At 66.9% G+C, this 56197-nt stretch carries 52 protein-coding genes, 2 tRNA genes and 1 pseudogene (1 of these 55 cut by a window edge); 39 read left to right on the forward strand and 16 right to left on the reverse strand.

Annotated elements, in window-relative coordinates; genetic code table 11:
- Positions 1 to 118: 118 nt before the first annotated feature.
- The 21 genes from ACR9ZH_RS10045 to ACR9ZH_RS10145 all read left to right on the forward strand — a co-directional run bounded on the left by ACR9ZH_RS10045 (position 119) and on the right by ACR9ZH_RS10145 (position 18489).
- Positions 119 to 883, forward strand: coding sequence for a TatD family hydrolase (locus tag ACR9ZH_RS10045; protein WP_481290624.1), 765 nt, complete (start codon positions 119 to 121; stop codon positions 881 to 883).
- A 73-nt stretch (positions 884 to 956) separates the two neighbouring features.
- Positions 957 to 1484: a MarR family winged helix-turn-helix transcriptional regulator gene (locus tag ACR9ZH_RS10050; protein WP_481290625.1), complete on the forward strand. Its 528-nt coding sequence runs from the start codon at positions 957 to 959 to the stop codon at positions 1482 to 1484.
- A complete protein-coding gene (locus ACR9ZH_RS10055; protein ID WP_481290626.1) occupies positions 1481 to 2944 on the forward strand; it encodes an efflux transporter outer membrane subunit in 1464 nt (487 codons plus the stop codon). Before ACR9ZH_RS10050 ends, ACR9ZH_RS10055 begins: the two co-directional genes overlap by 4 nt.
- The gene (locus tag ACR9ZH_RS10060) at positions 2941 to 4140 is read left to right on the forward strand and encodes an EmrA/EmrK family multidrug efflux transporter periplasmic adaptor subunit (RefSeq protein ID WP_481290627.1); all 1200 of its coding nucleotides are present in this window, start codon (positions 2941 to 2943) and stop codon (positions 4138 to 4140) included. Before ACR9ZH_RS10055 ends, ACR9ZH_RS10060 begins: the two co-directional genes overlap by 4 nt.
- Positions 4137 to 5705, forward strand: a complete 1569-nt coding sequence (locus ACR9ZH_RS10065) for a DHA2 family efflux MFS transporter permease subunit (protein ID WP_481290628.1) — start codon at positions 4137 to 4139, stop codon at positions 5703 to 5705. The genes ACR9ZH_RS10060 and ACR9ZH_RS10065 overlap by 4 nt, the downstream gene beginning before the upstream one ends.
- A gap of 106 nt (positions 5706 to 5811) precedes the next feature.
- The gene (phaR, locus tag ACR9ZH_RS10070) at positions 5812 to 6312 is read left to right on the forward strand and encodes a polyhydroxyalkanoate synthesis repressor PhaR (RefSeq protein ID WP_072322177.1); all 501 of its coding nucleotides are present in this window, start codon (positions 5812 to 5814) and stop codon (positions 6310 to 6312) included.
- A gap of 84 nt (positions 6313 to 6396) precedes the next feature.
- A complete protein-coding gene (locus tag ACR9ZH_RS10075; protein WP_481290629.1) occupies positions 6397 to 7764 on the forward strand; it encodes an FAD-dependent oxidoreductase in 1368 nt (455 codons plus the stop codon).
- Positions 7765 to 7925: 161 nt separating this feature from the next.
- Entirely contained in the window at positions 7926 to 8561 is a 636-nt protein-coding gene (ccmA, locus tag ACR9ZH_RS10080; RefSeq protein ID WP_481290687.1) for a cytochrome c biogenesis heme-transporting ATPase CcmA, read from the forward strand.
- The gene (gene ccmB, locus ACR9ZH_RS10085; RefSeq protein ID WP_481290630.1) at positions 8558 to 9244 is read left to right on the forward strand and encodes a heme exporter protein CcmB; all 687 of its coding nucleotides are present in this window, start codon (positions 8558 to 8560) and stop codon (positions 9242 to 9244) included. The genes ccmA and ccmB overlap by 4 nt, the downstream gene beginning before the upstream one ends.
- A gap of 65 nt (positions 9245 to 9309) precedes the next feature.
- Positions 9310 to 10074: a heme ABC transporter permease gene (locus ACR9ZH_RS10090; protein WP_481290631.1), complete on the forward strand. Its 765-nt coding sequence runs from the start codon at positions 9310 to 9312 to the stop codon at positions 10072 to 10074.
- Entirely contained in the window at positions 10071 to 10271 is a 201-nt protein-coding gene (gene ccmD / locus ACR9ZH_RS10095; protein WP_481290632.1) for a heme exporter protein CcmD, read from the forward strand. The genes ACR9ZH_RS10090 and ccmD overlap by 4 nt, the downstream gene beginning before the upstream one ends.
- Positions 10255 to 10722 carry a cytochrome c maturation protein CcmE gene (gene ccmE, locus ACR9ZH_RS10100; protein WP_481290633.1) on the forward strand — a complete coding sequence of 156 codons (468 nt, stop codon included), beginning with the start codon at positions 10255 to 10257 and terminating at the stop codon, positions 10720 to 10722. Before ccmD ends, ccmE begins: the two co-directional genes overlap by 17 nt.
- The gene (locus ACR9ZH_RS10105; RefSeq protein WP_481290634.1) at positions 10719 to 12707 is read left to right on the forward strand and encodes a heme lyase CcmF/NrfE family subunit; all 1989 of its coding nucleotides are present in this window, start codon (positions 10719 to 10721) and stop codon (positions 12705 to 12707) included. Before ccmE ends, ACR9ZH_RS10105 begins: the two co-directional genes overlap by 4 nt.
- Positions 12704 to 13246: a DsbE family thiol:disulfide interchange protein gene (locus ACR9ZH_RS10110; protein WP_481290635.1), complete on the forward strand. Its 543-nt coding sequence runs from the start codon at positions 12704 to 12706 to the stop codon at positions 13244 to 13246. The genes ACR9ZH_RS10105 and ACR9ZH_RS10110 overlap by 4 nt, the downstream gene beginning before the upstream one ends.
- The gene (locus ACR9ZH_RS10115; RefSeq protein ID WP_481290636.1) at positions 13246 to 13683 is read left to right on the forward strand and encodes a cytochrome c-type biogenesis protein; all 438 of its coding nucleotides are present in this window, start codon (positions 13246 to 13248) and stop codon (positions 13681 to 13683) included. Before ACR9ZH_RS10110 ends, ACR9ZH_RS10115 begins: the two co-directional genes overlap by 1 nt.
- Complete coding sequence (locus ACR9ZH_RS10120) at positions 13680 to 14381, forward strand: tetratricopeptide repeat protein (RefSeq protein WP_481290637.1); 702 nt, start codon at positions 13680 to 13682, stop codon at positions 14379 to 14381. Before ACR9ZH_RS10115 ends, ACR9ZH_RS10120 begins: the two co-directional genes overlap by 4 nt.
- Positions 14382 to 14391: 10 nt before the next feature.
- Entirely contained in the window at positions 14392 to 15498 is a 1107-nt protein-coding gene (gene metX, locus ACR9ZH_RS10125) for a homoserine O-acetyltransferase MetX (protein ID WP_481290638.1), read from the forward strand.
- 177 nt (positions 15499 to 15675) lie between these two features.
- A complete protein-coding gene (locus tag ACR9ZH_RS10130) occupies positions 15676 to 16608 on the forward strand; it encodes a hypothetical protein (protein ID WP_481290639.1) in 933 nt (310 codons plus the stop codon).
- 89 nt (positions 16609 to 16697) lie between these two features.
- Positions 16698 to 17276 (forward strand): cysteine dioxygenase family protein, encoded by a 579-nt coding sequence (locus ACR9ZH_RS10135; RefSeq protein ID WP_481290640.1) that lies wholly within the window; start codon positions 16698 to 16700, stop codon positions 17274 to 17276.
- Positions 17277 to 17300: 24 nt separating this feature from the next.
- Positions 17301 to 17387, forward strand: a tRNA-Leu gene (locus tag ACR9ZH_RS10140).
- 220 nt (positions 17388 to 17607) lie between these two features.
- Positions 17608 to 18489: an alpha/beta fold hydrolase gene (locus ACR9ZH_RS10145; protein WP_481290641.1), complete on the forward strand. Its 882-nt coding sequence runs from the start codon at positions 17608 to 17610 to the stop codon at positions 18487 to 18489.
- 119 nt (positions 18490 to 18608) lie between these two features.
- Here ACR9ZH_RS10145 and ACR9ZH_RS10150 read toward each other — a convergent pair whose 3' ends face one another.
- Positions 18609 to 21683 carry a TonB-dependent receptor gene (locus ACR9ZH_RS10150; protein WP_481290642.1) on the reverse strand — a complete coding sequence of 1025 codons (3075 nt, stop codon included), beginning with the start codon at positions 21681 to 21683 and terminating at the stop codon, positions 18609 to 18611.
- A gap of 380 nt (positions 21684 to 22063) precedes the next feature.
- Complete coding sequence (locus ACR9ZH_RS10155; RefSeq protein WP_481290643.1) at positions 22064 to 24019, reverse strand: formylglycine-generating enzyme family protein; 1956 nt, start codon at positions 24017 to 24019, stop codon at positions 22064 to 22066.
- A 108-nt stretch (positions 24020 to 24127) separates the two neighbouring features.
- On the opposite strand from ACR9ZH_RS10155, the gene ACR9ZH_RS10160 reads away from it, so the two are divergent.
- The 3 genes and pseudogenes from ACR9ZH_RS10160 (at position 24128) to ACR9ZH_RS10170 (ending at position 26551) form a co-directional block, all read left to right on the forward strand.
- On the forward strand, positions 24128 to 25246 hold the full coding sequence (locus ACR9ZH_RS10160) for a ribonuclease D (protein ID WP_481290644.1): 1119 nt from the start codon (positions 24128 to 24130) through the stop codon (positions 25244 to 25246).
- Positions 25247 to 25334: 88 nt separating this feature from the next.
- Positions 25335 to 26354, forward strand: a pseudogene (locus ACR9ZH_RS10165) (alpha/beta hydrolase); the annotation flags it as partial.
- Positions 26355 to 26475: 121 nt separating this feature from the next.
- Positions 26476 to 26551: transfer RNA gene (locus tag ACR9ZH_RS10170), tRNA-Ala, on the forward strand.
- A 73-nt stretch (positions 26552 to 26624) separates the two neighbouring features.
- On the opposite strand, the gene ACR9ZH_RS10175 is transcribed toward ACR9ZH_RS10170, so the two are convergent.
- On the reverse strand, positions 26625 to 27254 hold the full coding sequence (locus ACR9ZH_RS10175) for an ATPase (RefSeq protein WP_481290645.1): 630 nt from the start codon (positions 27252 to 27254) through the stop codon (positions 26625 to 26627).
- Complete coding sequence (locus ACR9ZH_RS10180) at positions 27251 to 27607, reverse strand: type II toxin-antitoxin system prevent-host-death family antitoxin (RefSeq protein WP_481290646.1); 357 nt, start codon at positions 27605 to 27607, stop codon at positions 27251 to 27253. Before ACR9ZH_RS10180 ends, ACR9ZH_RS10175 begins: the two co-directional genes overlap by 4 nt.
- Positions 27608 to 27735: 128 nt before the next feature.
- On the opposite strand from ACR9ZH_RS10180, the gene ACR9ZH_RS10185 reads away from it, so the two are divergent.
- The 5 genes from ACR9ZH_RS10185 (at position 27736) to pgaD (ending at position 33769) form a co-directional block, all read left to right on the forward strand.
- Positions 27736 to 27927 (forward strand): hypothetical protein, encoded by a 192-nt coding sequence (locus tag ACR9ZH_RS10185; RefSeq protein ID WP_481290647.1) that lies wholly within the window; start codon positions 27736 to 27738, stop codon positions 27925 to 27927.
- A gap of 301 nt (positions 27928 to 28228) precedes the next feature.
- Positions 28229 to 30202, forward strand: a complete 1974-nt coding sequence (gene pgaA / locus ACR9ZH_RS10190; protein ID WP_481290648.1) for a poly-beta-1,6 N-acetyl-D-glucosamine export porin PgaA — start codon at positions 28229 to 28231, stop codon at positions 30200 to 30202.
- Positions 30203 to 30207: 5 nt separating this feature from the next.
- Complete coding sequence (gene pgaB, locus ACR9ZH_RS10195) at positions 30208 to 32082, forward strand: poly-beta-1,6-N-acetyl-D-glucosamine N-deacetylase PgaB (RefSeq protein WP_481290688.1); 1875 nt, start codon at positions 30208 to 30210, stop codon at positions 32080 to 32082.
- On the forward strand, positions 32079 to 33329 hold the full coding sequence (gene pgaC / locus ACR9ZH_RS10200; protein ID WP_481290649.1) for a poly-beta-1,6-N-acetyl-D-glucosamine synthase: 1251 nt from the start codon (positions 32079 to 32081) through the stop codon (positions 33327 to 33329). The genes pgaB and pgaC overlap by 4 nt, the downstream gene beginning before the upstream one ends.
- Positions 33326 to 33769 carry a poly-beta-1,6-N-acetyl-D-glucosamine biosynthesis protein PgaD gene (gene pgaD / locus ACR9ZH_RS10205; RefSeq protein ID WP_481290650.1) on the forward strand — a complete coding sequence of 148 codons (444 nt, stop codon included), beginning with the start codon at positions 33326 to 33328 and terminating at the stop codon, positions 33767 to 33769. Before pgaC ends, pgaD begins: the two co-directional genes overlap by 4 nt.
- Before the next feature lie 46 nt (positions 33770 to 33815).
- Here the strand turns inward: pgaD and egtB are convergent, their stop codons facing one another.
- Both egtB and ACR9ZH_RS10215 read right to left on the reverse strand, forming a co-directional pair.
- Complete coding sequence (gene egtB, locus ACR9ZH_RS10210; RefSeq protein ID WP_481290651.1) at positions 33816 to 35984, reverse strand: ergothioneine biosynthesis protein EgtB; 2169 nt, start codon at positions 35982 to 35984, stop codon at positions 33816 to 33818.
- A 23-nt stretch (positions 35985 to 36007) separates the two neighbouring features.
- A complete protein-coding gene (locus tag ACR9ZH_RS10215) occupies positions 36008 to 36385 on the reverse strand; it encodes a DUF427 domain-containing protein (protein ID WP_481290652.1) in 378 nt (125 codons plus the stop codon).
- Between the two features lie 231 nt (positions 36386 to 36616).
- Here ACR9ZH_RS10215 and ACR9ZH_RS10220 point away from each other — a divergent pair, with 231 nt between their 5' ends.
- Positions 36617 to 38137 (forward strand): GGDEF domain-containing protein, encoded by a 1521-nt coding sequence (locus ACR9ZH_RS10220; RefSeq protein ID WP_481290653.1) that lies wholly within the window; start codon positions 36617 to 36619, stop codon positions 38135 to 38137.
- A gap of 25 nt (positions 38138 to 38162) precedes the next feature.
- On the opposite strand, the gene ACR9ZH_RS10225 is transcribed toward ACR9ZH_RS10220, so the two are convergent.
- Complete coding sequence (locus tag ACR9ZH_RS10225) at positions 38163 to 39944, reverse strand: XVIPCD domain-containing protein (RefSeq protein WP_481290654.1); 1782 nt, start codon at positions 39942 to 39944, stop codon at positions 38163 to 38165.
- Positions 39945 to 39956: 12 nt separating this feature from the next.
- Complete coding sequence (locus tag ACR9ZH_RS10230) at positions 39957 to 40958, reverse strand: hypothetical protein (RefSeq protein ID WP_481290655.1); 1002 nt, start codon at positions 40956 to 40958, stop codon at positions 39957 to 39959.
- A 785-nt stretch (positions 40959 to 41743) separates the two neighbouring features.
- On the opposite strand from ACR9ZH_RS10230, the gene ACR9ZH_RS10235 reads away from it, so the two are divergent.
- The 8 genes from ACR9ZH_RS10235 (at position 41744) to pdeM (ending at position 51108) form a co-directional block, all read left to right on the forward strand.
- Positions 41744 to 42022 carry a hypothetical protein gene (locus ACR9ZH_RS10235; protein WP_481290656.1) on the forward strand — a complete coding sequence of 93 codons (279 nt, stop codon included), beginning with the start codon at positions 41744 to 41746 and terminating at the stop codon, positions 42020 to 42022.
- A 325-nt stretch (positions 42023 to 42347) separates the two neighbouring features.
- The gene (locus tag ACR9ZH_RS10240; protein ID WP_481290657.1) at positions 42348 to 42701 is read left to right on the forward strand and encodes a hypothetical protein; all 354 of its coding nucleotides are present in this window, start codon (positions 42348 to 42350) and stop codon (positions 42699 to 42701) included.
- A 190-nt stretch (positions 42702 to 42891) separates the two neighbouring features.
- Positions 42892 to 43488, forward strand: a complete 597-nt coding sequence (locus ACR9ZH_RS10245; protein ID WP_481290689.1) for an IMPACT family protein — start codon at positions 42892 to 42894, stop codon at positions 43486 to 43488.
- A gap of 71 nt (positions 43489 to 43559) precedes the next feature.
- The gene (locus ACR9ZH_RS10250; RefSeq protein WP_481290658.1) at positions 43560 to 45323 is read left to right on the forward strand and encodes an ABC transporter transmembrane domain-containing protein; all 1764 of its coding nucleotides are present in this window, start codon (positions 43560 to 43562) and stop codon (positions 45321 to 45323) included.
- Between the two features lie 128 nt (positions 45324 to 45451).
- Complete coding sequence (locus tag ACR9ZH_RS10255; RefSeq protein ID WP_481290659.1) at positions 45452 to 46474, forward strand: ligase-associated DNA damage response exonuclease; 1023 nt, start codon at positions 45452 to 45454, stop codon at positions 46472 to 46474.
- The gene (locus tag ACR9ZH_RS10260) at positions 46474 to 48069 is read left to right on the forward strand and encodes an ATP-dependent DNA ligase (protein WP_481290660.1); all 1596 of its coding nucleotides are present in this window, start codon (positions 46474 to 46476) and stop codon (positions 48067 to 48069) included. Before ACR9ZH_RS10255 ends, ACR9ZH_RS10260 begins: the two co-directional genes overlap by 1 nt.
- On the forward strand, positions 48026 to 50467 hold the full coding sequence (locus tag ACR9ZH_RS10265) for a ligase-associated DNA damage response DEXH box helicase (RefSeq protein WP_481290661.1): 2442 nt from the start codon (positions 48026 to 48028) through the stop codon (positions 50465 to 50467). Before ACR9ZH_RS10260 ends, ACR9ZH_RS10265 begins: the two co-directional genes overlap by 44 nt.
- A complete protein-coding gene (gene pdeM / locus ACR9ZH_RS10270) occupies positions 50464 to 51108 on the forward strand; it encodes a ligase-associated DNA damage response endonuclease PdeM (protein ID WP_481290662.1) in 645 nt (214 codons plus the stop codon). The genes ACR9ZH_RS10265 and pdeM overlap by 4 nt, the downstream gene beginning before the upstream one ends.
- 10 nt (positions 51109 to 51118) lie before the next feature.
- On the opposite strand, the gene ACR9ZH_RS10275 is transcribed toward pdeM, so the two are convergent.
- Together ACR9ZH_RS10275 and ACR9ZH_RS10280 are read right to left on the reverse strand one after the other, a co-directional pair.
- Complete coding sequence (locus tag ACR9ZH_RS10275) at positions 51119 to 51838, reverse strand: copper homeostasis protein CutC (RefSeq protein ID WP_481290663.1); 720 nt, start codon at positions 51836 to 51838, stop codon at positions 51119 to 51121.
- Positions 51839 to 51840: 2 nt separating this feature from the next.
- Positions 51841 to 52872, reverse strand: coding sequence for a glycosylasparaginase (locus ACR9ZH_RS10280; protein WP_481290664.1), 1032 nt, complete (start codon positions 52870 to 52872; stop codon positions 51841 to 51843).
- Between ACR9ZH_RS10280 and ACR9ZH_RS10285 the strand changes: the two genes are divergently transcribed.
- On the forward strand, positions 52871 to 53014 hold the full coding sequence (locus ACR9ZH_RS10285) for a hypothetical protein (protein ID WP_481290665.1): 144 nt from the start codon (positions 52871 to 52873) through the stop codon (positions 53012 to 53014). The genes ACR9ZH_RS10280 and ACR9ZH_RS10285 overlap by 2 nt on opposite strands.
- Before the next feature lie 82 nt (positions 53015 to 53096).
- Here ACR9ZH_RS10285 and ACR9ZH_RS10290 read toward each other — a convergent pair whose 3' ends face one another.
- The 6 genes from ACR9ZH_RS10290 to nagZ all read right to left on the reverse strand — a co-directional run.
- Positions 53097 to 53597: a hypothetical protein gene (locus ACR9ZH_RS10290; RefSeq protein WP_481290666.1), complete on the reverse strand. Its 501-nt coding sequence runs from the start codon at positions 53595 to 53597 to the stop codon at positions 53097 to 53099.
- Positions 53598 to 53608: 11 nt separating this feature from the next.
- Positions 53609 to 54022, reverse strand: a complete 414-nt coding sequence (locus tag ACR9ZH_RS10295) for a type IV pilus modification PilV family protein (RefSeq protein ID WP_481290667.1) — start codon at positions 54020 to 54022, stop codon at positions 53609 to 53611.
- A gap of 170 nt (positions 54023 to 54192) precedes the next feature.
- Positions 54193 to 54399 (reverse strand): cold-shock protein, encoded by a 207-nt coding sequence (locus tag ACR9ZH_RS10300; protein ID WP_481290668.1) that lies wholly within the window; start codon positions 54397 to 54399, stop codon positions 54193 to 54195.
- 137 nt (positions 54400 to 54536) lie between these two features.
- Complete coding sequence (locus ACR9ZH_RS10305; RefSeq protein ID WP_481290669.1) at positions 54537 to 55283, reverse strand: S-methyl-5'-thioinosine phosphorylase; 747 nt, start codon at positions 55281 to 55283, stop codon at positions 54537 to 54539.
- Between the two features lie 5 nt (positions 55284 to 55288).
- The gene (locus ACR9ZH_RS10310) at positions 55289 to 55834 is read right to left on the reverse strand and encodes a hypoxanthine-guanine phosphoribosyltransferase (protein WP_481290670.1); all 546 of its coding nucleotides are present in this window, start codon (positions 55832 to 55834) and stop codon (positions 55289 to 55291) included.
- 7 nt (positions 55835 to 55841) lie between these two features.
- Positions 55842 to 56197 carry the end of a beta-N-acetylhexosaminidase gene (nagZ, locus tag ACR9ZH_RS10315; protein ID WP_481290671.1) on the reverse strand. It continues 646 nt past the right edge of the window, so the window shows 356 of its 1002 coding nt (coding positions 647-1002); the start codon falls outside the window, past its right edge — the gene reads right to left on this strand; the stop codon is at positions 55842 to 55844.

Consider the following 56197-nt stretch of genomic DNA (forward strand, 5'->3'; position numbering starts at 1 on the left):
GCTCATACCCTATCTCCACTGTGGATCGGCGGTTCAGCCGCCTCGGTCCCATTTGACAATCGCTAAACTGAACGACGCCTTAGACTCCCGCTTAGGTTCATCCAGGCATCACACCCACATGCTCGACCTCGTAGACACCCATGCACACCTGGACGACCGTTCGTTCGACGGCGACCGCGGCGACATGTTCGAGCGCTCCACCGAGGCCGGCGTGCGGCGCTGGATCGTACCTGCCATCGATCGCGGAAACTGGGAGAACGTCGAGCTTTTGGCCGCGTCACAGAAGGGAGTCTTCGCAGCCTACGGCCTGCACCCGCTCTTCCTCGACCATCATCGCGACGAGCACCTGGACGAACTTCCGGCGTGGCTCGAGAACCGCGGCGCAGTGGCCGTCGGCGAAATCGGGCTCGATTTCTTCGTCGAGGGGCTGGATCCGGATCGCCAGCGCGACCTGTTCCTGCGCCAGCTGCACATCGCCAAGGCGCACGACCTGCCGGTGATCGTCCATGCGCGCCGCGCTTTCGAGGAAGTCATCCACACGCTGCGCCGAGTCGGCGGACTCCGGGGCGTGGTCCATAGTTTTTCCGGCAGCGAAGAGCAGGCGCGGCAGCTGTTCGAACTCGGCTTCCACATCGGCATCGGCGGCCCGGTGACGTACGATCGCGCACAGCGCATCCACCGGGTCGTGGCCAACATGCCGCTGGAATGGCTGCTGCTGGAGACGGATGCTCCCGACCAGCCGTGCTCCCACCACCGCGGGGAGCGCAACGAGCCGGCGTACATGCTCGACGTGCTGCAGACGGTGGCGCGCCTGCGCGGCGAGTCCGAGGAGCAGGTCGCCGCGCGGACCACGGCCAACGCCGTCGACCTGTTCCGGTTGTGAGCGCCGGCATATTGCGGTGGTGAGGATATCCTTGCTAGCCTGATATTTCACCAGCGAACTATTAGCCAGCGAAATGTCGAGTCTCAAACCGCATGTCGAGGCCATGTACGAAGGCGTCGGCCGCGTTGCCCAGCGCATTCCCGAGATGCCCGTGTCCGAGGTGCTCCTCGTACGCATGCTGATGATGACGGCAGGGGCGCTGCTGCGCAGCTTCGAGAGCAAGCTCAAGCCCTATGGCCTGAACGACAGCGATTTCCGCACGCTGATGATGCTGTACAGCAGCGAGGACGGCACCGCGAGCCCCGGCGAACTGTGCTCCCTCGCCGAACAGAAGCCCACGAACATGACGCGCATCGCCAACGCGCTGACCAAGCGCGGCCTGATTTCCCGGGCGCATGCGACGCACGACCGGCGCCAGGTGGTCCTCCGCATCACCCCGGCGGGACGGCGTTTCGTCACCAAGATGCTGCCTCCCCTGTTTCCGCCGGTGATCGAATCCTTCGCCTGTTTCAGCGCCAGCGAGCGGAAGACCTTCGAGCGCCTGCTGAAGAAACTCGCCCTGCATATCGACCCGCTGGTCGAACCGGACGCTTCCCCATGAATCCTGCCTCGCTCCGCCCCGCCCTGCTCGCGTGCGCGGTCGCCGCGCTGCTGGCCGCCTGCCACGTGCCGGCGAAGATCGAGCGGCCCGCCCTCCGCGACGAAGCCCCGCTCGCGGGCCTGTCCACGGCCCAGCGCGCCGGATGGCCCGCCGCCGACTGGTGGCGCGCCTATGGCGACCCACAGCTCGACACGCTGATGGACATGGCCTTGCGCGGCGCGCCCGACCTGGCCCAGGCGCGGGCACGCGTCTCCTCCGCGGAGCAGAACATCCGCGTCGCGGCGGCGCAGTCCGGCCTTCGCGTGGACGGCAGCGGCCAGGTGGCGCGCCAGCGCATGAGCGAGCACGGCCTCATTCCGTCGCAGTTCCTGGGCTTCACCTGGTACAACCAGGCCGACCTCGGCATCCAGGTCCGCTACGACTTCGACTGGTGGGGCAAGAAGCGCTACGCGATCGAATCGGCCATCGACAGCGCACGTGCCGCGGAAGCCGAACGTTCGGCCGCGTCGCTCGGCATCCAGGCGATGGTGGCCGACACGTACTTCGGCTGGCTTGCCGACGAGGCACGCGTCGCGCTGGCCGACCGGCTCGTCGCGGTGCGCGAGCGCGCGCTGCGTATCGCCGAACTGCGCGTGAAGCAGGGCGTGGACGTACCCGACACCGCGCAGCAGGCGCGTGCCGAACTGGCCGGCGCCCGCCAGCAGCGCACGGCCCTGCAAGGCTCGGCCGATATTCGCCGCGCGTCGATCGCCACGCTGGTCGGCGTGGCGCCGGCGGAATTGTCCACGCTCGCGCCGCGCGCCCTGCCCGAGGTTACCCCGGGCCTGCCATCCGATGCAGGCACCGACCTCATGGCGCGCCGCCCCGACATCGCCGCCAGCCGCTGGCAGGTGGAAGCCGCGCTGCGCCAGACCGATGCGGCCCGGGCGCAGTTCTTCCCCGACGTGAGCCTGAGCGCCATGGCCGGCCTGTCGAGCATCGACATGGACAAGGTCTTCTCCGCCGACAGCCGCGTGTTCTCGCTCACCCCCGCGATCCACTTGCCGATTTTCGAGGGCGGCGCGCTGGAAGCGAACCATGGCGTAAGCCGTGCTCAGCTGGACGCCGCCGTGGCGCAGTACAACGCCACCGTGGCCTCCGCCGCACGCGACGTCGCCACCCAGGCATTGGGCGCGCAGCAACTCGCCAACCGAAGGGTCCAGCAAGCCACGCAGATCGATGCGGCCCATGCCTTGCTCGCCACCGCCCGCGCCCGCGCGGCCCGCGGCGTGCGCGACGACCGCGAGTCGCTGGCCACGGAGGCCGCGCTGATCCAGCAGCAGGACATGGATGCCGAACTGCACGCGCAGGCCCTCTCCACCGATGTCGCACTCATCAAGGCGCTTGGCGGCGGCTACCGCGCCGAGCCCGTCGAATCCCCGTCCACGACTTCAAGCACCCACGGAGCCACGAGCCCATGAGCGCCTCTCCCAACGATACCAAGCGCGAACAGGACGACGGCGGTAACGCGCCCAAGGACAAGCGCAAGCGCGGCCGCGCGCTGCTCATCGCGCTGATCGTGTTCGTCCTTGCCGGCCTGATCTGGTTCCTGCTCTGGCTGTTCGTCTTCTCGAAGCGGGAGACCACCGACGACGCCTACATCGGCGGCAACCAGGTGGGAATTTCGGCGCAGGTGCCGGGCATTGTCGTGGGTGTGTACGCGGACGATACCCAGCGCGTGAACGCCGGCCAGGTGCTCGTTCGCCTCGACCCCACGGATGCCGACGTCGCCCTGCGCAAGGCGGGCAGCGCCCTCGCCCAGGCCGTGCGCCAGGTACGCCAGCAGACGCAATCCGCCGCGAGCGCCGACGCGGCCCTGATTGCGCGCAGGCAGGACCTGAAACGCGCTCAGGACGATCTCAAGCGCCGCGTGCCGCTGCTCGCCGAAAAAGCCGTGGCACCTGAAGAAGTGCAGCACGCCCGCGACGCCGTCACCAGCGCGCAATCCGCGCTGGATGCCGCGCAACGCCAGGCCGACGCCGCCCGCGCGCTCGTCGACGGCAGCGATGTCGAGGGCAATCCCGCGGTGGCACAGGCACGCGCCAACTTCCGCCAGGCGTGGATCGCCGCGCAGCGCAACGCGATCGTCGCGCCCATCGACGGTTACGTCGCCCAGCGCAGCGTGCAGGTGGGCAACAGCGTGCAACCCGGCCAGCAGTTGATGACGGTGGTGCCGCTGCGCGATCTCTGGGTCGACGCCAACTTCAAGGAAGCCCAGCTGCGCCACGTGCGCATCGGCCAGCCGGCGAAGATCGAGGCCGACATCTACGGCGGCGACGTCGATTACCACGGTAAGGTCGTCGGCCTCGGTGCCGGCACCGGCAGTGCGTTCTCGCTGTTGCCCGCGCAGAACGCCACGGGCAACTGGATCAAGGTGGTGCAGCGCGTACCGGTGCGCATCGCGCTGGATCCGAAGGACCTCGACAGGCATCCGCTGCGCATCGGACTCTCGACCAAGGTCACCGTCGACATCACCGACGACAAGGGCGACGTGCTCGCGCGGCAGCCCTCCACGGTGCCGGTCGCGCAGACCCGCGTGTATGACGAGGTGGCCGCCAAGGCGGACGCCGCCGCCGACACCATCGTTCGCGCCAACCTCGGAGCCAGCGCCCCTTGAGCGACGATACCGCCCCCGCGGAAACCCCCGCCAACGGTGGACCGAAGCCGCTGCATGGCGGCCCCCTGGTCCTGCTGACGATCGCCGTCGCGTTCTCCACCTTCATGGAGATCCTCGACATGACCATCGTCAACGTGGCCGTGCCGCACATCGCCGGCAGCCTCGGCGTGAGTGCAAGCGAAGGCACCTGGGCGATCAGCTCGTACGCGCTGGCCAGCGCGATCATGCAGCCGCTCACGGGCTGGCTGGCGAAACGCTTCGGCGAAGTACGGACGTTCTGCGCCTCGGTGGGCCTGTTCGTCGCGTTCTCGATGCTCTGCGGCCTTGCCACCAACATGCCCATGCTGGTGATCTTCCGCCTGATGCAGGGCGCGGGCTCGGGGCCGATGGTGGCCTTGTCGCTGTCGCTGCTGCTGGCGAGCTACCCGAAGACCAAGCAAGGCATCGCCCTGGCGATGTGGGCGATGACGGTGGTGGTCGCACCCATCTTCGGTCCGATCCTCGGCGGCTACCTCACCGACAACTTCTCCTGGCCGTGGATCTTCTACATCAACGTGCCGGTCGGTGCGGCCGCGGGCGTCGTCACGTGGGCCATCCTGCGCCGCCGCGAAACGAAGATCGTGAAGGCACCCATCGATACCGTGGGCCTCGCATTGCTGGTGATCGGCGTGGGCTGCCTGCAGTTCATGCTGGACAACGGCAACGACCACGACTGGTTCGCCTCGCCGATGATCCTCACGCTGGGCCTCATCGCCCTCGTCACCCTGGTGTTCCTCGTCATCTGGGAGCTCACCGCGAAGCATCCGGTGGTGGACCTGTCACTGTTCGCGCGGCGCAACTTCGCCATCGGCGTGACCGCGCTGTCGCTGGGCATGCTCGCCTTCTTCGGCATCAACGTGGTGTTCCCGCTCTGGCTGCAGACCACGCTCGGCTACACGGCTACCTGGGCCGGCCTCGCCACCGCGCCGGTAGGCATCCTGGCCTTCCTGGTCTCGCCTTTCATCGGCAGGAACATCCAGCGCCTGGAACTGCGCGCGGTGGTGACCTTCGCCTTCATCGTGTTCGCCTTCACCTCGTTCTGGTTCGCGGGCTTCAACAGCGGTGCCTCGTTCTCGGCGCTGGTGGTCCCGCGCTTCATCATGGGCATCGCCATCGCCTGTTTCTTCATCCCGCTGAACCAGATCTTCCTGTCCGGACTCAATCCCGACCAGATCGCCGGTGCCTCGGGGCTGGCGAATTTCTGCCGCACGCTCGCTTCCAGCGTGTCGACCGCGCTCACCGTCACCTTGTGGCAGCACCGGACGGATTCCCATCATGCGTCGCTGACCGAGTACGTGACGCACGCCTCGCCGGCGACCACGGCGTTCACGCAGAAGCTCACCTCGCTCGGCATTCCGGGCAAACCGGGGCTCGCCGTGGTCGACCAGCTGGTGACGCGCGAGGCGGCCACGCTGGCGGTGAACGACGTCTTCTGGGGTTGCGCCATCCTGTTCCTGGCGCTCATTCCCATCCTCTGGTTTGCGAAACCGCCGTTCGGCAACGCAGGCGGTGCGGCCGCGCATTAAATGGCTGTTACCTAAATCGATCCAAAGAGCTTTGTGAAATCCGTAATCGATTACAGTGACCTGCGGCAACTGGTGCGGCGCAATACCTCGTGGTAGTTTTCGCCGCATGGCACAAACCCTACGCATCATCAAAAAGTATCCGAACCGTCGTCTCTATGACACGGAAATCTCGAGCTATATCACGCTGGAGGAAGTCCGCCAGCTGGTGCTCGACGGGGAAACTTTCGAGGTTCGCGACGCCAAGTCGGGCGAAGACCTGACCCGTTCGGTCCTGCTGCAGATCATCGCGGAGCACGAGGAACATGGCCAGCCGATGCTCTCGCCGCAGTTGCTGTCGCACATCATCCGTTTTTACGGAGACTCGCTGCAGGGCTTCATGGGGCCGTACCTGGAGCGCAGCCTGCAGGTGTTCCTGGACCAGCAGCAGCAGTTCCGCAACCAGCTCAACAGCCTGATGGGGCAGACGCCCTGGTCCATGCTCAACGAGATGACCGAGCGCAACCTCGACGTCTGGAAGTCGATGCAGCGCGGTTTCCTCGACGCCGCCACGGCGAAGCCGGCGGAGCCCGTGCGGCCCGCCCCGCGCACCGGCAAGAAAGCCGGCTGAGCCTCGCCGGGGCGCTCTTGCCTCCGGCGGCGCTGCGGCGCACGATGCGCTGCCCCGCAATATTGCGTCCGGACGAAGGTCGCCATGCCCCGTAACGACATCGCCGTGGTCGGCGCCGGACTGGTCGGTGCCCTGGTCGCCACCCTGCTGACCCAGCGCGGTTTCCGCGTCACCGTCTACGAAAAGCGCCCGGATCCCCGTAAGGCGGGTTTCCTGGGCGGCCGTTCGATCAATCTCGCCCTGGCCGAGCGTGGGCTGCATGCCCTGCGCGCCACGGGCCTCGCGGATCAGGTGCTGGCGCAGGCCGTGATGATGCGCGGCCGGATGGTCCATGACCCGGCCGGCCACAGCGGGCTGCAGCGCTACGGCGTGGACGATTCCGAGGTGATCTGGTCGGTATCCCGCGGCGGCCTCAACACCCTGATGCTCGATGCCGCCGAAGCGGCGGGCGCCACGGTGCATTTCGACCAGGGGCTGGTGAGCGCCGACCTCGATGCCGGGACGTTGCGGCTGCGCGACGCCGACGGCGCCGAGCGTACGGTCGAGGCGCCGGTGGTGATCGGTGCCGATGGCGCCGGCTCGGCGCTGCGCGCGGCGATGCATGCCCATGCGCCGCTGGGCGAGCGCGTGGAAGAACTGGGGCACGGGTACAAGGAACTCGAGATCCCGTCCGGCACCGATCCCGCCGCGCCCTTCGCCATCGAACGCAACGCCCTGCATATCTGGCCGCGCGGCCACTACATGTGCATCGCCTTGCCGAACCGCGAAGGCAGCTTCACCGTCACGCTGTTCCTGCCGAACGACGGCGCGCACCCGAGCTTCCGCACGATTGCCGGAGCCGGTGCCGCCGAGGCGTTCTTCCGCACCGACTTCCCCGACGCGCTGGCCCTCATGCCGGATTTCGCGGCCGATTGGGCGGCCCATCCGGTAGGCACGTTGGGCACGCTGTACCTGGACCGCTGGCACGTCGGCGGACGCGCGCTGCTGATCGGCGACGCCGCGCACGCGATCGTGCCCTTCCACGGCCAGGGCATGAACTGCGGTTTCGAGGACGCAGCCGAGCTGGCCGAGCTTTTCGCGGCGCAGCCGGACGATGCCACGGCGGTCTTCGCCGCGTTCGAAGCGAAGCGCAAGCCGAACGCCGACGCCATCGCGCAGATGGCACTGGAAAACTACATGGAAATGCGCCACTCGGTCGCCGATCCGCACTACCTGCGCAAGCGCGAGCTCGGCGCCCTGCTCGCGGAGCGTTCGCCCACGCACTACCTGCCGCGCTACCGCATGGTCACCTTCACGCACCTGCCCTACGCGTACGCACTGGAGCGCGGCCGCGCGCAGGATGTGCTGGTGGAGCAGCTGCTGAAAGGACACGAGACCGTGGCATCGGTAGACCTGGATGCCGCGGTGCGCACGCTGGAAGCCACCCTGCCCCCGCTGCCGCCCCTCCTGTAGCAGCGAACCTTGTCCTGTAGGAGCGCGCCTTGCGCGCGACATCTTTTGAGGCCGTGCCCTCAAGGCTGGCGCGCCAGGTTTGAGGACTGAGCCGAAAAGCTGTCGCGCGCAAGGCGCGCTCCTACATGGACAATGTTGCTCGTGGCGGCAACAATCGCGGGATGATTTCTGCTTCCGGACCCGTCCCACTGCTCGAAGCCCGCGCGCTCAGCTTCCTGCGCCAGGACGAGCCCGTGTTCGGACCCCTGGATTTCGCCTTGCATCCGGGCGAGATCGCGCTGGTCGAAGGCGACAACGGCAGTGGCAAGACCACCCTCATGCGCGTGCTCACCGGCATGCTGCGTCCCGGCGAGGGCGAGGTGCGGCTGGACGGCGCCGCGTTCTCGCTCGACACCATGGCAGGCGCGGTCGTCTTCCTCGGCCACCACCTGGGACTGAAGCTGGACCTCTCCGCCCGCGAAAACCTGCGCGTGAGTACCGGACTCTACGGTCAGCGCGAGAACAGCGACGCCGCCTCGGCGCTGGCGGAAGTCGGCCTTGCCGGTTTCGAGGACGAACCCGTGCGCCGTCTCTCCGCCGGACAGAAGAAACGCGCCGCCCTGGCCCGTCTGCTGCTCGTGCCCGCGCGCGTGTGGCTGTTGGACGAGCCCTACGCCAATCTCGACCGTGAAGGCATCGCGCTGGTGAACCGCCTGCTCGAAGGCCACGCCGCGCGCGGCGGCGCCGCGCTCGTCACCAGCCATGGTGCGGTGAGGTTCGCCGGCGGCGAGCCGCGACGCATCCGGCTGCACGCATGACACCCGGCAGCACGCCCGCCGCGTGCGCCGCCGTGCTCCGGCGCGACCTCACCCTGGCCTGGCGGCGCCGGGGCGACATCGCCATGCCGGTGCTTTACGCCGTCATCGTCGCCACCCTGTTTCCCTTCGCGCTGGGCCCCGAGCCCACCTTGCTCGCCCGCATCGCCGGCGGCGTGGTGTTCGTCACGGTCGTGCTGGCCGTGTTGCTTTCGCTGGACCACCTGTTCCGGGCGGACATCGAGGATGGCTCGATGGAGCAGCTGATGCTCGCGCCGCAGCCGCTGGCCCTGCTGGTGGGCATGAAGATCCTCGCCCACTGGATCACCTCGTCGCTGCCGCTGATCGTCGTGGCGCCGCTGCTGGCCGGCATGCTGAAACTTCCGCCGGCCGCGACGCCGGTGCTGCTCATCGCACTGGGTCTTGCGACGCCGCTGCTGAGCCTGCTCGGGGCGGTGCTGGTCGCGCTGACGGCCGGATCGAGGCGCTCTGGTATGCTTCTCGCGCTCATGTTGCTGCCGTTGTGCGTGCCGGTCGTGATCTTCGCCGCCGGAGCCGTGGCCGCCGCGCAGGAAGGGCTGCCGTGGATCGCGCCGATCGCCTGGCTTGGCGCCGGCCTCGTCATGGCGCTGGTCCTCGCGCCGCTGGCCTGCGCCGCCGCGCTGCGCATCGCCATGGACACATGAACGTACGCAACCGTGCGGCCCGAACGGGGGACCCACGGTGCTAGACCGAATCGCGACGAGGATCGATGGCTAACTGGGTTCCACTCTGGCTACACCGCCTCGGCTCGCCGCCGGTGTTCTACCGCTTCGCCGGCGCCGTCCGGCCCTGGGCGCTGGGTCTTGCGCTCGTACTGGGGCTGGTGGCGCTGTATGGCGGCCTCTTCGTCGCCCCTGCGGATTACCAGCAGGGCGATGCGTACCGCATCATCTTCCTGCACGTGCCCAGCGCGTGGATGAGCCTGTTCATCTACGGCGCGATGGCCGTGGCCGCCTTCGTGGGCCTGGTCTGGCGAATCAAGATCGCCGAAGTCGTGGCGATGGAATCCGCGCCGGTCGGCGCCGCGTTCACTTTCATCACCCTCGTCACGGGTTCCCTTTGGGGCAAGCCGATGTGGGGCACGTGGTGGACCTGGGACGCGCGGCTCACCTCGGAGCTGGTGCTGCTCTTCATCTACCTCGGCGTGGTCGGGCTTTACCACTCTTTCGAGGATCGCCGGCAGGGCGCGCGCGCGGCATCCTTCCTCGTACTCGTCGGTGCGGTGAACGTGCCCATCGTGCACTTCTCGGTGAACTGGTGGAACACGCTGCACCAGGGTTCCACGGTGCGGCTGCTCGGTCCGTCGCACATCGAGGCCAGCATGCTCTGGCCCCTGTTGACCATGATGGCCGCCACCAAGCTCTACTACGTCGCCAGCCTGTTCGCCCGCGTTCGCGCCGACCTCATCGCCTCCGAAGGCGGCAAGGGCTGGGTGCGCGAGCTGCTCGCCGGCCGCGACGGGAGCGGCGCATGAACCTGGACCTCGCCATGGGCGCGTACGGGTTCTACGTGTGGTCCGCCGTCGCCGTCTTTTTCATCGTCCTCTTGATCGACACGCTGGCCCCGTTGGCCCGGCGCCGACGCAACCTGCGCGAACTCCGCGCACGCATCGCGCGCCAGGAAAACCGCCGCCGGCCGGGAACCGCTCGCAACAATGAATCCAACGCGTAAACGCCGCCTCGCCATCGTGATTTCGGTCGTCGCCGCCGCCGCCGTCGCGGTCGGCCTCATCGTGTTCGCCCTGCAGCGGAACATGAACTACCTGTTCACCCCCAGCCAGGTGCAGGAGGGCCAGGCGACGCAGTACGCCACCTTCCGCCTCGGTGGCATGGTGAAGGCCGGTTCCATCCAGCGTGCCGCCGATACTTTGAAGGTGAGCTTCATCGTCGTGGACGATGCGGGTGCGATGCCGGTGGAATACACGGGCATCCTTCCCGACCTGTTCCGCGACAACCAGTCCGTGATCGCCACGGGGCGCATGGACAGCGGCCGCTTCATCGCCAGTGAAGTGCTCGCCAAGCATGACGAGAACTACATGCCGAAGGAGCTCAAGGACGCGATGGCCAAGGCGCACGAGAACCGCAAGATCGACGACAAGGCCATGAAGGATCCGATGAAATGATCCCCGAACTCGGCCAGTTCGCCCTCGTCCTCGCGTTGATCCTCGCCCTCGCCCAGGGCGTGCTGCCGATCGTGGGCGCCTGGCGCGGCAACGCCGCGCTGATCGCCACGGCACGCCCCACCGCCGCGGGCCAGGCCGTGTTCGTGTTCGCCGCCATGGCGATCCTCGTCTACGCCTTCCTCAGCTACGACTTCTCCGTGGCGTACGTGGCCGACAATTCGAACCTCGCCCTGCCCTGGTATTACCGCATCACCGCGGTGTGGGGCGCGCACGAAGGCTCGATGCTGCTGTGGGTGTTCATCCTCAACGTCTGGTCGCTGGCGCTGGCCGCCTTCAGCCGCCACCTGCCCGAGGCCTTCGTGGCCCGTGTGCTCGGTGTACTGGGCCTCATCGGCGTGGGCTTCCTCGCCTTCATCCTATTCACCTCGAACCCGTTCCTGCGCGAACTGCCGATGCCGGCGGACGGCGCCGATCTCAATCCGGTGCTGCAGGACCCGGGCATGACCTTCCACCCGCCCGTGCTCTACATGGGCTATGTGGGTTTCTCCGTGGCCTTCGCGTTCTCCATTGCCGCCCTGCTCGGCGGCGGCATGGAACAGGCCTGGGTGCGCTGGGCACGCCCCTGGACCAACGTGGCCTGGGCGTTCCTCACCCTGGGCATCGTCGCCGGCAGCTGGTGGGCCTACGCCGAACTGGGTTGGGGCGGCTGGTGGTTTTGGGACCCGGTGGAGAACGCGTCGTTCATGCCGTGGCTGGTGGGCGTCGCGCTGATCCATGCGCAGGCCGTGACGGAGAAACGCGGTTCGCTGCCGGCATGGACGGTCCTGCTTTCGCTGTTCGCGTTCTCGCTCTCGCTGCTGGGTACCTTCCTCGTGCGCTCCGGCGTGCTGACGTCGGTGCATGCCTTCGCTTCCGATCCGCGCCGCGGCCTCTACATCCTCGGTTTCCTCGTGGTCGTCATCGGCGGCTCGCTGCTGCTTTACGCGATCCGCGCGCCGAAAGTCGCCACCGGCAAGCCGTTCGCACCGCTGTCGCGCGAGACCGGGATCATGATCGCCAACCTGCTGTTCACCACGGCGGCGGCGATGGTGCTGCTGGGCACGTTGTTCCCCCTGATCGGCGACGCGCTGAACCTCGGCCGCGTGTCGGTCGGGCCGCCCTACTTCGGTTTCCTGTTCGTGCTGTTGATGGCGCCAGCGGTGCTGTTGCTGCCGTTCGGCCCGTACCTGCGCTGGGGCCATGCCGAGGGCCGCCAGCTCACGGCCATGGCGCTGCGCGCCGGTGTCGCGGCCATCGTCTGTGCCATCGCCGCCGCTTTCTTCGCCCAGGGGCACCTGCGCGCCATCGCGGGCGTCGCCGGTGCGGTGTGGGTCGGCGCGGGCACGCTCGCCTACGTGGCGAAGCGCTGGCGCGAGATGCCGCGCGGCCGCCGTTACCCGGCGGAAATGGGCGCCATGCTCGTCGCCCACGCCGGCGTCGCGATCTTCCTCATCGGCGTGATGCTTTCCGAATCGCTGAGCGTGGAGCGCGACGTGCGCCTTGCGCCGGGCCAGGTCGAATCCATCGGCGGCTACGACTTCCGCTTCGATGGCGTGGAAGAGACGCAGGGTCCGAACTGGCGCGCCGACGAGGGCGTCGTCACGGTCCAGCGCGATGGCAAGACGATCGCGACGATGCACCCGCAGAAGCGCACGTATTCGCGCGGTCAGGTGCAGACGGAATCGGCCATCGATGCAGGGCTGTTCCGCGACATCTACGTGGCCTTGGGTGAACCGATGGACGCCGGCGACGTGGGCGGCGCCTGGGCCGTGCGGCTCTACCACAAGCCCTTCGTGCGCTGGATCTGGCTCGGCGGCCTCTTCATGATGGCCGGCGGTTTCCTCGCCGCGTGCGAACGGCGCTTCCGTGCGAAGAAGCTCGCCGCGGAGACGCCGGCCGCTCGCCCGGCCGGCAACGGCCTGAAGACGGGGGAGTCGCCGGCATGAGCCGTCTGCTGCCGCTCTTCGGCTTTCTCCTGCTTGTCGGCCTGTTCGGCTTCGGCATCTGGTGGAACACGCAGCACGACCAGCACGAGATCGTATCGCCGCTGATCGACAAGCCGGCGCCCGCGTTCTCACTGCCCGTGCTCGGCGAGCCGTCGCGCACGATCGACAAGGCCTCGCTGCTCGGCAAGGCCTACTTCCTCAACGTGTTCGCCAGCTGGTGCATCGAGTGCGTGCACGAGCACCCGATGCTGATGACCGAGGTGAAGCAGCTGGGCCTGCCCATCGTCGGCTTCAACTACAAGGACGATCCGCAGGCAGCCGGCGCGTGGCTTGCCGAACACGGCAATCCGTTCGACGTGATCGTCGCGGATCGCGACGGACGCACCGGCATCGATTTCGGCGTGTACGCCGCACCGGAGACCTTCCTCGTGGATGCGAAGGGAGTGATCCGCTACAAGCGCATCGGCCCCATCACGCCCGAGGTGCTCGAGAAGGAAATCCGTCCCGCGCTCGCCGCCCTGGCGAAGGAAACACCGTGATGCGCGCCGCCCTGCTCTGGCTGGCCCTGTGCCTGCTGCCCGCCCTGGCTGCCGCGCAGGCGATCCAGCCGCTGCCGTTCCGGGACCGCGCCGAGGAAGTGCGTTTCCAGAAGCTCAGCAGCGAACTGCGCTGCCCGATGTGCCAGAACGAAACCCTGGCAGACTCGAACGCGCCCATCGCGCACGACCTGCGCCGCCAGGTGTTCGAGATGATCCAGGCCGGCAAGAGCGACAACGAGATCAAGGCCTTTCTCGTGGATCGCTATTCGCAGTTCGTGCTGTACAAGCCGCCGGTCGAACCCACGACATGGCTGCTCTGGTTCGGGCCGGCGCTGCTGCTGGTCGCCGGCGGCATCGTCGTCGCCATCCAGGTGCGCCGCCGCGCCCGCCAGGCCCCGGCTTCCGCGCCGGTCAACGATACCGAGGACGACTGGTGACTCTCGCGTTCTATCTCGCCGCGGGGGCCATGCTTGCCCTCGCGCTCGCCCTGCTGCTCGTCCCTCTCGTCCGCCAGGGACGCCGCCTTGGCCGCTCGCGCGGCATCTTCGCCCTGATCGTCGCCATCGCGGTGCTCGTGCCGCTGGGCAGCGCCGGCATCTACCTGCTGGTGGGCACCCCGTCGACGCTCGGCGGCGTGGAACCGGCCAGGGACATGACCGTGGGCGAAGCCATCGACCAGTTGCTGGCCCGCCTGAAAGAGCACCCGGACGACGCCCAGGCCTGGGTGTTGCTCGGCAAGACCTACGCCATGCTCAAGCAGCCCGCCGACGCCCGCAGCGCCTACGATCACGCGCTCAAGGCCGATCCGAAGAACGTCGCTGCCATGGTCGGCTGGGCGGAGGCCGATTCCCTGGTACGGCCCGACCACCGCATCCTGGGCCGCGCCCTGGACCTGCTGAACGGCGCCGTGGCCATCGAACCGGACAGCCAGCGCGCCCTGTGGCTGCTGGGCATCGCGCAGTTCCAGGAGGAGCGCTACACCGACGCCGCCGCCACCTGGCGCAAGCTGCAGCCGCTGCTCGACCCGGATTCCAACGTGGCCCATGCCGTCGCCGAGCAGATCACGCTCGCCGAGAAACGCGCCGGCGCGGGACAGTCCGATGCCACGCGTGGCAACATCGACGGCAATCAGTAAGGAGCCTCGCATGGGCGACGCGCGCCGCTACCATCCGCTTTCCTCGCCGTTCCGCATGAAGCGTGGCGGCGAACTGCGCGGCGCGCGCGTGGCATTCGAAACCTGGGGGACGCTGTCGCCGGCGCGCGACAACGCCATCCTCATCCTCACCGGCCTCTCGCCGAGCGCGCATGCCGCGGCGAACGCCGAGGACCCGACGCCGGGCTGGTGGGAAGACATGATCGGCCCCGGCCGTGCGTTCGATACCGATCGCTTCTACATCATCTGCGTGAACTCGCTGGGCAGCGACAAAGGGTCTACCTGCCCGGCCTCCATCGATCCCGACACGGGCAAGCCGTACCGCCTGACGTTTCCCGAGCTGTCACTGGAAGACGTGGCCAACGCCGCCTACGAAGCCGTGACCGACGGCCTCGGCATCGCGCAACTGGCCTGCCTCGTCGGCTGCTCCATGGGCGGCATGAGCGCGCTGGCATACATGCTGCTGCACCCCGGCAGCGCGCGGACGCACATCAGCGTCGACACCGCGCCGCAGGCGCAACCGTTCGCCATTGCCATCCGTTCGTTGCAGCGCGAGGCCATCCGCCTCGATCCGCACTGGAACGGCGGCCAGTACGACGGCGACGAGTGGCCGGAGCACGGCATGAGCATCGCGCGCAAGCTCGGCGTGATCACCTACCGGTCGGCCATGGAATGGAATGGCCGCTTCGCGCGCATCCGCCTCGATCCCGACGAGCGCGACGGAAGCTCGCCCTTCGGTTTCGAGTTCCAGGTGGAGTCCTACCTCGAAGGCCATGCGCGCCGCTTCAACCGGCAGTTCGATCCGAACAGCTACCTCTACCTCTCGCGGGCCAGCGACTGGTTCGACGTGGCCGAACACGGCGACGGCGACGTGATGCGCGGCCTGGCCCGCATCCAGGTCGAACAGGCCCTGGTCATCGGCGTGAGTACCGACATCCTGTTTCCGCTGGAACAGCAGGAGACCATCGCGAAGGGACTGGAAGCCGCCGGTGCCCGCGTGGACTTCGTGGCCCTCGACTCGCCGCAGGGACACGATGCGTTCCTCGTCGACATCGAGAACTACAGCCGCGCCATCGGCGGCTTCCTGCTGAAGATCTGATTCGCACTTCCGAATCGTCTTAAGCATCCGGATCGCGGCTCGCGTCCATCGGAATAGGGATGTCGCCGCGTGGCGCGGCCTCCGCGCCATGGCGCCAACGAATTATTGCCATCGCGTACTACTTTTCCGAGCATGCCGGCGGTGCAAGTACGCACGGACAGGCAGAAGGGTATCTCGATGAGTCATGCAGAAGGACAGACACAGGGCAAATCGCTGCAGACGGCGCAGGGTGAGGCCTGGGCGGTGCAACTTCACGCCCTTCGTTGCCATCTCCCCGTCATGCGGACGACGCACGAGGAACTCGCGCGGGGCACCGGACAACTCCAGGCCAACGAGGGCTACGTCGCTGGCCTCTACGCGCTGTGCGCACTGCACGGCCTCAGCGACCTGCACGCGACGGCGCTGCTCGCGCTCGAACAGGGACACGAGGTCAGCGCCAGGGCACTCGCGCGCGATGCGATCGGCATGGCGGTCAACGTTGCCTATGTCCTGGAGGAACCTCGCGAAGAGGGCGTGATCGCCGCGCTGCATTCGCACCTCAATGCGCAACGCAAGCGTTTCACCGCGTGGCAAGCCGCCGAACCCGGCAACGAACAGACCGGCAAAGACCTCGAGGCCCTCATCGACGGTTGCCGCATGTCGGTTTGGTACGCCCTCGCCCCCGGCTGGCGTACCGTTTCGACGCGCGCACGCGCGGTGGGCCTGGGCGAATGGGTCGATCCGGTGCTCGCGGCGGCTTCGAATACCGAGCAGGACACGGCGCAGGAGCTTCTGAACTTTCTGCAATGCAACAGGGGGTCGGCGGCGGAGCGCCAGGTCGCACATGGCTACCGGACGGCCCGTTCCATGTCCGATGCCCTGTACCTGGAAGCCGTCGCGCTGCGCCTGTTCGGCTCTGCGTTGCACCGCATGGCGTCGTCCCTGCGGGATACTGCCGCGGCGGCCGTGGCGGTGGCGGCCGTCGAGCGGATGGACGCCGTGCTGGCCGAGCACAAGCGGCTGGCCGGAGCGCAAAGGAACGACCAGACCGCGTTCATCGCCTCGTTCGGGCCGTTCAACGATCCCCTGGGCACGCGCATGTACCCGCGGGCGCGGAGGCGGCCGGCCTGACGAGTTCTTTGTGCAAGGCGGGGACGGCCGGTTTGCTATGATTGGGGGCGACCGGCGTCCCCCACGCCACGCATGCAGAGGTTCCACCCATGATCACGGTCGACTTCCCGGGCAGCCGCAAGCTCATCGAGGCCATCGACGCCTCCGTTACGCAGCCGAGCACCCCGGCCATCACCGACAACCTGCGCAACGCGCTGTGCCGGCTGATCCGTTCGCAGGAAGTGGAACTGCCGAGGTGCGTGTTCGAGACGGCCGGCGACCACTACGCCCGCCGCGAACTCTACCGCAGCGAGGAACACGGCTACAGCGTGGTGGCCATGACCTGGGGCCCGGGCCAGGGCACCCTGATCCACGACCATTGCGGCATGTGGTGCGTCGAAGGCGTCTGGAACGGCGCCCTGGAGATCGTCCAGTACGAACTCCTCGACCGCGAGGCCGAGCGTTACCACTTCCGTCCGGTGGGCTCGATCCAGGCCGGCCCCGGCTCCGCCGGCAGCCTCATCCCGCCCCACGAGTACCACACCATCCGCAACCCGAGCGACGACGCCGTGGCGGTCAGCCTGCACATCTACTCGGGCCGGATGACCCAGTGCGCCGTGTTCAAGCCCGAAGGCGACGACTGGTACCAGCGCACGGAGCGCCAGCTGGGCCTCGACCGGGTGCACTGAATCCAGCATAATCCGCATCCCCATGCCGAAATGGCGGAACCGGTAGACGCGGCAGACTCAAAATCTGTTTGTAGAAATACAGTGTGGGTTCGAGTCCCACTTTCGGCACCAGTACACGAAGAACCTCTGCGCAAGCGGAGGTTTTTTTTGGCCTCCTGGCGAAAGTCCGATCCCACTGTCGCACCCGTTGGAAGGTCTCGGACCTCGTTGGATGAAGATGCACGTGCACTCCGCCGGAGGCACGAACCTCTGGCCCGCGCATGTCGAAAGACACTGTGTCGCGGAAAAGACCGCATGATATATCGCAATGCCATTCCCATGGAGCGGTAACATGAGCGCGTTCGCGACCACCTTCGCGCTACTGGCACTTGCCGCCGGCACGGCTTCGGCGGCGGCACCCGACTCCGGCCCGGTGAACGGCGATTTCGACGTCGGCAGCCGAACCATTCGCCTCTCGTGCGAAGGCCGGGGGAATCCCGTTGTCGTCGTCGACGCCGGGATGGGGACCGCGCCAGCCGAGGATCAAGGTTGGCAACGGATCGCGCACCGGGTGGGGGCGGTCACGACGGTTTGCCTGTATGACCGTGCCGGTCTCGGTGGCAGTGCGAAGGCGCCGGCGGGACCGCGCACCAGTGCAGACTCGGCCAGCGACCTTCGCGCCGCACTACGCGCCGCCCATGTGCCCGGCCCCTATCTCCTGGTCGGGCATTCGATCGGAGGTTTGCACGCACAGGTTTTCGCCAGCCGTTATCCAGCTGACACGGCGGGACTGGTGCTGGTTTCGTCGACCCATCCGGACCAGGCGCGCACGTGGCTGTCGTTACTTCCCGCACCCGCATCTGGCGAAGAAAAGGCCGTCACCGACACCCGCGCCTTCCTCACGGCGCTGGCCAGCGATCCCACGAAGAACGAAGAAATGCTGGATTTCGCGACCAGCGCGACGCAGGCGAAGGAACTGCATTCGCTGGGCGCGAAGCCTGTCGTGGTGGCGACGCATAGCCCGCGCTTCCGCATGGTCCCCGGCCTGTCGGAGCCGTTGGCCGTGAAACTGGAAGATGCCACGCAGCGCATGCAGAAGGAATTCCTGTCGCTGTCGTCCAATAGTCATCAGAACATTGCCGCCACGGCTGGCCATGGACTTCCGCACGAAGCGCCCGACTTCGTCGTGGACAACATACTGCAGGCGGTGACGCTGGTCCGTTCCGGGCACTGAGTGCGGCACCACGCGGATGCCCGAGCGCACCAAGAAAAAGGCCGCCTGCGTGAGCAGGCGGCACTGGGGAAACATGCGATGGCCCTAACGGGACATTTCTAGTTATGTGAAAGCATCACTTAGAAGTCGTACGTGGCCGTCAGGCGGGCGTAGCGCGGGTTCTGGAAGTACTGACCGAGGCCGTAGTTGTTGAGCACGGTCTGCGGCAGCGCTTCATACGTCGCGTAGCTGTTGAGGGGCTTACGCTCGTTGGTGACGTTGAAGACCGACAGGCCGAAAGCAAGCTTGCCTTCGAAGTATGACGGACGGTAGGTCACCGCGAGGTCGAGCTGACGGTACCAGGGGTTGCGCTTGTCGCCCGGGTGCGACGGCTGGCCGTCGCAGTTGTGGTACGACGAGCCGTAACCGATCGGATCCGGATCCGCCTCGCCGTCCTCGAAGCCCAGGCACGACTTCGGCGCACCGGAGGCGAGACGCAGGTTACCCGAGAGCAGCCATTCGTCCGTGAGCTGGTAGGCACCGTAAGCCTTGATCTGGTGCGTACGATCGTTGGCCAGGAGGCCATTGGCGTAACGCATCAGCTCGGCGGAATCCCAGTCCTGCGTCTTCGAGATGTCGGTCTGGCCGATGTCCGACTTCGTCTGGCCTTCCGTGTTGCCGTAGGAACGCGAGAACGTGTAGTCGAGGCGACCCTGCCACTTGCCGTCGAACGGATGCTCCAGGTAAAGGTCCAGCGCGTAGTAGGAGCGCTTGGCCTTCTGCGAGAAGCCCCAGTCTTGCTGGTTCATCTTTACTTCGGTGCGGCCGGAGCCGTCGGCGTTGGCCAGGCTGAACGTATTGGTGTCGCCCGGATTGAAGATGATGCAGCCCGGGATGGTGACCGAGTTGGGGTCGATGCCCATGGACTGGAGCTTCAACTGGAGCTTACCGGTCCCGTCGGAATTTGCGGTATCGCATACGTCGTCGATCGCCGTGCGCAGCTTGCGCACCGTGACCTTGGCACCGGTGATCCAGTCGGAACCCAGGGTCTTGTCGAAGCCCAGGATGGCTTCGTCCTGGTACTGCGACTTCAGGTCGCGTGCCGCGACCGACTGCGCGTCGATCGGCTGGCCGAACTCGCCGTCCGGCGACACGATGCCGTTCCCGAGCGGGGTGAGACCGGTTGGGCGGCCGTTCTGGTCGATGCCGGTGTAGTTGAAGTACTCGTACGTATAGGTCGACGACGAAGCGCCACGTACCGCGACGTTATTCGGCAGGGCGAGATAGTAGCGTCCGAGGTTGCCGTAGATCTTCAGCGACGAGTCGCCGAACACGTCCCACGACGCACCGAGGCGCGGAGCCCACTGCGCCTGGTTGTTGACGTACGGCTTGTTGCTGTCGTTGAAGTTCTTGAAGCCGTCGTTGCGCAGGCCGATGCTCAACAGCACCTTGTCGTTGATCTGCCAGCGATCTTCGAGGTACTGCGCGCGCTGGTCGAGCGACATGTTCGTCACGCTCGAGAAGATGACGCGGCGCACGTAGTAACCGTTCCCGCCCGGCGCACCGATACCCTGCCCCGGGCTGATGGCAACGTCCGGATTGGCGGAGTGGAAGTAACGCCAGTAATAGCCCGGGCCGCTCGTCGAGGTACCTTCGTCGATACCCTTGTAATGCATATTGTCGATACCACCGGCCAGGTGGTGATCGCCCAGCTGCCATTCGAGGTCGAGGCGGAGACCGTGGGTACGGCTACCCGCACGCGGATCCTGGCTGGTCTGCGACGAGTTGAGGTTCGTGATGGGAGTGCCGCCGTTGAGCGCGGGATCCTGCAACGCCGGGTTGTAGATGTAGGGCTGCTGGTCGATGTTCGGCGTCGGGTTGTGCAGGTAATCGTCCGTCCAGCCCTTGGCGTAGGTCGCCGAAAGCGTGATGTCGTCGGTGATGTAGGACGTGTACTTGGCGATCGCGTACTTCGACGTGATCTTCGACGTATCCGCATCCGCGCCGGTACGGCCGGTATTGGTACGCGTGTCGTAGTCGTAGCCGGTGTAGTAGCCGCGCTGCTCGTCGGTCGAATGGATGCCGGTCAACTCCAGGATGTTGCTGTCGTTGATGTTCCAGTCGATCTTGGCGTAGATCTTCGGCAGGTTGTACGTGTAGTGGTTGTTCGCGACCGGGTTGGACTCGACATTCGACGTGCTGGTGCCTTCCGACTTCTCGGCCTCGGCAGCGACGAAGAAGAACAGCTTGTCCTTGATGAGCGGACCGCCGACGTAGGCGCTATAGGTCTGCGTCCACTTGGTATTGTCTTCACCGTTGCGGTAGATGGCACCCACCTTGCTGGTGTCCTGGTAGCCGTAACCGGCCGGCAGCGGGCGGCTGCCGTAGTACACGCTGCCCGGGTCGGAAGCGGCGAACTTCGGCTCCCAGAGAACCTGTGCGCCAAAATGCCACTCGTTGGTACCGCGCTTGCCAACCTGCGAAATGACGCCACCGTCGGAACGGCCGTACTTGGCGGAATAGCCGCCCGTATAGACTTCCTGCTGGTCGATCGCGCCGTACGGCAGACCGACGCCGCCGAGGGCCTTGTAAGGATCGGTCGTGTTGTAGCCGTTGACGTAATACGCGTTCTCCGAGGCACCGGAACCGCCGAACGACACCGTGCGGAAACGGCCATTGCCGAGCGTGCTCTGGCCGGGAACGGCGCCCGGGGCGAGCAGCGCGATGGCTTCCGCGTTACGACCCAGCGGCAAACGGGCCAGGGTCTGGGCATTCACGACGGTGCGCGAGTCGACCGTCGAGGTATCGATGGGAGGCAAGGAGTTGGCGGAAACGGTGACGGACTCCAGCGACTGCGCGTTCTCTGCGGTCGCGGCGCCTGCAAACGAGACGTCCGTGCTGCCGCCCACCTTGATCTGGATGTTCTTCCGCGAATCGACGACGGCACCGTCGCGCTTCAGGCTGACGGTGTAATTACCCAGCGGCAGGTTACCGACACGGTAACGTCCATCGGCATCGACCGGCACATCGCGCGTGAAACCGCTATCGCTCGTCACGGTGACGGATTCACCCGCCGCGGCCGGCACCTGGCCGAAGATGGAACCACTGGTCGCCTGCGCGAAGACCGTGCAGGTAGCACCCATGCCGAGTGCCAGCGCGACAGCCAGCACCGACGGCCGCACCAATGTGCGCCGCTCGCTTCTCAAGAATTCCATGTTCTCCCCCAAAGGAAAAATGATTCGAAATGTAAAAAGTGGCGATACCGGCAATGCAGCGGTCCTGCTTCCCCAAGCAAGAACGTGTCGTATCGCGTCGGACAGAGGTATCGGTTAACCGAGCAAACGATTTGGATGTCCAAACCTTTTACGGGTCGAGGGCAAGACTATGCGTCGGCGTGATGACAAGTCAATAGATGTCGGGGGTAATTTTGAACATTGGCAATAACTTGCGAAATCAGATCATCCATGCCGGCGACTACTGCCACGCAGCACCGTTTTTCGCGGCCTGCGAGCCAACGTATTGCATGATTCGTTTTCGGAATCGAACGCAAGAACCTGTGGATTCGCGTTCTACCTTTCGCCTGCCTTTCGCGGCGTCAGAGTTCGCGCACGATCCGGAAGCCCACGCGTGCATTGCGCAGGTCGGCGGAAGCCCCCTGGCGATATGCCGAGCGCACCATGTTCGGTGCGCTGCCCCACGATCCGCCACGGATCACGCGGCGGGCGCACCCAGGATTCACCCAGGCCTCGGCCGTACGCGGCGCGCGCACGTAATTGTCGTGCCAGCAGTCGGCGACCCATTCGGACACGTTGCCGCCCATGTCGTACAGGCCGTACGAATTCGGTGAGAAACTCATCACCGGGGCCGGGCCCCAGTAGCCGTCCTTGTAACCGGTGAAGGCATTGCTCCAGCGCCGGCCCGAACTCGACCGGTCGTTGCTGCCGGTGAGGTTTTCCACGCGGGACGAGGGCGTGCCATCGCCCCACCAGTAACGCGTCGCGCTTCCCGCGCGCAGCGCGTATTCGAATTCCGCTTCGCTTGGCAGGCGATATGTCTTGCCGGTGCGCTTGGATAACCAGTCGGCGTACGCCTTCGCGTCGTTCCAAGACACATTGATGACGGGAAGACGGTCCTGGCCCGGCTTGCCTGCGTAATCGTCCTGCCAGGTGACGGAAGGCTCGTCGCGAAGGCCGCCACTCTGCTCGTCGTACACGCTGCCGCCGCCCAGCGACTGCGACTGCGGCACGTAACCCGACGATCGCACGAAGTCGCGGAATTGCCCGATGGTGACCGAACTGCGCGCCATCGCGAACCCCTTCGTCACCTGCACCTCGTGGGCGGGTGCCTCGTTCGCGTCGTGACCGTTCTCGCTTTCCGGCGAGCCCATGACGAACGTGCCGGTGGGCACCACGACCATGGCCGGGGCCTGTCCCGCGGAATCCAGGAAACGGTCCGCGAAAACCTGGCCCGGCTTGTAGCTGGCGTACAGGCGGGCGTTGGTCATCCGCTCGTTGAAATCGTCGATGCCGGCCAGGTCCGGGCTGATCTGCTGCGCCTTGGCAGCCAGCTGCTGGGCGAGATCGATATTGCCGGCATCGAGCGCGGTACGTGCTTGCGCGAGCATGGTCGTGGCGTTCTGCCGGCGCATCCCCTCGATGCGTCCGCGGGTGTCCTGCAGGGCCTGCGATTCGGGCTCGATGGTCGCGGCTTCGGCCAGGGCGGCGTCCGCCGTGGCGAAGTCGTTCTGGGCCACGGCGGCGAGCGCCTTGTCCAGCACGCTGCGCTGCACGTTCGTGATGCCTTGTTCGGCCACCGCGTTCTCCGGATCCAGCTGGAGCACCGAGCGGTAAGTGTCGAGCGCGCTGTCGCCCTTCGGCTGTGTGGCCTTCCCGGCCTGCAACTGGGCCGCGGCCTTGCCCAGCAACGGCCGCACCTTGTCCAGCACAGCCAGCTTCTGCTGCAACGGCGCGACGAGGGCGGCCGACGACGGCAGGGCTTTGAGCGAGACCAGCGACTCCCTGGCGGCATCCGCGTCGCCCAGGGCGATGTCCTGCTCGATCCCGGCGGCCAGACGCGCGCGCACCTCCTCCATGCCCGCGAGGGCCCTGCGGCTGTCCGCGCTCTGCTTGAGGGCGCTGCCGAACAAGGCGGCGGCGCTATCGGCGCCGCCGACCAGGCGGTCGGCAGCCAGCGCCTTGTCGCCCCGGTCGAGCAAGGCGGCCAGTTCGGGGGAATCGGGGGTCTTCTGCGCCGGGAGCTGGATCTCCGTACTCGTCTCGCGATGCCTCGCGGCGATGACCGCCGCCGGCGCCAGCATGATGGGCGGACCGGCATCGATCTCGGACACCACGGCCTGCGGCGCCGCCTGCGGACGCTGGTCGAAGCCCATCACCGTGGGCTGGCCCCGCAGCGGCGACCGCGCCGTGTTCTGCGTGGGCTGGACGTGAAGGAGCTGCGGGAAGAAGTGGTAGAACAGCGCGAACGCGAGCACGGCGACACCGAGCGCGCCGCCTATGGCGCGCTGTCGGCGGACGGTCTCGGTATTCGGCATGGTGGGCGGTTCCGTACGAGCCTGCTATCGTGCGCTGCCACCTTAGGGAATCGCGCGCGGCAGGGCAACACGAACGGCGACGCGGCCCCGGTAACACAAGGATTCCGCATGACATCGAGCGACGTCGCTCCCCACGCTCCCTGGATCGAACGCCGCGAGGCGCTGGACGCTTGGCTGGCCCCGATCGGCCCGCAGGCCATCGTCGGCCTCGACACCGAATTCATGCGGAGGAACACGTTCTATCCGCAGCTCGCCCTTCTCCAGCTCGCCCACGACGAGCGCTATGCGCTCATCGATCCGCTCGCCCTGCCGCTGCGCGAGGCGCTTGAGCCGGTCTTCGCGGCGCAGCCCGTCGTCACCGTGATGCATAGCGCGGGCGAGGACCTCGAAGCGCTCTCGCCTTACCTCCCGGATGGCCCCCACACCTTGTTCGACACGCAGATCGCCGCGGCCTTCGTCGGCATGGGCCTGGGTATCAGCTACCGCGCGCTCGTCGCCGAACTCGTCGGCGCGGAGCTCGACAAGGGCGAGACACGCAGCGACTGGCTGCAGCGCCCGCTCACCGATTCGCAGAAGCTGTACGCCACGCTGGATGTCGTACACCTGCATCCCGTGCACGCGATCCTGGCAGAACGCCTCGCCGAACGTGGCCGCAGCGCATGGCATGCGGAAGACTGCGCCCGCATGAAGCGCCGGGCCAGCCACCGCGAGGGCGACCCGCAGCCACAGCGCGGCTTCAAGGCGGCCAGCGAGTGGCCGCCCGAAAAGCAGGCACTCCTCCGCCGCGTCCTGCGCTGGCGCGAGGCCACCGCGCGCGAACTGGACAAGCCGCGGTCGTGGCTCCTCGAGGACGCACAGGCCATCGACCTCACGGGCAATATCCCCGACGCGCCGGCCAGGCTCGACGAACGCACCCGCGGCACGCGTGCGCTGCGCTCACCGCAGCGCCAGGAATTGTTCGCGCTGCTGCACCGTCCGGTCGAGGCCGAGGAAATCGAAAACACCGCGCCGATCGCCGGTCATCCCACCGGCGACGCCAAGCGCGCCATCAACGAGATGCGCAGCGCGGTCGACACGCTCGCCACGCAACTGGACATCCCTCCCGGCCTGCTCTGCGCGCGCCGTTCGATGGAGGAATACGTGATGACGGGCGCCTGGCCGGAGGCGCTGGAAGGCTGGCGCCGGGGCGTGCTCTTCGAGCGCCTTTCGGCCTTGCTGCCGGGCTGAGCCGCGGTTGGCCACCAGGCCATCGGTAACCCTTTTGCCGCTTCCGGCCGCTGCGTATGCTGGCCCGGTCACTCGATGGAACCAGCCGATGCGTCTTGTCCCGGTATTTCTCGCCGCCGGCCTTCTGCTGGCGGGCAACATCGCGCAGGCAGCCGACGGCGCCGGCAGCGCTGCGAAGACCTTCGGCGACATACGCCAGGCCAGCCTCGCCGGTGGCGTGGATGAAGCCGGGTATCGTCGCATCGGCGGCATCGAGCAATGGATCACCGTGCGCGGACGCCACAAGGACGCACCGCTGCTGCTGTTCCTGCACGGCGGGCCCGGTTTCACCTCCACGCCTACCAGCTACTTCGAAACCGCGGGCTGGCAGGAATATTTCCTCGTGGCCGAATGGGATCAACGAGGCGCGGGAAAGACGCTGGCACGGGCTCCCGGCAACCAGGGGCCCCTCACGATCGAGCGCATGATCGACGATGCCGAAGCGGTGGCCGCCGACCTCCGTCAGCGCTACCACCGGAAGACCATCGCGCTCATGGGACATTCCTGGGGAACCGTGCTCGGCGTCGAACTCGCACGACGGCATCCGGACTGGTTCAGCGTCTACGTGGGCATGGGGCAGTTCGTTGACTTCCAGCAGAGCGAACGCATGGGTTTCGCGAAGACCCTCGCCGAGGCCAGGGCTGCGGGCGACACCGAAGCGGTCAAGGCACTGGAGGCCATCACGCCCTACCCGGATCCCGCCCATCCCGAGCGCGACCTCGCCCACATCGGGACGGAGCGCCAATGGCTCAACAAGTACCGCGGCGAGTACTGGACGGGAAACGGCGCGATGTACGCCGGTTTGCTGGACATGAGCCCCGATGCCACCGCCGCCGAACTCGACGTGCGCAACCGCGGCATGGCTTCCAGCATCCAGACCTTGTGGCCGGCAGTGAGCCGGGTCAGCTTCAACGATGCCACGCAGTTCCGGCTGCCCATCGTCCTGCTGGAAGGCCGTCACGACCGCGCGGTGTCGGCGGAGTTGGCCTCCCGCTGGTTCGAACGCGTGCAGGTACCGCGCAAGCGGCTGGTATGGTTCGAGGATTCGGCCCACCAGATACCCAACGAGGAACCAGCCAAGCTGCTGGTGACGCTGGTAAACGAGGTGCTTCCACTGGCAGGGAAGGCGACCGCCGCTCGCCCTGACCCGTTGGCAGCATCGATTCCGGCTGATATAGTTATCGCTTCGTGGGGCGGTAGCTCAGCTGGGAGAGCGTCGCGTTCGCAATGCGAAGGTCGGGAGTTCGATCCTCCTCCGCTCCACCACTTTCGAAAGGGCCTGGCCGATCGCCGGGCCCTTTTCTTTTCCGGCGGTCCGCATCCAGTACGTCGATCAGATTCAGCGTCCCAGTGCCGCTTCGAGTAACGGCTTTGCCCAGTCCGGTGTGCGCCGTAAACCCGCCAGATCCTCCGGCTGCACCAGCGCTCCGTTGACGATCCCGGCGATCAGACGCGGATCCGGAATCGCTGCGCCGTGCGGGACATCCACACTGTTGTCGTACACCTGCAACACCGCGATGAACGGCATCAATGCCACCAGGTTCTCGAGCGACGAAACATAGCGCTCGCGGATCTTCGCTTCGGGGATGTCGTGCCCCCCGGCCACGACGCGCGCCTCGACCCTTGCGATGTGCCGCTCCGGCGACGGGAGGCCGCAGAACCACATCAGCACGTCGTGCGTACGGGAAGCTTCGGCAAGTTTCGCCGGAACGGTGCGGCCGCCGAGCGTGGTTTCAAAAGCGTAGGCAGTGCGACGGTCCATCGCCTCGTCCAGGCGGCGCATGCCTTCCTGCCATGCTGCAGCGTTCGCTTCGGTCTGGCTGCAGCCGGTCGCGGCGACGAGTTCGCGCGCGAAGGTATCGGGATTGAACCAGTCCATGCCTGCCTGACGCAGGCGATAACCGCCGATGGAACTCTTGCCCGCGCCGTTGACGCCCGCTAGGACGTAGAGGACGGGCCGTCCCTTCAATGCGTCTCCCCGGCCTTGACCTTACCGCCCAACGTGGTCGGTCCCTGCATCAGCGCACGCAGACGGTCGCTGGCGTCGTCCGCCTGCAGCGCGGCAAGCCGTTTGTCGAAGCGGCTGCGAAGTGCCTCCAGCGCCGATTCCTGTTTCGCGCCGGCGTCGTCCAAAGCACGCTGGATGCGTCCGTACTCCTCGGCGGAAAGGATCACCGCTTCGGGCTCGCTGTGATTGGTTACCACCACCTTGCCCGTTCGGCCGATGGCACGCATCACGCCGCGCCAGCCGAGCTTCTTCACATCCGAAGCCGGGGTCTGGGGAAGGTTTTCCAGGGTGTCGAGCTTGAGGGTCAGGGCCATGGGACGATCCTGTAGGGGCTCTGAGGCCAATATATCCTAAATTTCCCTTTTTGGACCAATCGACTATACCCGGTCGCGACACATGTCCAGGCATCCTCGAGCTATCTCCACGCGCGGGAAGCCATCCCATGACCCCTCTCGACAAACCACTCAAGCGCGAACTGGACGTCGATGGCCAGGCCTACACGCTCACCATCGACCCCGACGGCCTGAAGCTTGTCGCCAAGGGGAAACGCAACGGCGTTTCGCTTGCCTGGAAAGATGTGTTGAGCGGCGATGCCGGACTTGCCGCGGCACTCCAGGCTTCCGTCAGCCCATGAGCAATTCCTGCGCGGCCGCGCTCTATAACTTTCAGCCTAGACCTCCCTGACTACGTAAACCAGACCTGTGCCGGATGTCGCTGGCACGATGTTTGCGGCGACAATAGCGGGCTGGGTCGCTGACGTAGGGATGTCGCGACACCTTTTTTTCACCGCCGCCGCCGGAATGATTGTTCACGGGGTCGGAAGGGAGCTGGTTGGCAGGATGACTCTGAATACGGCGATACGCCCGTGCGCTGCACGGGTGTCACGGGTGCGGCTGTGCCTGGCTTTGCTTCTGGCGGTCCAAGGGCCGCTTGCGGTGGCGGCCGATAATGCCACTGAACGCGACGCACTGATGGCCAGGGCGCTGCAGGAGCGGGAGGCGGGACATCGCGTCGATGCCCTCGCGCACTGCCAGGCACTGCTGGACCGCTGGCCGGATGATCGCGAGGCGCGCGCGCTGAACGTCACTCTGTTGACGGAACTCGGTGCCAGCACGCGTGCCGGAGAACTGGCGGCGGCACTCCAGCCGGGTCTGACGGTCGCGGAACGGAACCGCCTCGGTGCGGACCAGGTGGCCCAGGAGATCCGCTGGGCCGACGGCGAACCGGCGGACCGGTTCCATCCTTACGTGGAGGCCGATAAGTCCGTGGACGATGCGCGCCGCGTCGCCGACGATCCGTTGCTTCCCGCAGGCCTCCGCCAACGCGCCGGTTTCGATCTTCTTGTTGCTCTTTCCCGGGCAGGCCGCGCCGACGAAGCCGCCGCCCGCTACGACGCGCTGCACGCCCAGGGTGTGACCTTGCCTGCCTACGTCGAACGCGCCGCTGCCGATGCTTTGCTGGCGAAACGCCGTCCGGCTGAAGCGGCCAGACTCTATGAAGATGCCATCGCCCAGGATCCGGGTCCCTACGACGCCAATGAAAGCGAGCCGCGCATCGGCCTGATGTACGCGTACCTCGAATCCGGTGAAACGCGAAAGGCCTTCCAGACGATCGACGATCTGTCCGCGAAGGAAACACCGTGGATCCGGGTACCCGGTAGCACCCTGCCCATCCAGAACCCGCGCAAGATGGACGCGGACCTCAATGCCGCCGCCGTGCGCGATTACGTCGACATGCATGCCGACGCCTATGCGCGCCTGGATGCGTTCAGCCGCGAAGCGCCCTCCAACGCACAGCTGCGCAGCGAGCTCGGCATGACGGAGCTGGCCCGCGGCTGGCCGCGTCGCGCCCTCGAGGATTTCGCCATCGCCCTGACGCTCGACCCGCGCGAGGCCGGCGCGTATATCGGCAAGGCCAACGCCAGCCGTGTCGTCGACGACTACGCAACGGTAGACGAAAACCTCGCCGTCGCGCGATCGCTTGCGGCGCGCAACCCGCGCGTCGATCGCGCCCAGGAGTCGTGGGATCGCGAGCGCGGGTGGCAGTTCGACGTCGAGACCGAGCAAGGCAAGGGCTCCAGCCCGGACTTCGGCGATCGTGACGGGACTACCCAGGCCACGATCGCCAGTCCGCTGATCGGCGACCACTGGCGTGTCCTCGCGCTTGGCCGCTATGCCACGGCCGACCTGCCCGAAGGCGACGTGCGGCGCAGCCGCGCGGGGCTGGGTATCCGCGGCTATGCACGCGGCCTCGAGGCTTACCTCCAGGTCCTGCCCTCCACGGACCGCTATGTCGCCCGGACGGCGATCGAAGCCGGCTTCAACTGGGCGCTGAACGATCACTGGGCCTGGGCCGCCGACTACAGCACCGCAGGAGACGACACGCCGCTGCGCGCCCAGTTCTACGGCGTCTCGGCGAAGACCCTGGACACGACGGTGACGTGGCGCGCGAGCGAGCTGACCCAGGCCCGCATCGGCCTCTCGCACGATCGCTTCAGCGACGGCAACCGGCGCAACGGCTGGCTGGCGTCGATCGTCCAGCGCCTGCACACGGCGCCCGACCTTGCCCTCGACGGCGGCATCGAAATCGGCGGGTCGACCAACACGCTCGCCGATCGCGCGTACTTCAATCCCCGCCGCGATCGCAGCTATGCGCTCACCGGCCGGTTGGAAAACGTGCTCGGCCAGTTCTACGAACGCAGCGTGACGCAACGGATCGACGTCGCCGCCGGCCAGTACGCCGAACGCGGATACGCCACCGGCTGGATGGCCAGCGTGCGCTACGGCCAGATCATCCAGACCGGCCCCGGCTTCCGCGTCGGCTGGGGTCTCGGCTGGCACAACCAACCCTACGATGGGCGGCGCGAACATCGCGTCGTCCTCGATCTGACCCTGCACTGGGGAGAATGAGAGTGATGCGCCCGCTGTCGATCCTGCTGGCCCTGCTGGGGCTCGCGCTTCCCGCGTTCGCGCAGCAGGCCGCCCCCGTGCGGCCTGCCCTGACCGTGCTCGCCTATCACGACGTGCGTGACGACGTTCGCCTCAGCGGCGACCGCGATCCGGACGCCCTCAGCACCGACCACCTCATTTCGCAGTTCGAGTGGCTCAAGGCGAACGGCTACCACGTCGTCAGCCTCGGGCAGGTCGTGCAGGCGAGCCAGGGCGGCGCGCCACTGCCGAAGGATGCCGTGCTGCTCACCTTCGACGACGGCCTGGAGAGCTTCTACACCCGCGTGTATCCCCTCCTGCGCGCGTACAACTATCCCGCCGTGCAGGCGCTGGTCGGTTCGTGGATCGACATGCCTGACGGCAAGCGCATGCCGTACAACGGCAGCGACTGCGATCGCTCCTGCTTCCTTACCTGGGAGCAGGTGGTGGAGATGCACAAGTCCGGACTGGTGGAGATCGCGTCGCATACCTGGGGCATGCACCAGGGCCACGATGCCAACCCGCAGGGCAACCTCCTGCCCACGGCGGCCTCGCTGGGCTACGACGATGGCAAGCACCGCTACGAAACCGCCGACGAATACCGCACCCGCCTGCGCGACGACCTCGAGCGCAGCGCCAGCGAGATCGCACGCCATATCGGCGTGCGCCCGCGTGCGCTCGCCTGGCCGTATGGCGAATACACCCGTGTCGGCCGCGACGTGGCCGCCGGGGTGGGCATGACCGTCACCTTCAGCCTCAGCGACGACGCGCCGAGCCTCATGCCCGGCCGCACTGTACCGCGCCTGCTCGTGAGCGATAACATCACCGCCAACCGGCTGGGCTGGCTGATGCGCCACCAGTTGCAGGTAAGCCCCACGCGCACGGTGCAGGTCGATCTCGACTACGTCTACGATCCGGACCCGGCGCAGCAGGATCGCAACCTGTCGAAGCTGCTGGACCGGGTCAAGCGCATGCACGTGACCGACGTCTGGCTGCAGGCCTACGCCGATCCCGATGGCGACGGCGTCGCGGACGCGGTGTATTTCCCCAACCGCCACCTGCCCGTTCGCGCGGACCTCTTCTCGCGCGTGTCGTGGCAGCTGCGTACCCGTGCCGGCGTGCGCGTATACGCCTGGATGCCCGTGCTGGCATTCCGCTTCCCGGGCGGCGGGACGCTGCCGACGCTCGCGGGCGAACCGAAGCCTGGTGGCGACCATTACCGCCTCGCGCCGTACGACCCGAAGGTGCGCGCGATGATTGGCGACGTCTATGAAGACCTCGCCATGTACACCGACACGGCCGGCGTCCTGTTCTCCGACGATGCCTATCTGCGCGACACCGACAACCTCGGGCCGTGGGCGAAGAACACCCCGGCGCAGAACACCCAGGCCCTGATCGACTTCACCCAGGAACTGGTCACGCGCATGCGGCCGTGGCGTCCGCAGTTGCTCACCGCGCGCAACATCTACGCCCGTCCGATCCTGGAGCCCGGTGCGGAAGCCTGGTTTGCACAGAGCCTTCCGGCGTTCAACCGCGCGTATGGCCTGACCGCGGTGATGGCGATGCCTCAGCTGGACCAACAAGCGGATCGCCTTGGCTGGTACCGCAAGCTGGTCGCGGCTGTGCAAGCCACGCCGGACGCGATGGACCGCACGATGTTCGAGTTCGCCGCACAGGACTGGCGCACGCACCAGCCCATCCCCTCCCGGGACATCGCTGCCCGCATGCGCGCCGTGCAGGCGCTGGGCGCGCGCCACATCGGCTACTACCCGGACGACTTCATCAACGACCAACCGTCCCTGGAAGCCATACGCCCGGCGATTTCGGCGTCCGATTACCCTTATCCGGAGCCAGCGCGATGAATGGCAGCATCCTCCACGCCCTGCTCGAGTTCGCGTTCTATTACCCGCTGGTGATGTCGCTCATCTGGATGAGCGGCGGCGTCATCTACTTCCTGCGCTGGGAACGCAGGGAGCCTCCGCGCGTGCGGCCGAAGCCACTGGCCGAGTATCCGATGGTGAGCCTCGTGGTGCCCTGCCACAACGAAGGCCAGCAGGTGCGCGAGACCGTTGCCCATCTCGCCTCGCAGCAGTACCCGAACTTCGAGATCATCGCGATCGATGACGGTTCGACGGACGATACGGGCGTGCAGCTCGACCAGCTGATGGAGCAATACCCCGCGCTTCGCGTCATCCACATGTCGAGCAACCAGGGCAAGGCCATGGGCCTGCGCGCGGCGGCGCTCGCCTCGCGCTCCGACTTCCTCGTCTGCGTGGACGGCGATGCCCTGCTCGACGACTACGCCACGCACTGGATGATGATGCACATGCTCGAGAGCCCGCGCGTCGCCGCGGTGACGGGCAATCCGCGCATCCGCAACCGCTCCACCCTCCTGGGCAAGCTCCAGGTGGGCGAGTTCTCCTCGATCATCGGCCTGATCAAGCGCGCGCAGCGCGTGTACGGGCGCATTTTCACGGTCTCAGGCGTGATCGCCTGCTTCCGCAAGAGTGCGCTGCACGATGTCGGCTACTGGAACACCGACATGGTCACCGAAGACATCGACGTGAGCTGGCGGCTGCAGATGCGCCACTGGGAAATCCGCTACGAGCCCAACGCGCTGTGCTGGATCCTCATGCCGGAAACCGTGCGCGGCCTCTGGAAGCAGCGCCTGCGCTGGGCCCAGGGCGGCTCCGAGGTGTTGCTCCGTTACACCGCGGGGCTGTTCAAGTGGCGACAGCGGCGCATGTGGCCGGTGGCCTTCGAGTACGTGATGAGCCTGCTCTGGTCGTACACGATGTCGTTGATCATCGTACTGTGGCTGCTTGGTTGTTTCATCCCCTTGCCGCCCTCGCTGTACGTCGACACCTTGCTTCCGCAGTGGCACGGCGTGGTGCTCGGCGCCGTTTGCCTCCTGCAGTTCCTCATCAGCCTGCTGGTCGACCGCCGCTACGAAACGCGCATCGGCCGCAACTACTACTGGATGATCTGGTACCCGCTGGCGTATTGGCTGCTCAACACGGCGACCTCGGTGGTCGCGCTGCCCAAGGCGATCCTGAAACGCCGCGGCACACGCGCCATCTGGGTCAGCCCGGACCGGGGACTTCGATGAAAGCCGAAACCATCATCATCCAGCGCCCGGAACGCCAGTCCACGGCGCAGAGGGCTGCCTTCGCCACCGTCACGGTGGTCGCCTGGTTGTTCTGGGTGTTCCTGTGGCTACCCTTGCTGACCCTCGGCGCCTGGGCCCTCGGCCTGCGCGACGCGTGGTTGCAGTTGCACGTGCTCAATCCCATCGGCGACGGAGGAGACATCAACATCATCCTCCTCGTTGCCGTGGCCTGTGCCGCCGTCTTCAGCAGCTGGTCCGGCTACAACCACGCGCGCTTCGCTGGCAAGCAGAAGCGTCGCGGCAACAAGCCGGTGGACGTCGCCCAGACGGCCGCCGCCATCGGCGCGAGCACCGGCGATGCAATGAGGATGCAGGCGAACCGCAGGACCGTGGTCAGCGTAAGCCAGGACGGCTTCATGACAGTGGAAGAGGCCCGCTAACGTCGCCCTGTGGAAGCGCGCTGGCGCGCTTCCACAGGCACCAGGCTCAGTTCGCCTTCAGGACGAACACGCCGAACGCCGGATCGGCCGAGATCCACTCCCTCTCGATCAGCCAGCCGCCGGCCTGCGCCAGCCGGGCGAACGAGGCTGGCGTGAACTTGTGCGAGTTCTCGGTGTGGATGGACTCGCCCGGGTCGAACGAGAACACCTGCCCCGCCACGGTCACGCGCTGCGGCTTGCTGCTCACGAGGTGCATCTCGATGCGTTCGAACGCAGGATTCCAGACGGCACGGTGCTCGAAGGCGCCGGGAACGAAATCGCCCCCGAGCTCGCGATTGATCCGGACGAGCAGGTTGCGGTTGAAGGCCGCCGTCACGCCTTCGGCATCGTCATAGGCGGCCAGCAGTACGCCGAGGTCCTTCACCTGGTCCGCACCGACGATGAAGCGGGCATCCGCCCCCAGCCGCTCGCGCACCGAGCGGAGCAGCGCCACCGCCTCGTCCGGCGTGAAGTTGCCGATCGTCGACCCCGGGAAGAACGCCACCACGGGCCTGCCCGCCAGGGCCTTCGGCACATCGATCGCATGGGTGAAGTCGCCCACCACCGGGTGCACGGCCAATGACGGATACGCTTTGCGAAGGCGCTCCACCGCACCGTCCAGCGCGTCGACGCTGATGTCGACGGGAACATAAGCCGAGATCCAGGGCGCGGCATCGAGCAGCATCCGCGTCTTGTCGCTCGCGCCGCTACCCAGTTCAAGCAGCACCGCTCCCTGCGGGATGACCTCCGCCAGGGCGGGTGCGATCTGGCGAAGCAGGGCCGTCTCCGTCCGTGTCGGGTAGTACTCGGGCGTGACGCAGATGGCCTCGAACAGCGCCGAGCCCGCGCCGTCGTAGAAGTACTTCGGGAGGAACGCCTTGGGTGAGCCGGAAAGCCCGATGAGCGTATCGCGCAGGAAGGTCAGCCTCTCGCCATCGGGCGGAGATCCGGGATCGCGTGCGAGGCGGACACCGCTGAACATCCAGCGCTGGCCATGCCGGTAGAAGTTGCGGTACGAAACGCGTGAATGTCCCGGCGGCGTGACGCTGGCGCCGCCACGCAGCACCATCTGGCCGCTCATGAACTTCCCGTTGTATTCGCCCACGGCATCGTCGGCCGCGCGGAAGCCGGGATATGGGGAATACGCGCTGGCGGTCCACTGCCAGGCCACGTCGTCCACCTGCTCCAGGTCGTTGCGCGTACGCATGGCGTGTTCCCACTCCGCCTCGGTCGGCAGACGCGCACCCGCCCAGCGCGCGAACGCGTCCGCCTCGTAATAGCTCACATGGGTCACCGGCGCGTCGGGGTCCACCGGGCGCCAGCCGCCGGGCGTCATGTGCGACCAGGCCTCGCCGTCGTGCTGCCAGTACAGCGGCGCATCCCAGCCTTCGGCCTGGCATTGCGCCCAGCCGTCGGAAAGCCACAGGTCGGCGCGGCGGTAGCCGCCGAGCGCCATGAAGGCCAGCCACTGGCCATTGGTGACGAGGCGGTCGGCGATCTCGAACGGCTCGAGCCATACCGTATGCGCCGGTCCCTCATTGTCGAAAGCGAAGTCCTCGTTCGCGACGCCGATCCGCACGGGGCCGCCGCCGACGGAGCGGAAGCGTCCCACCGGTCCGGCGGCCGGAGCGGTCCATGACGGGTCGAACGACGGCTTCAGCGGCGACTGCGCGAACAGGTGCTGCACGTCCATCACCAGCAATTCCTGGTGCTGTTCCTCATGGGCGAACCCCAGGCGGACCAGGGCCTTCAACTCGGCGGACAGTTCTCCGGCCAGCAACGCGCGCATATGCCTGTCCACGTGATGGCGGTAAGCCATCACGCGCTGGGTCGCCGGCCGGGTGAGCAGGCCACGCAGGGGACGCGGATGACGCGGCCCCACCGCTTCGTAATACGAGTTGAACAGATAACCGAAGTCGGCATCGAACACCTGGTAGCCGGGCAGGTTCGGTCCCAGCAGGAAGGTCTCGAAGAACCACGTGGTATGGGCCAGGTGCCATTTCGCGGGGCTGGCGTCGGGCATGGACTGCACCACCATGTCTTCCGGACCGAGGCCTTCCACCAGCGCTTCGGTACGGGCGCGCACGGCGTCGTAGCGGTCGGCGAGCGAAAGCAGGCCTTCACGGGCCCGGGCCTCGGCACCGGGGGCCGCGGAGGTGTCGATAAGGGCTTGCATAGGAACTCCCTGGGCTGCGGCGGTCAGTCGGGCATGTGCTCGATCTGCACGCGATCCGGGTAGAAAGCGAGATGGTCGCGGATCGGGGCGACCGGATCGTAGGGCGTCTCGTAAGACCAGACGGCGTTGATGGAGCGTTCCTCGTTGCCGGGCAGGCTGAAGTACGAGGCCTCGCCCTTGTACGGGCAATAGGTGTGGTGTTCGGTCCGCCGCAGGGCGGCCATGTCGGCGTCCTGGCGGGGGATATAGAACACGGGCGGATAGCTGGCTTCGCGCAGGACCAGCGCATTCCGGGTGTCGGCGACGACGCGGCCATCGAAGCGAACGACCACCCTTCCCCCGGAGGGTTTTACCGTGATCGGGTGGTCAGGGCCGGGAATCCTGACGGGACGTGAGGACATGGCGAGCTCCTTCGTGGCGGCTGAGACGGACATCCTGCGACCCGCGGGCGGCGAAACCAAGCCGACAAACGGGAACAGGTGACATTACCGATCCGCAAGAATCGGTTCTTGGACGGCACGACCGCTTTTGACAGAGCGCGCCTTCCACCCCCAACATCGCCCCATGGGCGCTAAACATCCGCTCCACCCGGCCGATATGTCTATTGTGTTGCAGGTGGCGGGAGGCTCGCCATGAGAGCGCTTATCGTCGCGGCGGCCATTGTCGCGGTCCATGCGGTCGGGTTGGTGGTCCTGCCCGGTCTCGGCATGACCCTCTCCTACACGTTCTTCTTTTCCGTGGCGGCCCTCGCCATGGCCAGCGTGGTGGTCGCACGGCGCCGCTCAGGGTCGCCCGGGGACCGGCGCTGGTGGCTGCTCCTGGCCAGCCTCGCCCTCTGGACTGTGGGCATGTCGCTCTCCGCCCGGCAGAACTACGTGCTGGAGAACTCCAATCCCGCGCCCGGCGACAGCATGTTCTTCTACATCCTGTACGTGCTGCCGGTACTGGTGACTGTCTCGTCCGCACCGGTGGCGGCGCGAAAGAACTGGGCGATGGGCATCGATCTGGCGCTGGCGACGCTGTTGATCGTGCTTTTCTACATTCGCACCTTCTCGATCGTCTCCCTCGAGGGCGCCGTCGGCACACAGGCGGCCGTGGACGTGGCATACATGCTGGACTTCGAAAACGGCTGCCTCGCCGTCGCCGCCCTGCTCCGCTATGCCGCCACGGACGATCCGGACGATCATTTCTTCTTCCGCGGTGTGACGGCCTTCTTCGTCACCTATGCGTTTTCGGGCTTCTTCTACAATCACTTCGTGGCGCTCGGCGGACACCCCGAATTCGGCACCTCGCCATGGGACACGCTGCTCGACCTGCCCTTCCTCGCGCTGTTCATCGCCGCGGTGACGCGGAAGCCGCAGCGGCAATGGCATCCGCCGGTATACCTCGTGCGCTTCGTGCAGAGCGCGAGTCCCACCTTCCTTGCGATGAGCGTCCTCGGCTTCGGATTGATGGTGATTCCCGGCTATCCGGTGCTCGGCATCGGCGGCGCCATCGCGGCGGTCATCGGCATCGGCCTTCGCGGCACGCTGGCCCAGGTGGATCTCGTGGAAGAGGAATTCCGGCTCATCCGCAGCCGGGACGAGCTACAGGGCCTGGTCTTCGTCGACAGCCTCACCGGCCTCGCCAATCGCCGCGCGCTGGACGAACGCCTGCTGCGCGAGTGGCACCGGCCCGGCCAGCAGGAGCCCATCGCCCTGCTGATGATCGACGTGGACCACTTCAAGGAATTCAATGATCGCTACGGCCACCTCGCCGGCGACGACTGCCTCCGCGCGCTTGCAGCGGCACTGGCCGGCCATGGCCAGCGCGCCGGCGATTTCATCGCCCGCTTCGGCGGCGAGGAGTTCGCCGTCGTGGCACCCGGCATGGGCCTGTCCGCGGCCGTCGCGCTCGCGGACGCCCTGAGGAAACAGGTGGAAGCGCTGTCCATCGGCCATTCGCTGAGTCCGTTCGGCGTCGTGACCATCAGCATCGGGGTCGCCACGGCAATCGCCACAACGGAAAACGGTCCGCTCGACCTGCTCAACGCGGCGGATCTGGCGCTTTATCGCGCGAAGCGATCGGGCCGCAACCGCGTAGGCAGTCAGGACGATGCGCGCATGTCCGCGGGGCGTATCGGGATGGAACACGAACGGCGGGAAATCGGGTGACTGTCGTGGGCCGTCGTGCTGTCATTCAAAGCGAACGCCCCATGCTGAGTTGCGCCTGCTGCGCTTGCACCTCCGCCATGATCTGCGCCTCCCGCTGGTCGTGCTGCCGGATCTGGGTCACGGCCTCCTCCGGCTGAGGAGGTGGCGTATCCAGGTCGATCTTTGCCGGCGTGGTCATCGGCCCCAGACCGATGAATTCCACCGTCCACTTCTCCTCATCCAGGCGTATCTCGGAGAGATTCCCTGCGGTGATCAGGTTTTCATGGCACGCCGCCGTGAACTGCAGGAGCCTGTCTTCCGAGGCATCGGGAATACGCCGCTGCAACTCGTTGTAGAGTTCGTGGTTGGCGCTGTCCGGATAGCGTGGGTCGTCACGTCCCAGCGTCGGTGCCATAGGGACGGCGTAGGTGGGCTGGATCCACGCCGACGGCTGGTCCAGCCCACGTTCCATCCACGGCTCGGGAGAGACTTCTCGCTGCCTTTCGAATGCTTCCATGGCCTCCGGCCATTGATCGGAACTGCGCGCGAGCGGGGTATTCAGCGACGGCATCACCGGAAGCTCGGCGCGCTTGTCGGGCCGGCCGAATGAGCATTCAACAGCGAACAAGCTCTCGGCGTCCTTGCTCAGCTCAATCCGGTCGACCCGGCACAGCCCTTCCGATCGAGCCGCGACCACCAGGGCCGCGCTCAGGTTGTCACTGTAGCGGTCCGGCTCCTTCCCGAATTGCCGATCAAGGCTATATACCTGTGCCTGTGCCTCCCGGTACAGATCGTGATCGGCATGCGCGGGATCGTCCAGCCGAAGGATGGGCATGAGCAGCGCCGGCGCAGCCGGTTCAGGGGCCAGCGACCGGTAAGCCGATAACGCCTCGTTGGGCTCGGGAGCCTGCAGATAGGGTGCATCCGGCTGGCCGATGGATCGCAACTCGGTGTCCACCGCGTTACGGACGGCCGCCATGGTGAGCGGGCCCGCGACGCCGTCGGCTACCAGTCCGCGGTCTCGCTGGAAGGCCTCCACGGCCAAGCGAGTGCGGCGGCCGTAGTCGCCGTCGGCTGTCAGCGGGCGCCCGTCGGCGTCGGTGTATCCCAGGCGGTTGAGGCTGGTCTGAAGCTGCTGGACATCCTCACGCATGCCCCTTCGCCGAAGAGAATCCACGTCCGCTTCCATCGCTGAAAGCTCGTCAACGCCGATTACCCCGTTCTGAATATCACGAATGAGCTCGGGCGTAATGAACGCCGCCCAGCTTGTCGCAGCGGCGCTACGACGTTGGGCAGCATGCGCGCCACCATTGATTCTCCCTCCGGCCGCTATTGGATCCTCCCTCATCCTTTGCGGAACCCTGTCGAACCAGAATGCCACCGCCAATTTGGCGGACACCTCCGGATCCGTCGCAAGTTCGGGATCGGACAGCAGATCGACGCCGATCTTGTCGCCAAACTTCTTGTAGTTATAGCGGCCGGTTATCTGGAAATGACCCCTGCCGTGAAATCTATAGCCATCGCCCACTTCCGAGTTTCCAAGGTCGCCCTCGTTCCGGCCTTCGTAGAGAATGGTGGCAATGCGCTCAGGATCTTTACTATCGATGGCATCCTGTATTTGTTCCCGCGTGTACCGGATCGCGGCAGAAGACGATGATTCGAGCAACCTCCTGATGTCGCGATAAACCAATGTCTCACGCATGGTCTTGAACCCATCGGTTTCGACCTGCGCATTACCCATAAAATTCGCGAGCTCAGCCGTAGACGTAATGCCTGAGTCGACTGCAGCTTTAAGAAGATGGGAAGAGGATCTATTCAGCGCTGGCATACAGTCAACCTCCTAGGGAACCAAGGATTGGTTCTTTGACAAGGTCTCTTGGATATCTTCCGGATCGAATATCCCCATCGGGATCGAACCTATGGTCGTTGGGTAAGAGACTTCTTCCTTGACGATTTGCACCCCGTAGGGGCCTTCTCCAGAAAGCGGGTAGATCGAATTGGCGCTGGAGAGGTGCCAAATGCCGTCGGTAAATTCGAATGAATAGCTGTATGAGCCGCCTCGGTGATAGTCATTTCGGTAGGAAACCTTACGAGGTGACAGTTCAAGCCGCGAATTCAGGCCAAGCTCCGTTGCTCTTCGATTGAAGTCATTTGCGTCGCAATTGACGACATTGCCTGTGCGGCCAGTCACCCGCATGTCTTTCCCCTCACCACGAAAGAGAACCAGCTCGCACGTGTATGCAATCTCGTCATCCGCGGGTAGTCCGGGATCCGGATCTTTGGGATGCCGCATGATGATCGCCATTGTTCGTTCGCCGCTGCCATCGGTGGCCGATTTGTAAGCAAGCAGGGCTCTGTCGTTGCCGACGAATTCACGGACCGCCGGAGGAACAGTCAGCGATTCAGGCATCGATTCGGAAGTTCCGTATGCGGAAGCCGCACCGACGCTCGACACTGCTGCGAAGGCCGCTAGTTGATGGAGTTTCACGTTATTTTCCTTGTCAGATTCTTTTTGTTTGTCGGATACGCCACTGGACGCGGCCGCAGGCGGCCCAAGCTCACGCCTCACCTGTTCATTGATAATTGCCACATCCCTCAGCAACTGCAGGTCATGCAGTGGGTCGCGAACGGCCGGCCTGTGGACCGGGATGAGTGACGACTTCGCGCGACCTTGCGCCGAACCTGGCCTGACTGGTCCCGAGTCTTCCTTCGTGTTCTCGGCAGGGTCTTCGACGCGTCGAACCTGCACCGGCGCCAGGGTGGCCCGCTTCAAGAATGTCTTGTCCTTGAAGAACCAGTTCTTCTGCGCCCGGATCGGCTTGCACCCTTCGTAAAAGATCAACTCGTCTGGGTGAAGTAGCCCGAGCCATAGGCTGCCGCGGCAACGGCGGTGGACGTGATAACGACGGCGGCAGCCGCCTTCCATGGATGCATGTGGGAACACTCCGTGCGAGACCGGCGGAAATGCTCGTGAATGTCGTCAGCGATGGCAATCATTCGTTGCCGTCTTGCGCTGTAGGCCTTGCTGTGCGGCGTCTCGGCGGGTTGCCGGAATCGCGTGTCGTTCTTCGGAAGCTTCCGATGATTCTTAAAGCGGATCGTTCGGACGATGCGGCGCAAGGGCTACTCGACGGGCCTCGATGCCCGTACGACAACGTCTTCGTTGGCCCTACAGACAAGCCCGAAGTGGATTGCTATCTTCGGGCCGTTGCCTGCACGCCCTTTCGAGATGCACGGTGCAGGCAACCATCGCTTTCATGCGGTGAGAGACGCGAGCCAAGGGTGCGTCAACACCCCTGACCCGCTGGCCATAACCAACCAGTTAGGAAATTGATCATGGTTGCTTGCCATTGTACGGCACCCGCCCGTCCGCCGGATTCCTTCGGCGGTTCCCCCACCGGTCACCGAGCCGTCTGCGTCCTTCGTAGACCCGGTTAACGCGCCGGCGGCGTCGCCGTCTCGCCAAGATGTTTCTCAGCCGTTCCCTCCCCCGGCGCGTATGCGCACGCGCGGCTGAAGGGGCGTCGGCGCCGCCTTTCCAGATTCGAGCAAGACCGTACGGCGCCTGCGATGGGCCGCTGGCGGACACGCGTGCCTGCCTTGCGATGGCAGGCCGAGGAGAACGCAATGAACGGATCGAAAGAACGCACCTACATGGTCGACCCGGACGCGATGGCACACGACCTGATCAACGACGCGACCGAGCTTCTGCAATCCGCGCGCGGGTTGAGCCGTCTGCTGGCCGCGCTGATCTATGAAGCCGACGAGGTGAATTGCACGGACATGGCCTCCGCGCTCGATGCCATCGAGGCGCTGACGCAGTTGGGTCTTCTGTGTGCCACGCAGGCGTATACGCGGATGGTGTGGGATCAGACCTCGCCGGTGAGCGATGTTCTTGGTCGCTGAACCGTATCCGCGAATGGCGGAATCGGCGGTGGATGTGGCGCCCTACGCGCTCAGAGGCCGCGCAAAAAATGTTAACTGTCATGTCAAGTTCATTGACGGACGTTCTGGGGAGCGGATAGATTCGCCGCCAAGGGCCGGCTTGGAGTGATGTATGAGCTCAGGTACCTACGGGTTCCTTTTCGGCGCCGCGCCGGGCTTTGCGTATGACTACCGGGATCGAATGGCTCATGACCCCGTAGCTCATGACCCCGTAGTAGCGACTCCGCCGCATGTTCAGTAGCGCCTCCATCCAACCCGGGAAACGGCGGGCGCGCCGGGAAAATTTATGAGTTCACATACCCTGGGGTTTATCCTCGGAGCGGTACCCGGAGGCGTCTATACCTTGTCGAACATGCTTCGCATGAGGCGAGTGCAGTCCAGGGCTGTTGCCCTGGCCCGTGAGCATGGCGACTTCCTCGATATGGATTCGTCAGAGAATCAGAATTTCGATTATCTGCTCGACCCAGGGAAGTTCATCAAGCCCAACGACGGCCCAGGCGCGCGTCGAGGCAAGGAGCTTCTGCTTTCCGTCAGGAACCAGATGCTGAAGCGTCATCTGATAGGAGCCGCGCTGTTGGTGGTCGGGGCTGTTCTTGGGGTGGGAATTTCTGCGGCGGTCGACTTGGTCATGACGGGGTAACGATTCGGCACCCGTATGGTCGGCCCGGGGCTTGTGCTGAAGGAGCAACAGGTCTTGGAGCTCACGGCTTTAAAGGCGTCGCGCGCAGGCGCGCTCCTACAATGCGGGGGGCTTAGAATTGTCGGATGACGCAGCCTGAGCCATCGGTTCCCGAACCGGCCACGAACCAACGACCGTGCGGCCTGCGGTCTTGAGCATGCCGCTGGACACGCTGGCCGCGCCGTGGCGGCATGAGGAAGAGATCAGGAAGAGCCGGTTCCTCGTCCAGGCCGCTCCGGTCGACACGCCTGCGGCTGCCCTGGCGTGGCTGGACGCCGCCGGGGACCCCGCGGCCACGCATAATTGCTGGGCCTACCGCATCGGCGACGCCTATCGCTTCAATGACGACGGCGAACCCGGTGGCACGGCGGGGCGTCCCATCCTGGCGGCGATCGACGGCCAGGGTTGCGACCGCGTGGCCGTGCTGGTCACGCGCTGGTACGGCGGCATCAAGCTGGGCGCCGGCGGCCTCGCGCGCGCCTACGGTGGCAGTGCCGCCGAGTGCCTGCGCCTCGCGCCCAGGGCGCCGATCGTCGCCACCGGGCGCCTTGTGCTGCGTTGCGAGTTCGGGGAGCTGGCCCTCCTCACTGCCCGCCTGCGCGAGATGGAAGCGGTCGTGGAGCGGGAGGAATTTACGGGCGAGGGGGCGGAGCTGGTCGTATCTGCGCCGCTGGACAGGCTCGACGCCATCGCCGCGCGCGTGGTCGACCTTACCCGGGGCAAGGCACGGCCCCGCCGCCTCGACTGACGGCCGCGTGTTGAATACCGTACCGCCCGGCCCCATCCGTTGGCGAATTGCCTGAAAAAACCGAAGTGAGCATGAGCGACGAACGCAGGGAGAAGTCACGCAAGATCGGCGCATTGCGCAACCTCTGGCCGTTCCTGAAGCCGAATAAGGGCCTTATCGCCGGCTGGCTGGTGTTCCTTGGCATCTCGTCCAGCGCATCGCTGGTCCTGCCGGTGGCCGTGCGGCACATCATCGACCACGGCTTCCTGGCCTCGAACCTCGCCACGATCAACGGCACCTTCCTCGGCCTGTTCGGCGTGGCGGTGGTGCTCGCCATCGCCACGGCCGCGCGCTACTACTGCATCGCCCTGCTCGGCGAACGCTCGCTCGCCTCGTTGCGCACCGCGCTGTACGAGCACGTCATCCAGCTCGACGTCGGCTTTTACGAAGGCACCCGCGTCGGCGAGCTCACCTCGCGCCTGGGCACCGATACCGAGGTGGTGCAGACCCTGGTCGGCTCGGGCATCTCGGTGGCACTGCGCAGCGCGGTGATGCTGATCGGCGCCGCCGCCGCGATGGCATGGACCAGTCCGCGCCTCGCCGGCCTCACCGCGCTGGTGATCCCCGCCGTGATGCTACCGATCCTCGTCTTCGGCCGCCGCGTGCAGAAGCTGTCGCGCAGCAGCCAGGATCGCATCGCCGATGCCGCCGCAGTCGCCAACGAGACCTTGAACGCGGCCCACGCGGTGAAGGCCTATGCGCGCGAGCCGATCGAAAGCCGCCGCTACGCCAACGCCATCGCCCTGGCCCTGGCCACCGCGCGCCGCCGCATCGGCATGCGTTCCCTGCTCACCGCCGCCGTGATCGTGCTGATCTTCGGTGCCATCACCCTGGTGCTGTGGGCCGGTGCGCGCGACGTCATCGCCGGCGACCTCGCGCCGGGCGTGCTCAGTCAGTTCGTGCTCTATGCCATCTTCGCCGCAGGCTCCGTGGCCGGTCTCTCCGAAGTCTGGGGCGACGTGCTGCGCGCCGCGGGCGCGATGGAGCGCATCGGCGAGCTGTTCGCGGAGCGCCCGACCATCCGCACGCCGGATGCGCCGGAGCCGCTGCCGCGCCCGGTAACCGGTGCGCTGCGCTTCGAGCATGTGGAGTTCCGCTACCCCTCGCGTCCCGACGTGGCCGCACTGTCCGACTTCGACCTGGAAATCTTCCCCGGCGAAACGGTTGCGCTCGTCGGCCCCTCCGGCGCGGGCAAGAGCACGGTGTTCAGCCTCTTGTTGCGCTTCTATGATCCGCGCTCGGGTGCCATCCGCTTCGACGGCGTGGACCTGCGCGCGCTTTCGCTACCCGAACTGCGCGGGGCCATCGCACTCGTGCCGCAGGAAACGGTGATCTTCGGCGGCAGCGCCGCGGACAATATTCGTTTCGGCCGCGCCGACGCCAGCGACGAGGAGGTGCGCGAGGCCGCGCGCCTGGCCGAAGCGGACGGGTTCATCGCCGCCCTGCCTGACGGCTACGAAGCCGCCCTGGGTGAGCGCGGCGTACGTCTCTCCGGCGGACAGAAACAGCGTGTGGCCATCGCCCGCGCGATTTTGCGCGACGCGCCGCTGCTCTTGCTGGACGAGGCCACATCGGCACTGGACGCGCAGTCCGAAGCGGCCATCCAGCACGCGCTGGAGCGCCTGGAAAAAGGCCGCACCACGCTCGTCATCGCCCATCGCCTCGCCACCGTGCAGCGTGCCGACCGCATCGTGGTGATGGATGGCGGCCGCATCGTCGCCCAGGGCACGCATGAAAGCCTGCTGGCGGAAGGTGGCCTGTACGCGGAGCTGGCGCGCCTCCAGTTCGTCGCCTGACTGGGGAGCCGGCTGTGTGTGGGAGCCGGCTATGCCGGCGATCCCGCGGCAGCGGGCCAGCTTGCCGCGAGCAGGACGCGGACGGGCGTTTTTCGCGGCGTTGACGACGTGCCGCCTACCTTCGCCGGATGGATGGCGACCTGCTGCTACCGCGCCCCGAAGGCCTTTACTGCCCCGCGGGTGAATTCTTCATCGATCCCATGCAGCCGGTGGCGCGCGCCGTCGTCACGCACGCGCACGGCGACCACGCACGCTCGGGCAGCGCGCTCTACCACGTGGCCGCCGCCGGCGGATGGCTGATGCGTGAGCGCCTCGGCGCCGATGCGCTCATCCACGAGCACGACTGGAGCGAACGCTTCACCCTCGGCGACACCCTCGTCTCCTTCCACCCCTCGGGCCATATCCTCGGCGCGGCGCAGGTCCGCATCGAAGGCCGCGGGAAGGTCGTCGTCGTGTCCGGGGACTACAAACGCGATCCCGACCCCACTTGCGCACCGTTTGAACCCGTGCCCTGCGATGTGTTCGTCACCGAATCCACCTTCGGCCTGCCGATCTACCGCTGGCCGCCGATGCGCAAGGTGCTGGACGAGATCCTCGCCTGGGTGGACGAATGCCGCGAGCGCGGCGTACCCGCCGTGCTGTTCTGCTATGCCCTGGGCAAGGCGCAGCGGCTGCTCGCCGAGCTGGCGACGCGCACCGATCGCACGGTGCACCTGCATGGCGCGATGCTGCGCCTCGTAGAGGTGTACCGCGCCGCCGGCGTACGCATGCTGCCGACGGTGGCGGTGAGCGATTCGGCACGCGGCAAGGACTTTGCCGGCGAGCTGATCATGGCACCGCCATCGGCCGCGGGTTCGCCCTGGATGCGCCGCTTCGGCAAGGCCTCCACCGGCTTCGCATCCGGCTGGATGCAGGTCCGCGGTGCGCGGCGGCGGCGCGGTTACGACCGCGGTTTCGTGGTCTCCGATCATGCCGACTGGCCCGGCCTGCTGCGCAGCGTGAACGACTGCGGGGCGAAGCGCGTGTACGTCACCCATGGCGACGGCGATGCGCTGGTCCGGCACCTGCGCGACACGGGACACGAGGCGTTCCTCCTTCGTTCGCTAGGCGGGCGCATGCCCGAGCTGCGCCACAGCGAGGAAGGCGACTGATGCGCCGCTTCGCCGCCCTGTTCGAGGCGCTCGACCGCACCTCGGCCACATCGGCCAAGCGAGATGCGATGGCCGCCTATTTCGCGGATGCGCCCGCGGAGGATGCGGCCTGGGCGGTCTACGTGCTCGGCGGGGGCAAGCTGAAACGGACCGCCACATCGACGGAGCTCCGGCTCGCGCTGGCCGCGGAAACCGGCTACGCAGACTGGCTGATTGACGAGAGCTACCAGCACGTCGGCGACCTGGCCGAGACCATCGCGCTGATGTTGCCGGCCGTCGAGGACGGCAACGAGGATGTGCCGCTGCACGTCTGGATGGAGGCGCGGCTTCCCTCGCTCGGCCGTCTGGAACCCGCGGAACGCATCGAAGTGCTGCGCGAATGGTGGCGGCCCCTGCCGCGCGAGCAGGTTTTCCTCGTGAACAAGCTGCTGACGGGCTCCCTCCGCGTGGGCGTGTCGCACCGGCTCGTCGTGCAGGCCCTGGCGCAGTGGTCGAACCTGGCGACGGACCTCATCGCGCATCGCCTCAGCGGGACATGGAAGCCTTCGGCCGATGCCTTTCGTGCGCTGGCCGGACCGGAGCGCGCGGACGAGCACGCTGGCGAGCGGCCCTACCCCTTCTTCCTCGCTTCACCCCTGGAGCAGGAGGTCGCTTCGCTGGGCGAGGTGGGGGACTGGCTCGCCGAATGGAAATGGGACGGGATCCGCGCGCAACTGATGCGACGGGCCGATGGTGCCCTGCTCTGGTCGCGCGGCGAGGAACGCCTGGACGGCCGCTTCCCCGAGATCGAGCTTGCCGCGCGGGATCTCCCCGACCGCTGCGTCATCGATGGCGAAATCCTCGCCTGGACTCTGGACGAGGACCATCCCCTGCCCTTCGCCGCCTTGCAGAAGCGCATCGGCAAGCTCAAGCCGGGCCCGAAGCTGCTGGCCGACACGCCCGTGCGCCTGATGGCCTACGACCTGCTCGAGCTGGACGGCCAGGACCTGCGCGAGCGCCCGTTGGCCGAACGCCGCGCCATGCTCGCGGCCCTGGTGGAAGGCCGCGGGCCCACACTCATGCTCTCGCCAGCCGTCGACGCACCCGACTGGCAGGCGCTGGCATCCGTTCGCGGCGAATCGCGCGAACGGCGCACCGAAGGCCTGATGCTGAAGCGCCTCGATTCACCCTACCGGGTCGGCCGCAAGCGCGGCGACTGGTGGAAATGGAAGGTCGATCCGTACACGATCGACGCGGTGCTGCTGTACGCGCAACCCGGCCACGGCAGGCGTTCCGGACTGTTCACCGACTACACCTTCGGCGTCTGGGAGGGCGATGCGCTGGTGCCTGTCGCGAAAGCCTACTCGGGCCTCGACGACAGCGAGATCGGCCGGCTCGACCGCTGGATCCGCGCGCACACCGTCGAGCGCTTCGGCCCGGTCCGCTCGGTCGAACCCACGCACGTCTTCGAACTCGCCTTCGAGGCGATCCAGGCCTCCGGCCGCCACAAGGCCGGCGTGGCGGTGCGCTTCCCGCGCATCCTGCGCTGGCGTACCGACCTCGCCATCCGCGATGCCGACAAGCTCGACGACCTCCGCCACCTGGCGTCGGGCTGAAGCCCGCCTGCTCGCGTGGTTTGCCGCGCAGGAGCGTCGTGCCGCGCCGTTCCAGCGCGCGGCGTGGCGTGCGTGGCACGAGGGCCGGAACGGGCTCATCCATGCACCGACGGGCACGGGCAAGACGCTGGCCGCGGCGGGCGGCCCGCTCATCGATGCGGTGCTGCGTCCCGAGACCGGCTTGCAGCTCCTGTGGATCACGCCGCTGCGCTCGCTTGCGACCGATACCGCCCAGCACCTGTCCACCGCCGTGGAAGCGATGGAGCTGCCGTGGCGCGTACTGCGCCGTACCGGCGACAGCGGGAGCGCCGAACGTGCCCGGCTTCGCCGTGGTGCCTGCGAACTGCTGGTGACCACGCCGGAAAGCCTCGCCCTCCTGCTGAGCTACCCCGACGCGAAGGAGCGCTTCGCGCGCCTGCGCGGCATCGTGGTCGACGAGTGGCACGAGCTGGTCGGCAACAAGCGCGGCACCCTGCTGCAGCTTGGGCTCGCGCGCCTGCGCCACTGGCTGCCGGAGCTGCGCACGTGGGGCCTCTCCGCGACGCTGGGCAACCTCGACGAGGCCCTGCATGCGCTGGCGAACGACGGCGTGCTCATCGGCGCACGCGCGAAAAAGAAAACCGTGATCGAAACCGCCGTGCCCGACAGCGGCGAACGCTTTCCCTGGGCAGGCCACCTCGGCCTTTCCCAGCTGCCGCGCGTGCTGGAGGCTGTGCTCGGCGCGCGCAGCAGCCTCGTCTTCGCCAATACGCGCTCGCAGGCGGAACTCTGGCACGAGGCTTTGTCCTCGGTGTGGCCGGAGTCGCCTGCGACGCTGGCGCTGCATCACGGCTCGATCGACCCGAAGCTGCGCTTCGCCGCAGAGGAAGGACTTCGCGTCGGCGCACTGCGTTGCGTCGTCGCCACATCCAGCCTCGATCTTGGCGTGGATTTCGCGAGCGTGGAACGGGTGATCCAGATCGGCAGCCCCAAGAGCGTCGCGCGCCTGCTGCAGCGCGCGGGCCGTAGCGGTCACCGGCCGGGCGTGGCGTCACGCATTCTCTGCGTGCCGACCCACCTGCTCGAACTTGCCGAGGTGGCAGCGGCCCGGCATGCGCTGGACGAAGGCCACCTCGAGCCGCGCCGGCCGATGCGCGGCTGCCTGGACGTGCTCGCGCAGCACCTGCTCACCATGGCCCTGGGCGGCGGCTTCAGCGCCGACGAAGCGTATGCCGAGATCACCTCGTCGCTCGCTTATGCCCGCCTGCCACGCGAGCGCTTCGATGCGGTGCTTGCTTACCTGCGCACGGGCGGCTCCGCACTGGCGAGCTATCCCGAATACCGCAAGCTGGTCGAAACCGGCGGGCGCTACCATGTCGACAGCGGGCGCATCGCGCGCATGCACCGCCTTTCGATCGGCACCATCACCTCCGACGGAAGCCTGCAGGTGCGTTACATGAAGGGACCGAAGCTTGGTTCGGTCGAGGAACAGTTCCTGTCCCGGCTGCGGCCAGGCGACCGCTTCCTGTTCGCCGGGCGCCACCTCGAACTCGTCCGGGTGCGCGACATGACGGCCTACGTGCGCGCGGCGCCGAACCGCCGCGGCGGCGTGCCGCGCTGGCTCGGCGGTCGGCTGCCGCTGTCGGGCGAACTTTCCGACGAGCTTCGCGACACCCTGGCCGGCGGCGGCAAGGACTCCGCCGAAATGCGCGCGCTCGCGCCGCTGCTCGACGTGCAGCGCAGGCAGTCCTCGATCCCGGCAGCCGACGAAACGCTCTGCGAGCGCACGCGCACCCGCGAGGGCGATTACCTGTTCGTTTTTCCCTTCGCCGGCAGACTGGCCCACGAAGGCCTGGCCGCCGTCCTTGCTTACCGCCTCGCGCGCATCCGGCCCGGCGATTACGGCTATGCCGTGAACGACTACGGACTGGCCCTCACTGCCGCGCGCATGCCGCCGCTCGACGAAGCGACGATGCGTGTCCTCCTGCATCCGTGGGGCCTGCGCCGCGATATACGGGCCAGCGTCAACCTGTCGGAACTCGCCCGCCGGCAATTCCGCGAGATCGCGCGCGTGGCAGGCCTGGTCTTCAACGGTTATCCGGCGCAGGGAAAGACCCTGCGCCAGCTGCAGGCTTCGAGCGGCCTGCTGTTCGACGTGCTGCGCCGGCACGATCCTGAGCATCCCCTGCTTTGGCAGGCCGAGCGCGAGGTGCTCGACCAGCAGCTGGATTATTCGCGCCTGCGCGCATGCCTGCTGCGCGTATCGCGTTCGCGGCTGCTCTGGCGGGAGACGAAACGGCTCAGCCCGCTCGCCTTCCCGTTATGGGTCGAGCGTCTCCGCGGCGGCATTGCCGGCGACGACTGGAAGACCCGCGTCGAACGCATGCTCGCCACGCTGGAAGCGGGGGCCGACGCATGATGACCTGCGACATAGAGGTGGCCGGCGAGCGGCTGACCCTGCATGCGCAGCGGGCGATCCACTGGGCAGCGCGGCGAACGCTTCTGGTCTCCGACGTTCACTTTGGCAAGGGTGCGGTCTTTCGCCGTGCCGGCATCGCCGTGCCCAGCGGCGACACCGAGGACGACCTCGCGCGGCTCGGCGCGCTCGTCGCCGAGTTCCAGCCGGCAAGGCTTGTCGTCCTCGGCGATCTCGTCCACGGCGCGGCCACGGAGCACAGTGCCTGGGTGGAGCGGGTGCGGTCGTGGCGGCGACGCCATGCCGCGATCGCCATGGACCTTATCGCCGGCAACCACGACCGCCACTTCGACGTGGCGTCGCTGGGCATCGACGTCCGGCCCGGGCACGTCGCCGAGCCGCCCTTCGTGTTCGCGCACCATCCGGAAGTGCATGACGGCGCATACACCCTGGCGGGCCATGTGCATCCTGGTGTGACGGTACGCGATGGCTGGCGCCGGCACCGCCTGCCGGCCTTCGTCTTCGACCGCGAGGTCGGCATGCTGCCGGCCTTCGGCACGCTGACCGGCTTGCACGAAGTGACAGCGACGCCCGGGCGACGGATCGTGGCCGTGACGCCCGCCGGATTGCTGCCGCTTCGCTGAGGCGGGAGGGTCAGGCGAGGGCTGTCGCCAGGGCGCGTACCGTGTCCACATCGGTGCGCATTTCGCCTTCGCCCATGCCCAGCGTGTCGCCGGGAACGCGGCGCATGGCGGAGGGCAACCGGCGCTTCGCGGATGCGTGGAATTCGCGGGCACGCGTCGCTTCGCGCAGGGCCACGACGTTGCCGGGCTCCAGGCCTGCGCCAGGCATCACGACGATCCGCCCGCCCGCCTGGGAAACCAGCCGGGCGATGGATGCGGCGCCGGCCACGGCGCTGGGCATGCCGCCGGAGGTGAGGACGCGTTCGAAACCGAGCTCGATCAGAGTCTCGAGCGCCTCCTGCCTGTCGGGCACGAGGTCGAAGGCGCGATGGAAGGTCACGCCCATGCCTTCGGCGGCACGCAGGAACATCGCGCAGGCTTCCCGGTCCACCTCGCCTTCCGCCGTGAGCGCACCCACGACGACGCCATCGCAGCCCAGCTCGCGGCAGTGCGCGATATCGTCGAGCATCGCTTCGATCTCGGCGTTCTCGTAAAGGAAGTCGCCGGCACGAGGACGGATGAGCACGTACAGCGGGATCGACAGACCTTCGCGGGCGAGCGCGATGGTGCCGTGCGAGGGCGTGACGCCGCCCCCTTCGAGGCAGGCGCAGAGTTCGACGCGACCCGCGCCGCCTTCCTGCGCCGCGAACGCCGACGCCACCGAATTCGCTGCGACTTCCAGCAAGGCCATGGTCAGTAGGTGCTCTTACCGGGGATCAGCGTGTCCTGCTTGTGCGCATCGCAGACCGCGTACGAGAAACCCTTCTGGATCGCCCAGGCGCCGACGTTGCCCTTCTTGTCCATGGCGAGAAAGCCTACCTGGAGGTCTTTCGCGTCCGGTTTGCGGCGCAGGATGCGCTCTACCGCTTCGCGGCAGGCGTCCTCCGGCGAACGGCCCTGGCGCATCAGCTCCACGACCAGGAAGCTGCCCACGTTGCGGATCACTTCCTCGCCCACGCCCGTCGAGGTGGCACCGCCGACTTCGTTGTCGACGTAAAGCCCCGCGCCGATGATCGGGCTGTCGCCCACGCGGCCGTGCAGCTTCCAGGCCATGCCGCTGGTGGTGCAGGCGCCGGACAGGTTGCCCTTGGCGTCGATCGCGAGCATGCCGATGGTGTCGTGGTTGCTCGCGTCGCCCGGCGTGCCGCCCGGACCCGCGTTGTAGCTCCTGACCTCGCTGTTGGCCACCGGCTTGTACTTCGCCGTCTTCAGCCACTCGTGCCAGGCCTTCTCCGATTCCGGGGTCAGCAGTTCCTCGCGCGGAAAGCCTTGCTCCATCGCGAACTGCAAGGCGCCGTCACCGGCCAGGAGGACGTGAGGCGTGCGTTCCATGACGCGCCGGGCCACCGAGATGGGGTGCGCGATGTGCTCCATCGCCGCCACGGCGCCGCAGTTGCCGTGCTCGTCCATGATGCTCGCGTCCAGCGTGACCTTGCCGTCGCGGTCGGGGTAACCCGCGCGGCCCACGCTGTGGTTGCGCAGGTCGGCTTCCGGCACGCGGGCACCTTGTTCGACGGCATCGAGGGCGCGGCCGCCGGCGGAAAGCACCTTCCACGCCGCCTGGTTCGCGGCCACGCCGAAGTCCCAGGTGGAACAGACGCGCGGGATCATGCCGGCCGGCGTGCCTGCGGTCGGCGCCTTGGCGGCCGCCCTGGCGAGGCCGTTACCGGCCATGGCCACACCCGAGGCGATCGTCGCCCCCTGGAGAAAACGTCTGCGGTCCATGAGACCCCTCGTTCGACGACGCGCCTGCCGCGCCATCCCCGATGGTCGCATGCTCGCCGCCGCGCTCGCCACCTTCCAGGTCACGCCGCGCACAGGCCGCGGATTCGGCTCGCAGGAAATCGCGCGCCCCCTGCATGCGTGACGTGGCCGAACGGGACAGCGAGGTACCGAGGATCGCCAGCATGGCGAGGACCGCCAGCACCACGAGCAGGATGGCACCGCGTTCACTGCGCAGGGTCGGGTCTCCCGATGGCGCGGGCGTAGCGGCGACCGCCTTTCATCGACAGGATGACTTCGATACTCCGTATCCCGGTTCCGTGCTCCTTCGAAAACGATTCCCGCCGGACACGACCTTCATCGTCATGAACATCGGCGATGAACTCGGCGGAAATCACGCCGTCCAGATATTTTTCGCAGGGGTCATCCGCGGGACAACGCCAGAGCGCATTCTCGACGAACCACATAGCATGTCCGAGCCGCAACGCGGACGTGGCGCGATGCGATGCCCTTCCCGTGCAGGCCGTACTCTCGATGCAACCTTCCCAATGCGTCGACTCGCGAAGATCCCGGGCGATGGCTGCCAGCGCGAGCCACGCCGAGTCGGCCGCACTCGCCGCGGCACGTTGTCTTGCCGCGGCGATCCCCGCCAGCGAAAGCGCGGTAAGCGCGATAGCGGCGACCATGGACGCCACCGCGAGTCCCACCAGAAGTTCGGTCAGGCTCATGCCCCTGGCGTTCATGGATGGAACGCCCACTCGAGGATGCCGCGGCCCGACCACAGGATGGAAATGCTGCACCTGGGCCCGGCCACGCAGCGCACGCGCCCCGAGGCCGCCGCGCCGACATGACGTGACAGCTGCGCGCGGAACGACCTGAGGTCGTCGGCGGCACGAGCGCGCGCATCGCAGGGATGCACGCAACGGTCATTGCCGACGTTGTCGTCGACGTAGGCACCATCGACGACACCGGCACGATTCGCGCGCATCCGCATTTCCAGGCTGACCGCTATCGTGGTAGCCGCGGTGAGCCGCGACGCCCTGGCATGGGTAGCCAGCGATTGCATCGTCCAGGTGCCGTGACATGCCGCGCCGATGGAGAAAACGGCCAGCGCCGTCAGGGATTCGACCAGTGAGAAGCCTGCGTGTCGCATCGATGCAGCGTCGTGCGCGCGGCACATCGATGCCATAGGAACGCGTCGTGGCGCATCGTGCGCCTTTCGCAGGGGTGCGGGTGGTTGGCGCCCGCATGCAGGAACCGGGGAAGCAAAAAAAAACCCCGCGCGGATGCGCGGGGTTTTTTCGAACCAGCGAAGGGAAGTAATCAGGTGGCGACTTCGACGCCCGACGCCTGGGCACCCTTCGGGCCCGTGGTCACTTCGAACTTCACACGCTGGCCTTCCTGGAGACTACGGAACCCCTTGGAATTGATCGCAGAAAAGTGGACGAACACGTCCTCCCCACCGTCCTCGGGCGCGATGAAACCGAAACCCTTGGCGTCGTTGAACCACTTGACCGTACCGAAACGCATTGCGGAAACCTCTGGACATGGACTGGAAGCACCCGGATGGCAAAGGCGTTCCCCATGGATCCCCTGGCCTGCCCCCGCGGCGCAGCGGAAGTATCATCATGTTTCCAGGCAAAGCGCAACTGGGACTGATTCCGATATCAGCCCATGGCCAGGAGACGGCCCAGGATCGGCGGCACGTTCGCGGTGGCCGCGGCCAGGTGGGCGAAGATTTCCTCGATGCTGATTTCCGCTTCGTCGCCCGCTCCCGCCGCGAAATTCGCCACCAGGGCGAGGCAGGCGAACTCGAGATCCAGTTCGCGGGCGAGCGCGGCCTCCGGCATGCCGGTCATGCCGACCAGGTCGCAACCGTCACGCTTCATACGTGCAATTTCGGCACGGGTCTCGAGACGCGGGCCCTGGGTCACGCCATGGACACCCCCGTCGACGATCGCCAGGCCTTCCGCCCGGGCCGCCGCAAGAATCGCCTGGCGCAGGCTCTCCGTATACGGTTCGCTGAAGTCGATGTGGCGGACCTCGGCCCCTTCCACGTCGTTGAAACTGGTGTAGCGCCCGTGGGTGTAATCGATGATCTGGTCCGGGACCACCAGGGTGCGTGGACCCATGTCGTCGCGAATGCCGCCCACGGCATTGACCGCCACCACGCGACGAACGCCCAGGGAATGCAGTGCCCACAGGTTGGCGCGGTAGTTCACGCGATGCGGGGGCACCGTATGGCTCTCGCCGTGGCGGGCCAGGAAAGCCAGCCGCTTGCCGCGGAAGCGGCCGGTGACGATGTCGCCCGAGGCGGCGCCGAAAGGCGTCCCGACGGCATGCCGTTCGGCATCCTCCAGCCCTTCGAAAGCGTACAGGCCGCTGCCGCCGATGACGGCGAGGTCGATGCTCATCGGACTCAGTCCTTCAACGCGTAGATGCCCGGCAGGTTGCGGGCGTGTTCGTTGTAGTCCATGCCATAGCCGAACACGTAACGGTCCGGCAGGTCCACGCCGTTGAAGTCGGCTTCGATGCCGTGGGCACGGCGGCCGTGCAGCTTGGTGCAGAGCACCGCCAGGAGCACGCGCTTCGCGCCCATCTCGAGGCACGCGTCGCGCACGGCCTTGAGCGTATGGCCTTCGTCGAGGATGTCGTCGACCAGGAGCACGGTGCGCCCCTGCAACGGCACTTCCGGACGACGCAGCCAGTGCAGGTCGCTGCCGCGGGTCTGCCCGCGGTAGCGGGTGGCGTGGGCATAGTCGAACTCGAGGTCGGTGCGGATCGACAGTGCCAGCTGGCCCGCGAAGACTAGCGCGCCATGCATCACGGTGAGGAACACGGGACGCTCGCCGGCGAGCGCGCGATCGATCTCGCGGCCCATGCGGATGATTTCGATGTCGAGCTGTTCGCGGCTGAACAGGAGGTCGGCGCGGGCGAGCGCTTCTTCGAGCGAGGCGGAAGTCATGGGTGGTTCAAGGCTCCAGGGCGGTTACGCGCGCGATGAAACGCTCGCGCTGGGGATTGTCGACGAGGCCTTCCCATGTCGAGCCGATCGCGCCGCGCAGCGGGGCGATGCGCTCGGCTGGCGACGGACGGCGGCCTTCGACCGCCGCGATCGCTTCGGGAACGACTTCGGGAAAACAGGCGAGCACGAGGTCGCAACCTGCATCGAGGTGGGCGGCCGCGCGCGCGGCGATGCCGCCGACACTGCCGGCGGCCGCCATGCTGATGTCGTCGCCGAACACGCAGCCACGGAAACCAAGCTCGCCGCGCAGGACCTCTTCGATCCATGCGTGCGAATAGCCGGCGGGACGGTCGTCCATCGCGG

It is taken from the genome of Luteibacter sp. SVR4-7G (genome assembly GCF_056755555.1).

Coding starts and splice junctions, on each gene's coding strand:
- ACR9ZH_RS10225 (WP_481290654.1), bottom strand. CDS start 39,944: ATGCCAGCGCTGAATAGATCCTCTTCCCATCTTCTTAAAGCTGCAGTC.
- ACR9ZH_RS10160 (WP_481290644.1), top strand. CDS start 24,128: ATGACATCGAGCGACGTCGCTCCCCACGCTCCCTGGATCGAACGCCGC.
- ACR9ZH_RS10145 (WP_481290641.1), top strand. CDS start 17,608: ATGAGCGCGTTCGCGACCACCTTCGCGCTACTGGCACTTGCCGCCGGC.
- ACR9ZH_RS10050 (WP_481290625.1), top strand. CDS start 957: ATGTCGAGTCTCAAACCGCATGTCGAGGCCATGTACGAAGGCGTCGGC.
- pdeM (WP_481290662.1), top strand. CDS start 50,464: ATGATGACCTGCGACATAGAGGTGGCCGGCGAGCGGCTGACCCTGCAT.
- ACR9ZH_RS10075 (WP_481290629.1), top strand. CDS start 6,397: ATGCCCCGTAACGACATCGCCGTGGTCGGCGCCGGACTGGTCGGTGCC.
- ACR9ZH_RS10260 (WP_481290660.1), top strand. CDS start 46,474: ATGCGCCGCTTCGCCGCCCTGTTCGAGGCGCTCGACCGCACCTCGGCC.
- ccmA (WP_481290687.1), top strand. CDS start 7,926: ATGATTTCTGCTTCCGGACCCGTCCCACTGCTCGAAGCCCGCGCGCTC.
- ACR9ZH_RS10265 (WP_481290661.1), top strand. CDS start 48,026: ATGCCGACAAGCTCGACGACCTCCGCCACCTGGCGTCGGGCTGAAGCC.
- ACR9ZH_RS10235 (WP_481290656.1), top strand. CDS start 41,744: ATGAACGGATCGAAAGAACGCACCTACATGGTCGACCCGGACGCGATG.
- ACR9ZH_RS10185 (WP_481290647.1), top strand. CDS start 27,736: ATGACCCCTCTCGACAAACCACTCAAGCGCGAACTGGACGTCGATGGC.
- ACR9ZH_RS10180 (WP_481290646.1), bottom strand. CDS start 27,607: ATGGCCCTGACCCTCAAGCTCGACACCCTGGAAAACCTTCCCCAGACC.
- ACR9ZH_RS10045 (WP_481290624.1), top strand. CDS start 119: ATGCTCGACCTCGTAGACACCCATGCACACCTGGACGACCGTTCGTTC.
- ACR9ZH_RS10115 (WP_481290636.1), top strand. CDS start 13,246: ATGCGCGCCGCCCTGCTCTGGCTGGCCCTGTGCCTGCTGCCCGCCCTG.
- phaR (WP_072322177.1), top strand. CDS start 5,812: ATGGCACAAACCCTACGCATCATCAAAAAGTATCCGAACCGTCGTCTC.
- ACR9ZH_RS10155 (WP_481290643.1), bottom strand. CDS start 24,019: ATGCCGAATACCGAGACCGTCCGCCGACAGCGCGCCATAGGCGGCGCG.
- ACR9ZH_RS10055 (WP_481290626.1), top strand. CDS start 1,481: ATGAATCCTGCCTCGCTCCGCCCCGCCCTGCTCGCGTGCGCGGTCGCC.
- pgaB (WP_481290688.1), top strand. CDS start 30,208: ATGCGCCCGCTGTCGATCCTGCTGGCCCTGCTGGGGCTCGCGCTTCCC.
- ACR9ZH_RS10220 (WP_481290653.1), top strand. CDS start 36,617: ATGAGAGCGCTTATCGTCGCGGCGGCCATTGTCGCGGTCCATGCGGTC.
- ccmD (WP_481290632.1), top strand. CDS start 10,071: ATGAACCTGGACCTCGCCATGGGCGCGTACGGGTTCTACGTGTGGTCC.
- ACR9ZH_RS10285 (WP_481290665.1), top strand. CDS start 52,871: ATGAGACCCCTCGTTCGACGACGCGCCTGCCGCGCCATCCCCGATGGT.
- ACR9ZH_RS10150 (WP_481290642.1), bottom strand. CDS start 21,683: ATGGAATTCTTGAGAAGCGAGCGGCGCACATTGGTGCGGCCGTCGGTG.
- ACR9ZH_RS10275 (WP_481290663.1), bottom strand. CDS start 51,838: ATGGCCTTGCTGGAAGTCGCAGCGAATTCGGTGGCGTCGGCGTTCGCG.
- ACR9ZH_RS10110 (WP_481290635.1), top strand. CDS start 12,704: ATGAGCCGTCTGCTGCCGCTCTTCGGCTTTCTCCTGCTTGTCGGCCTG.
- ACR9ZH_RS10215 (WP_481290652.1), bottom strand. CDS start 36,385: ATGTCCTCACGTCCCGTCAGGATTCCCGGCCCTGACCACCCGATCACG.
- ACR9ZH_RS10255 (WP_481290659.1), top strand. CDS start 45,452: ATGGATGGCGACCTGCTGCTACCGCGCCCCGAAGGCCTTTACTGCCCC.
- ACR9ZH_RS10135 (WP_481290640.1), top strand. CDS start 16,698: ATGATCACGGTCGACTTCCCGGGCAGCCGCAAGCTCATCGAGGCCATC.
- ACR9ZH_RS10280 (WP_481290664.1), bottom strand. CDS start 52,872: ATGGACCGCAGACGTTTTCTCCAGGGGGCGACGATCGCCTCGGGTGTG.
- pgaD (WP_481290650.1), top strand. CDS start 33,326: ATGAAAGCCGAAACCATCATCATCCAGCGCCCGGAACGCCAGTCCACG.
- ACR9ZH_RS10305 (WP_481290669.1), bottom strand. CDS start 55,283: ATGAGCATCGACCTCGCCGTCATCGGCGGCAGCGGCCTGTACGCTTTC.
- ccmE (WP_481290633.1), top strand. CDS start 10,255: ATGAATCCAACGCGTAAACGCCGCCTCGCCATCGTGATTTCGGTCGTC.
- pgaC (WP_481290649.1), top strand. CDS start 32,079: ATGAATGGCAGCATCCTCCACGCCCTGCTCGAGTTCGCGTTCTATTAC.
- ACR9ZH_RS10300 (WP_481290668.1), bottom strand. CDS start 54,399: ATGCGTTTCGGTACGGTCAAGTGGTTCAACGACGCCAAGGGTTTCGGT.
- ACR9ZH_RS10295 (WP_481290667.1), bottom strand. CDS start 54,022: ATGCGACACGCAGGCTTCTCACTGGTCGAATCCCTGACGGCGCTGGCC.
- ACR9ZH_RS10105 (WP_481290634.1), top strand. CDS start 10,719: ATGATCCCCGAACTCGGCCAGTTCGCCCTCGTCCTCGCGTTGATCCTC.
- ACR9ZH_RS10060 (WP_481290627.1), top strand. CDS start 2,941: ATGAGCGCCTCTCCCAACGATACCAAGCGCGAACAGGACGACGGCGGT.
- metX (WP_481290638.1), top strand. CDS start 14,392: ATGGGCGACGCGCGCCGCTACCATCCGCTTTCCTCGCCGTTCCGCATG.
- ACR9ZH_RS10290 (WP_481290666.1), bottom strand. CDS start 53,597: ATGAGCCTGACCGAACTTCTGGTGGGACTCGCGGTGGCGTCCATGGTC.
- egtB (WP_481290651.1), bottom strand. CDS start 35,984: ATGCAAGCCCTTATCGACACCTCCGCGGCCCCCGGTGCCGAGGCCCGG.
- ACR9ZH_RS10130 (WP_481290639.1), top strand. CDS start 15,676: ATGAGTCATGCAGAAGGACAGACACAGGGCAAATCGCTGCAGACGGCG.
- ACR9ZH_RS10090 (WP_481290631.1), top strand. CDS start 9,310: ATGGCTAACTGGGTTCCACTCTGGCTACACCGCCTCGGCTCGCCGCCG.
- ACR9ZH_RS10240 (WP_481290657.1), top strand. CDS start 42,348: ATGAGTTCACATACCCTGGGGTTTATCCTCGGAGCGGTACCCGGAGGC.
- ccmB (WP_481290630.1), top strand. CDS start 8,558: ATGACACCCGGCAGCACGCCCGCCGCGTGCGCCGCCGTGCTCCGGCGC.
- ACR9ZH_RS10310 (WP_481290670.1), bottom strand. CDS start 55,834: ATGACTTCCGCCTCGCTCGAAGAAGCGCTCGCCCGCGCCGACCTCCTG.
- ACR9ZH_RS10250 (WP_481290658.1), top strand. CDS start 43,560: ATGAGCGACGAACGCAGGGAGAAGTCACGCAAGATCGGCGCATTGCGC.